Raw genomic sequence first — 55764 nt, 5'->3', positions numbered from 1 at the left:
ACGGCCACGTCGCGATGCGCACGACCGAAGGCTACAAGCAGATCGATGTGCTTTACCGCCGCGTCGACGACGCTTTCCTCGATCCGCTGACTTTCCGCCCGGACTCCGCGCTCGGCGTACCGGGCATCATGGATGTCTACCGCGCCGGCAACATCACCATCGCCAATGCGCCTGGCACCGGAATCGCCGACGACAAGGCGATTTATTCCTACATGCCCGAGATCGTCGAGTTCTACACCGGCCGCAAGGCCATCCTCGGCAACATCCCGACCTGGCGCTGTTCGGAGCCGGACAGCCTCAAATATGTGCTCGAGCACATCAGCGAGCTGGTGATCAAGGAAGTGCACGGCTCCGGCGGCTACGGCATGCTGGTCGGCCCCACCGCGACCAAGAAGGAATGCCAGGAGTTCGCCAAGAAGCTGCAGGCGAAGCCCTCGAACTATATCGCCCAGCCGACGCTGGCGCTGTCGACCTGTCCGATCCTGACCGAAAAGGGTCTTTCGCCGCGTCATGTCGATCTTCGGCCTTACGTGCTGGTTTCGGACCGAATCCAGATCGTGCCGGGCGGCTTGACGCGTGTCGCGCTCAAGGAGGGTTCGCTTGTCGTCAATTCCTCGCAAGGGGGCGGGACGAAGGACACGTGGGTGTTGGATGATTAAAGAGCGAAGAGAGTAGCGAATAAGGGAAAGAGGGGGATACGACGGCAATCAATTCCTACAGGGAGCTCGTCTTTTGGAAGGCGGCATTGAAGTTGGCAGTGAATTGCTACTCGGCCACGGGAGGTTTTCCAAACGGTGAAGTGCACGGGATGACCTCTCAGATACGACGCTCGGGGGCTTCCATCGCAGCGAATGTCGCAGAGGGGCATGGAAGAGAAAGTACAGGAGCCTTTATTCAATTTCTTCGCGCGGCGCAGGGCTCTCTTAAAGAGTTGGAGACACATCTCATCCTGTGTGGGGAGGTGAGACTAATGGTCGAAGCGGAGGTTGCCAGCTTGCTTGGCCAAACTGATGAAATCGGGAAATGCTGCGTTCGATGATCAGGAGCCTGCAACAAAAGTCATGAAGTCCTTTTTCCCCTATTCGCTACTCCCTATTCGCTATTCGCTCGACACCGGAGCAAGCTGAGATGCTTTTGGGCCGCACCGCAAACGGTCTCTATTGGATGAACCGCTATATCGAGCGAGCCGAAAACATGGCGCGTCTCGTCGATGCCGGCCTGCGCATGGCGCTGACGCGCACGCAGAACGCGTCGGAGGAATGGAATTCGGTGCTGCTCAGCGCCGGCTCGGACTATGCGTTCTCGCAGAAATACCAGGACTACACCGCTGCCAACGTCTCCGACTTTCTGCTGCGCGACACCTCGAACCCGTCGAGCACGATGTCGTCGATCGAGACGGCGCGCAACAATGCCCGCATGGTGCGAACGGCGCTGACGCGCGAGACCTGGGAAAGCATCAACGAAGCCTGGATGTCGCTGAAGCGCATGCTGGCGAAGCCGATCGACGAGCGCGACCTGCCGACGGTGCTCGATTCCATCAAGCGCGAGACGGCGCTGATCCGCGGTTCGTTCTACGGCACGATGCTGCGCAACGAGATTTTCGATTTTTCGCAGCTTGGCACCTATGTCGAGCGCGCCGACAACACGGCGCGCATCCTTGACGTGAAATATTATGTTCTCTTGCCTTCGCTGTCCTGGGTCGGCTCGACGCTGGACAACTACCAGTGGGAGTCGATCCTGCGCTCGGTGTCGGCGCATCGATCCTATCGCTGGGTCTATGAGGCCGACTACAAGCCGACGAATATTGCCGACTATCTGATCCTCAATGTGCGCATGCCGCGCTCGCTGACATTCTGCTATCGCTTCCTCGGCGAGCACCTGAAATTCCTCGCCGACGACTATGGCGAGCGCCATGCCTGCCACGCCACGGCCGAGAAGATCCAGGCGTTGCTCAAGAGGGGCTCGATCAAGGACATATTCGATCACGGCCTGCACGAATTTCTGGCCGAGTTCATTCGCGACAACACCAGGCTGGGCGACGAGATTGCCCAGGATTACCGGTTCTATTGAGCGGGGCTGAGGGCGGGCGTCATGCGGCTCAAGATCACCCATCGCACCGAGTACCGCTACGACGCGCCGGTGCAATACCTGCTGCAGCGGCTGCGCCTGCTGCCCCTGAGCGGACGGACGCAGACCGTCGGCTCCTGGGCTATCAAGGTCGAAGGCGCGCGCGAGGAGGTGCGCTTCACCGATCATTTCGGTAACGACACGCGGCTGGTGAGCGCTGAGAGCGGGCACAGCACGATCACCGTCGAGGCGGCGGGAGAGGTGACCACGCATGACACGGCGGGCGTGACGGGCGCGCATCAGGGCTTTGCCCCGCTCTGGCTGTTCGGCCAGCAGACGCAGCTTACCGCCGCCGGCGAGGGCATACGTGAACTGGCCGGCTCGCTCGGGCAGGGAACCGAGATCGAGCGGCTGCACAGGTTGATGGCCGCCATCCGCGAACGGGTCGCCTACAGACCGGGCACGACCAGCGTCGTCACGCCGGCGGAAGAGGCCCTGGCGCTCAAATCCGGCGTTTGCCAGGATCACAGCCATATCTTCATCGCCGGGGCCGTCGCGCTTGGCTTTCCGGCTCGCTATGTCAGCGGTTACCTGATGATGGATGCGGCCGTCGAGCAGGCTGCAAGCCATGCCTGGGCCGAGGCCTATGTCGTGGGGCTCGGATGGGTTGCCTTTGATCCGGCCAACGGTATTTCTCCCGACGAACGCTATGTGCGGGTGGCGACGGGGCGCGATTATCGCGACGCCTCGCCGGTGTCGGGGATACTGCTGGGGCAGGCGCAAGAGAAGCTTGCCGTCACCGTCACGGTGGAGCAGTAATTTCCGACGGGATTCGCTGTTAAAGAAGAATCATGACCTATTGCGTCGGCCTCAAGATCGATCGGGGGCTCGTGTTCATGTCGGACACGCGCACCAATGCCGGCATGGATTCGATCTCGACCTTCAAGAAAATGCACGTCTGGGAAGAGCCCGGCGAGCGCGTGATCGTGCTGATGTCGGCGGGCAACCTTGCCACCACGCAAGCCGTCGTCAGCCTGCTCGACGAGCGCAACAAGGCCGTTGGCGACCGTCATCCGAAGCTGCTCGAGACGCCGTCCATGTACCAGACGGTGCGGCTGGTCGGCGATACGGTCAAGGAAGTCATCGAACATGCCTCGCCGAACGGCGACAAGGCGGATTCCTACTTCAATGCCTCCTTCATCCTCGGCGGCCAGATCAAGGGCAGCCCGCCCAGGCTGTTCATGATCTATCCGGAAGGCAATTTCATCGAGTCGACCGATGACACGCCTTTCTTCCAGATCGGCGAGACGAAATACGGCAAGCCGATCATCATCCGTGCCTATGACCCGACAATGGGCCTGGCCGAAACGGTGAAGCTGCTTCTGGTGTCGTTCGACTCGACGCTGAAATCCAACCTTTCGGTCGGGCTGCCGCTCGATCTGCTGTTCCTGGAGAAGGACAGTTTCAAGGTCGGGCTCAACAGGCGCATCCGCCAGGACGATCCCTATTACCGCACCATCTCCGACGGCTGGTCGAACGCCTTGAAAACGGCCTTTGCCAGCCTGCCGGATTTTCCCGGTTAGGGTTCGCATTTCGCGGCCTTTTGCGCACTTAACATGTTGATCAATATCGAAGCTGGTTTACCCGCCGCATTGCGGCTGGGCTCGGGAGGATAGATGAACAACGAGACATTCCGCGACTGGTCGAGGCGGGCGGCCGACTGGGGCGTCGACTACCGCGCCGGCTTGCGCGACCGTCCGGTGCGGCCGGCAATCGCGCCGGGCGAGATTTTCCGGAGCATCGAGGTTTCGCCGCCCGAATTGCCCGAACCGATGGAGAAGATCTTCGCCGATTTCGAAGAAAAGATCGTGCCTGGCATGACGCATTGGCAGCATCCGCGCTTCTTCGCCTATTTCCCCGCCAATGCGGCGCCGGTCTCGGTCGTGGCGGAGTATCTGGTCTCGGCGATGGCCGCGCAGTGCATGCTGTGGCAGACCTCGCCGGCTGCGACCGAGCTCGAGACGCGCATCGTCGACTGGATGCGCCAGGCGCTTGGCCTGCCCGAGGGCTTTTCCGGCGTCATCCAGGATTCGGCCTCGTCGGCGACGCTTGCGGCGGTGCTCACCATGCGAGAGCGGGCGCTCGACTGGCAGGGCAACAAAAAGGGGCTGGCCGGACAGGGCAAGCTGCGCGTCTATTCCTCCGACCAGGTCCATACCTCGATCGACCGCGCCATCTGGGTCTCAGGCATCGGCGAGGAGAACCTCGTCCGCATTCCGGTCTCAGGACGTTTTCGCGCCATGGATACGGCCGCACTTGAGGCCGCGATCGTCGCCGATCGCGAGGCCGGCCTGCTGCCGGCCGGCATCATCGCTTGCGTCGGCGGCACCAGCATTGGCGGCACCGACGATATCGCCCCGGTGGTCGCGGTCGCAAAGCGGCAGGGGCTTTACCTGCATGTCGACGCCGCCTGGGCCGGATCGGCGATGATCTGCCCGGAATACCGGCATTTCTGGGCGGGCGTCGAAGGCGCGGACTCCATCGTCTTCAATCCGCACAAGTGGCTCGGCGCGCAATTCGATTGCTCGATCCAGTTCATTCGTCAGCCGGAAGACCTGGTGCGCACGCTGGCCATAAAGCCGGAGTTTTTGAAGACGTTGGGGCACGACGGCATCATCAACTATTCGGAGTGGTCGGTGCCGCTCGGGCGCCGTTTCCGTGCGCTCAAACTCTGGTTCCTGCTGCGGGCCCATGGCCTCGAAGGTTTGCGCAATATGATCCGCAACCACGTCGCCTGGAGCGAAGGACTGGCCGCGCGGCTCGCCAGGGAAGCGGATTTCGAGCTCGTCAGCGAGCCGATGCTGTCGCTGTTTTCGTTCCGGCACCAAGCGCCTTCGGGTACCGATCCGGACGAGCACAATCTGCGGCTGGTCGACACCATCAACACCGAAGGCCGCATTTACCTGACGCAAACCAGGGTCGACGGGCTCGTGGCGATCCGCTTTCAGGCGGGGCAGTTCGAGTCGACGGCGGCCGATGTCGACGCCGCTTTCGACGTCATAACCGAGATTGCGCGGCGCTTATCCTGAGGCGGCAGACCCATTACGCGCTGGTTTGCCTTTTGCAGTCAGTTGATTTTCGTTAGCCGGCTCATGCCTTTTCTTCGCTTTCGTTTTCCGATATAGACGGAAAAAACGAAAATGGGAATGCCGGATGTTTCTTTCGCCACGCCACGCCGAAATCATCCAGATGGCGAAAGATCACGGCCGGGTCCTGGTCGAGGATCTGGCAACCCATTTCAACGTGACGCCGCAGACTATCCGCAAGGATCTCAACGATCTCTGCGATCAGCGGCTGCTCACCCGCATCCATGGCGGCGCACTGTTCCCGTCCGGCATCGAGAACATGGAATACGAGGCTCGCCGCAAGATCGCGGCCGACGAGAAGGAGGCGATCGGCAGCGCCGCGGCGCGGCTGATCCCGGACAATGCCTCGCTGTTCATCAATATCGGCACCACCACCGAGGCGGTCAGCAAGGCGCTTCTCGACCATAGCGGGCTGATGGTCATCACCAATAACATCAATGTTGCCAATAGGATGCGCATTTATCCTACGATCGAGGTGGTGATCGCCGGCGGCGTGGTGCGCGGTTCCGATGGTGGCATTGTCGGCGAAGCTGCCGTCGATTTCATCCGCCAGTTCAAGGTCGACTACGCGGTCATCGGCGCCTCGGCTATCGACCATGACGGTGCGTTGCTCGACTTCGATTTCCGCGAAGTGAAGGTAGCACAGGCGATCATAGCCAATGCGCGCCACGTCATTCTGGTCTCCGACCGGACCAAATTCGAACGTACGGCGCCGGTCCGGATCGGCCACCTTTCCCAGGTGAATACCTTCATTACCGATCGTTGCGACATCCCTTCGATCCGCCGGATTTGCGAGGAGACTGAGGTCCGGCTGATCGAGACGGCGCTCGAATAGCGGCGCATCAGGGCTGTTTCACGCAGCCGTGATAATTTCGTTTGACATTCGCTTTGAGTTCGAAATAATTCCGACACGGTTTCGTAAAACACAAAAATGGTGCAATGCGAAATCGCTGGAGGACCCCTTGGACGCATCCCCGATCCATGACATTTTCGTCATCGGAGGCGGCATCAATGGCTGCGGCATCGCCCGCGACGCTGTTGGCCGCGGATTTTCGGTTTACCTTGCTGAGATGAACGATCTGGCGAGCGGGACGTCCTCCGGCTCGACCAAGCTGATCCATGGCGGCCTTCGCTATCTCGAATTCTACGAGTTCCGGCTGGTGCGCGAAGCGCTGATGGAGCGCGAGGTCCTTTGGAAGAACGCGCCGCACATCATCTGGCCGATGCGCTTCGTTCTGCCTTACGCCAAGGGCCTGAGGCCCGCCTGGCTGATCCGGCTCGGGCTGCTCCTTTACGATCACATCGGCGGGCGCAAACTGCTGCCAGCGACGAAGACGCTGGACATGGCGAGGGATCCGGCCGGCAAACCGCTGAAGCCACTGTTCCGCAAGGCTTTCGAATATTCGGATGGCTGGGTCAATGACGCTCGCCTGGTGGCGCTGAACGCTCGTGATGCCGCCGACCGGGGCGCCATCATCCGTACCCGCACCAAGGTCGTCAGCGCGCGTCGCGACGGTCCGACCTGGACTGTCAAGGTGCAGAACGTGCTTACCGGCGACACCGAGGAGGTTCGCGCGCGGCTTCTCGTCAACGCCGCCGGTCCTTGGGTCGATCACGTTCTGCAGACAGCCGTCGGCCAGAACGAAGTCCACAATGTCCGCCTGGTGCAAGGCAGCCACATCGTCGTCGCCAAGAAGTTCGACGATCCGCGCGCCTATTTCTTCCAGAACAAGGATGGCCGCATCATCTTCGCCATCCCCTACGAGGAAGAATTCACGCTGATCGGGACGACCGACCGCGATTATCCCGGCGACCCGCACGATGTGAAGATCTCCGACGCCGAGATCGACTACCTATGCGCCGCGGCAAGCGAATATTTCGCGGTCGCCGTGAAGCGATCCGACATCGTCTGGACCTATTCGGCGGTGCGCCCGCTCTATGACGACGGCGCCTCCAAGGCGCAGGAAGCGACGCGCGATTATGTGCTGAAGGCCGATGGCGGGGAGGGCGTTGCCCCGCTTCTCAACGCCTTCGGCGGCAAGATCACGACTTTCCGCCGGCTGGCGGAATCGATGCTTGAGAAGATCGAGGGCTTTTTGGACAAGCGCGGCAAGCCTTGGACGCATGACGCGCCACTGCCGGGCGGTGATTTTCCGGCCACCGGTTTCGACGCGCAGGTCGCCAGGCTGAAAAAGGCCTATCCGTTCCTTGACCAGAGGCTGGCGCGCCGGTTCACGCGGCTCTACGGCACGCGGGCTGAGAAGCTGCTCGGGCTCGCCAAGTCGAATGCCGATCTCGGCCGCAATTTCGGCGCCGATCTTTTCGAAGTGGAGGTTCGCTATCTCGCCGAGAACGAATGGGCGGTCACCGCCGAGGACGTGCTGTGGCGCCGCACCAAGCGTGGCCTGCATTTCAGCCGCGAGCAGACGGCGGCATTGGAAGAATTCATGCGAGGACTGAGCACCCGTCACGTCGCGGCGGCGGAATGACGATGGACCGCTGAAGCGCAAGGCCCGGGAGGAGGCGTGATGCTGGAACTGAGGAACGTGACGAAGACGATCGGTGCGCAGGAGCATATCCGCGACGTGTCGCTGACGCTTCGGCACGGCTCGCTGAATGTTCTGCTGGGACCGACGCTTTCCGGCAAGACCAGCCTCATGCGGCTGATGGCGGGTCTCGACGCGCCGACGTCCGGCTCGGTCTGGTTCGACGGCAAGGACGTCACCGGACAGCCGGTGCAGAAGCGCAACGTCGCCATGGTCTACCAGCAGTTTATCAACTACCCGGCGATGACGGTTTACGAGAATATCGCCTCACCACTTAGGGTTGCAGGCGTCGACCAGGCAAGGATCGACAAGGAAGTGCGCAATGCCGCCGCGCTGCTCAAGCTCACGCCTTATCTCGACCGCACACCGCTCAACCTCTCGGGCGGTCAGCAGCAGCGCACGGCGCTTGCCCGCGCCATTGTCAAGAACGCCAGCCTGGTGCTGCTCGACGAGCCTCTCGCCAATCTCGACTACAAATTACGCGAGGAATTGCGCGCCGAATTGCCGAAGATCTTCGCCGCCGCGGGCACGATCTTCGTCTATGCCACCACCGAGCCGCACGAGGCGCTGCTGCTCGGCGGCAATACGGCGACGCTCTCGGAGGGCCGCGTCACGCAATTCGGCCCGACCGTCGAAGTGTTCCGCAAGCCTGTCGACCTGGTGACGGCAAGGACCTTCGCCGACCCGCCGCTCAACACCATCGTGCTCTCCAAGAAGGGCTCGGACTTCCTGCTTGAAGGCGGCGTCAAGCTGCCGGTGCCGCCGGAGCTCAACGGCATTGCGGACGCCAGCTACGCGATCGGATTCCAACCGCATAATCTGTCGCTGGAGCGGCCGAACGCTAGCGCCGTGCCGGTGCGCGCCAAGGTCACCATCACCGAGATCACCGGCTCGGAAAGCTTTGTCCATCTCGACTTCGCCGATGCGCGCTGGGTCATGCTTGCGCATGGCATTCTCGATTTCGAGACGGACGACGAAGTCGAGGTGTTCATCGACCCGCGCCACATCATGGTGTTTGACCAGAACGGCCGCGCCGTGTCGGCGTCGAAGCTTGCGGCCTGAGGAGGATCAGATGGCGCGCATCGACGTCAATCATATCCGCCACTCCTACCTGCCCAATCCACGGAAGGATTCGGATTTCGCGCTGAAGGAAGTGCATCACACCTTCGAGGACGGCGGCGCCTATGCTCTGCTTGGGCCATCGGGCTGCGGCAAGACCACCTTGCTCAACATCATTTCGGGACTGCTGCATCCCTCGCACGGCCAGCTTTTGTTCAACGGCCGGGACATCACCAATCTGTCGACGCAAGAGCGCAACATCGCGCAGGTGTTCCAGTTCCCGGTCATCTACGACACCATGACCGTCTACGAAAATCTGGCCTTCCCGCTGCGCAACCGCCGCGTGCCGGAGGCGGACGTCGACCGCAAGGTGCGTGAGACGCTCGACATGATCGATCTCGCTTCGCTGGCGAAGAAGAAGGCGCGCGGGCTCACCGCCGACCAGAAGCAGAAGATTTCGCTTGGGCGCGGCCTGGTGCGCTCTGATGTCAATGCCATCCTGTTCGACGAGCCGTTGACGGTGATCGACCCGCACATGAAGTGGGTGCTGCGCTCGCAGTTGAAGCAACTGCATCGCCGCTTCGGCTACACCATGGTCTATGTCACGCATGACCAGACCGAAGCGCTGACTTTCGCCGACCGCGTCGTGGTCATGTATGACGGCGAGATCGTGCAGATCGGCACGCCGGCCGAACTCTTCGAGCGGCCGCGCCACACATTCGTCGGCTATTTCATCGGCTCGCCTGGCATGAACGTGCTGCCGGTCGCGCTGGAAGGCAGGACGGCGAAGCTCGGCGCGCAGCGCATCGAGCTTCCGGGCGTGCCAAAGGCGGAAGCCAGCGCCGTCGAGCTCGGCATCCGTCCAGAATATGTGCGGCTCGGCCGCGAAGGCATGGCGGTGCAGGTCTCCAAGATCGAGGACGTCGGCCGCCACAAGGTCGTGCGCGCCAACCTGGAAGGCAGAGAGATCGCCGCGGTGATCGGCGAGGACGACGAGGTGCCTGCCGAGCCGAAAGTCCGCTTCGATCCGGCCGGCATCAACATCTATGCCGATTCCTGGCGCGTCGAGATGGGGGCCTAGATGGACAAGACCTGGAACAACAAGGCCTGGTTCCTTGTCCTGCCGGTTCTGGTGCTGGTGGCCTTCTCGGCCGTCATCCCGCTGATGACCGTGGTCAATTATTCGGTGCAGGACACGTTCGGCAACAACGTCTTCTTCTGGGCCGGCACCGAATGGTTCGAGGAATTGCTGCACTCCGACCGCTTCTGGGAAGCGATGGTGCGCAATCTGATCTTCTCCTTCATCATCCTGGCGATCGAAGTGCCTCTCGGCATCTTCATCGCGCTCAACATGCCGAAGAAGGGCTGGGGCGTGCCTGTCTGCCTGGTGCTGATGGCGCTGCCGCTGCTGGTGCCGTGGAATGTCGTCGGCACGATCTGGCAGGTGTTCGGCCGCAACGACATCGGCCTGCTCGGCTACTACATCAACGCGCTCGGCATCGACTACAACTATGTCCAGGACCCGTTCGACGCCTGGGTCACTGTCATCGTCATGGATGTCTGGCACTGGACCAGCCTGGTCGTTCTGCTCTGCTATGCCGGGCTGGTTTCCATTCCGGATGCCTTCTACCAGGCGGCCAAGATCGACGGCGCCTCGCGCTGGGCGGTGTTCCGCTACATCCAGCTGCCGAAGATGCAGCGCGTGCTTTTGATCGCCGTGCTGCTGCGCTTCATGGACTCGTTCATGATCTACACCGAGCCCTTCGTGGTCACCGGCGGCGGCCCCGGCAATTCGACGACCTTCCTGTCGATCGACCTGGTGAAGACGGCACTCGGCCAGTTCGACCTCGGACCGGCAGCGGCCATGTCGCTGGTCTACTTCCTTATCATCCTGTTGTTGTCGTGGGTGTTCTACACCGTGATGACCAACTACGACGCGGAGCGCTGACAGATGGCGAGCGCCAACGAGACGACGCGCGTGAGCGAAGCGGCTGTCACCGAAGTGGGCAGCGCGCTGTCGCAGGACGAGGTGGCGAAGCTGATGCGCCGCCGTGGCGAGGAATCGCGCTGGTGGTGGATCGTGCCGACGCTCTACATCATCGTGCTGCTCCTGCCGATCTACTGGCTCATCAATATGAGCTTCAAGACCAACCAGGAGATCGTGTCGTCGCTGACGCTCTTTCCGCACCAGCCGACGCTGCGCAATTACAGGATCATCTTCACCGACGCGTCCTGGTATTCCGGCTACATCAATTCGATCACCTATGTGGTGATGAACATGGTGATATCGGTGGCGGTGGCACTGCCGGCTGCCTACGCCTTCTCGCGCTACCGCTTCCTCGGCGACAAGCATCTGTTCTTCTGGCTGCTCACCAACCGCATGGCGCCGCCGGCGGTGTTCGCGCTGCCGTTCTTCCAGCTCTATTCGGCCTTCGGCCTCATCGACACGCATATCGCGGTGGCGCTCGCCCACTGCCTGTTCAACGTGCCCCTGGCGGTGTGGATCCTTGAGGGCTTCATGTCCGGCGTGCCGAAGGAGATCGACGAGACCGCCTATATCGACGGCTATTCTTTCCCGCGCTTCTTCGTGAAAATCTTCATGCCGCTGATCGCGAGCGGCATCGGGGTCGCCTGTTTCTTCTGCTTCATGTTCTCGTGGGTGGAACTGCTGATCGCGCGCACGCTGACCACGACAGACGCCAAGCCGATCGCCGCCACCATGACCCGCACTGTCTCGGCCGCCGGCATGGACTGGGGACTGCTTGCCGCCGCCGGCGTGCTGACGCTGATCCCCGGCGCACTCGTGATCTGGTTCGTCCGCAACTATATCGCCAAGGGCTTCGCCCTGGGGAGGGTCTAAGCCATGAACCTCGACTTCTCCTGGATGGCGTGGACGTGGCCGACAGCCGCCTTCTTCATTGTCATTTTGCTGATGCTCTGCGGCATGGGCTTTTGGGAATATGTCTCGCCCGGCGGCAATCCGCGCGTCGGCCTGCTGCGCTTCGAGACGACGCGCGGCGACCGCCTCTTCGTTTCGCTGCTCGGCAGCGCCTTCATCCATCTCGCTTGGCTGGGTCTGGTTGGACCCAACCTGTGGTGGGCTCTCGCTCTCTCCGTGGTCTACGCCATTGGCGTGTTCCGATACGTATAGAGGGAGAAAAGTCGGAGCGGCCGCGTGCTGGCGGCCACCCCGGATCGAACTTTACAACCTAACGCTGGAGGAGACACATGCGACGGCAATTCCTAACATCAACGACAGCCCTCGTCCTTTTGCTCGGCGCCGGGCACGCCTACGCCGGGATGGACGAGGCAAAAGCCTTTCTCGACAAGGAGATAGGCCCATTGTCGACGCTTTCGCGCGCCGACCAAGAAAAGGAAATGCAGTGGTTCGTCGACGCGGCCAAGCCGTTCGCCGGCATGGAAATCAAGGTCGTGTCGGAAACGCTGACCACGCACCAGTATGAATCCCAGGTGCTTGCGCCGGCCTTCACCGCCATCACCGGCATCAAGGTCACGCATGACGTCATCCAGGAAGGAGACGTCGTCGAGAAGATCCAGACCCAGATGCAGACCGGGCAGAACCTCTATGACGGCTGGGTCAACGACTCGGATCTCATCGGCACGCACTGGCGCTATCAGCAGGCGCGTAACCTGACCGACTGGATGGCCGGCGAGGGCAAGGACGTCACCGATCCGATGCTCGACGTCGACGACTTCATCGGCAAGTCGTTCACCACCGCGCCGGACGGCAAGCTCTACCAGCTGCCCGACCAGCAATTCGCCAACCTCTACTGGTTCCGCTACGACTGGTTCAACGACGAGAAGAACAAGGCCGACTTCAAAGCCAAGTATGGCTACGACCTCGGCGTGCCAGTCAACTGGTCGGCCTATGAGGACATCGCCCAGTTCTTCACCGGCCGCGAGATCGGCGGCAAGAAGGTCTACGGCCACATGGACTACGGCAAGAAGGACCCGTCGCTCGGCTGGCGGTTCACCGATGCCTGGCTCTCCATGGCAGGCAATGGCGACAAGGGCATCCCGAACGGCAAGCCGGTCGACGAATGGGGCATCAAGGTTGACGAAAATTCGCGCCCTGTCGGATCGTGCTCCGCGCGCGGCGGCGACACGAACGCCCCAGCCTCGGTCTATGCCATCCAGAAGTATCTCGACTGGCTGAAGGCCTACGCGCCGCCGGAAGCGCAGGGCATGACCTTCTCCGAATCGGGTCCGGTTCCCTCGCAGGGCAACATCGCTCAGCAGATCTTCTGGTACACGGCCTTCACAGCCGACATGGCCAAGCCCGGCCTGCCGGTCGTGAACGAGGACGGCACGCCGAAATGGCGCGTCGCGCCGTCGCCGCATGGCGTCTATTGGAAGGACGGCATGAAGCTCGGCTACCAGGACGCCGGTTCGTGGACGCTGCTGAAGTCGACCCCGACGGATCGCGCCAAGGCCGCGTGGCTCTATGCGCAGTTCGTGGTGTCGAAAACGGTCGACGTGAAGAAGAGCCAGGTCGGCCTGACCTTCGTCCGCGACTCCACCATCCACGACAAGAGCTTCACCGAGCGGGCGCCGAAGCTCGGCGGCCTGATCGAGTTCTACCGCTCGCCGGCGCGCGTGCAGTGGACCCCGACCGGCACCAACGTGCCGGACTATCCGAAGCTGGCGCAGCTCTGGTGGCAGAACATCGGCGATGCGTCGTCCGGCGCGAAGACCCCGCAGGAAGCGATGGACTCGCTCTGCGCCGACCAGGAGAAAGTGCTCTCCCGTCTCGAGAAATCCGGCGTCCAGGGCGATATCGGACCGAAGATGGCCGAGGAGCACGATCTCGAATACTGGAACAAGGATGCCGTCTCGAAGGGCAACCTTGCGCCGCAGCTGAAGGTCGAGAACGAAAAGGACAAGCCGATCACCGTCAACTACGACGAGCTGGTGAAGAGCTGGCAGAAGTAGCTGCATGACGCAGGCCCGCGGGCCTGTGTAGGAAATGCAGGGGAGGCGGCTTGGCCGTCTCCCCTGTTCCATGAGTAGTGGAGGAACGGAATGAGCGGTTTTGTGCTGGCGATCGACCAGGGAACGACATCGACCCGGGCGATTCTGTTCGATGACAAGATGAAAGTCGCCGGCACTGGCCAGCAGGAATTCACGCAGCATTATCCGGCCTCGGGCTGGGTCGAGCACGACCCGGAAGATATCTGGACGAGCGTTCTCGCCACGGTGAAAGCGGCGCTGAAGACCGCCGGCCGCGCGGCGTCCGACGTGGCCGCCATCGGCATCACCAACCAGCGCGAGACGGTCGTGATCTGGGACAAGGCGACCGGCAAGCCGATCCACAATGCGATTGTCTGGCAGGACCGGCGCACGGCGCCGCTCTGCCAGAAGTTGAAGAAGCAGGGGCTGGAGAAGAAATTCACGAAGAAGACCGGCCTGCTGCTCGATCCCTATTTCTCCGGCACCAAGATCGCCTGGATGCTGGACAAGGTGAAAGGGGCCAGGAAGCGAGCCGAGAAGGGCGAACTGCTCGCCGGGACCATAGATAGTTTCCTGATCTGGCGGCTGACCGGCGGCAAGATGCACGCGACCGACGCGACAAACGCCTCGCGCACGCTCGTCTACAACATCGAGAAGAATGTCTGGGACGAGGAGCTGCTCTCCATCCTGAATATCCCAGCCGCGATTTTGCCGGAGGTGAAGGATTGCGCCGACAATTTCGGCGTTACCGAGAAGAGCCTTTTCGGGCCCGAGATGCGAATCCTCGGTGTCGCCGGCGACCAGCATGCGGCGACCATCGGTCAGGCCTGTTTTGAGCCCGGCATGATGAAATCGACCTACGGTACCGGTTGCTTCGCGCTGCTCAACACCGGCGCCGATCTAGTGCGCTCGAGGAACCGGCTTCTGACTACGATCGCCTACCGGTTGAACGGCAAGACCACCTACGCGCTGGAAGGCTCGATCTTCATCGCGGGCGCCGCCGTGCAATGGCTACGGGACGGCATCAAGGTGATCGGCAAGGCTGAGCAAAGCGGTGCGCTCGCTGCGGCCGCCGATCCGGCGCAACAAGTCTACCTGGTGCCGGCCTTTGTCGGCCTCGGCGCGCCGCATTGGGACGCGGAAGCGCGCGGCGCCATCTTCGGCCTGACGCGCAATTCAGGCCCGGCCGAGGTCGCGCGCGCGGCGCTTGAATCCGTCGCCTTTCAGACGCGCGACCTACTCGACGCCATGCGCAAGGACTGGAAGGGCGCCTCGGCCAAGACAGTGCTTCGGGTCGACGGCGGCATGGTGGCCTCCGACTGGACCATGCAGCGGCTGGCCGACATTCTCGACGCGCCTGTGGATCGTCCTACCATCCTTGAGACGACCGCCCTGGGTGCGGCGTGGCTCGCGGGTTCGAAAGCCGGCGTATGGCCGAAAGCGAAGGATTTCGCCAGGAGCTGGGCGCTGGAACGGCGCTTCAAGCCGGAGATGGATGCCGCTACGCGCGGGGCTAAGCTCGCCGGCTGGCGCGACGCGGTGCGCAGGACGCTGAGTACGCAGTAACGATCACTGGATCGGGGGAGAATGCAACCGGATTGGTATCCTGCTTGGCGCGATGAGGCGTTTGAGGAACTTACCGCCAAGAACGCGCGCCTGGAGAAGGATTTCCGCCTCGGTCGTTGGTCGCGTTACGACTACGACCTGACGGCCGGAACCTTGTCGTTCTCCGACACGGCCGGCGTCAAGGTCGTCTCTGAAATCCAGATCTCGGGTTCCACCAGCGCCAAGGCTGGCAACTGGCTGTGGGCATGGGCCAATTCGAACCTGCCTGGCAATCTTCTCGGCGATGCCAAGTTGGTTCGGGCCTTCGGCGAGGAAAAGGGCATAGGTGACTTGGCACAGGCCTAGGTCGATGCGAACGGCGACCTGGAGGCTCTTGGTTGGGAACTGACCGGGGCCATGGTGCGGGTGTGCAACGCACTAGCAGCCTACCGATCACCGCGTGGCGAAGGTGGAGCGCTGTACCTGGTTTTCAAAAGCATCAGATGGGCGAACTGATCGCTATCTATTTGTTTTTACGCGTTGCGGGCGCAAAACCGCTCATACCTTTCCTGGAATTGCTCTGGCGGTTCAGCCGAGCCGAAACGAGAGAGCCCGCGCCTCTCGAGGCGCGGGCCCGGTCAACGACCCTGGGTACTGACTGGAGGCCGTCAGTACGGCGACACGCACTGCCGACGCGGGCCGTTGTTGGGCTGGAATGTGTTGTCCGAGGCGCGATACGAGCGGTAGCGGTCATAGCACCACTGCACATGCGCATCGCCGCGATGGACGCGACTGTTCTCGCTGTTGACGATAGCGCCGGTGATCAGAGCGCCGGTGGCGAAAGCAGCCAGCGGGAACCAGTAGTCGCCATGACGGCGATAGCCGTGGCGATATTCGCGATAGCCGCGATGGCCGTTCCAGTAGACGGCGCCATCACCGCGCAAGAAATCCCGGTTGAAGCTGCGGTGTCTTCTCCAATCCTGATACTGCACGGTCTGGACATCCGACATGGCCTGGGGTTGCGGCACATAGTTTGGCTGAGCGTTAACCGGCACCATCTCCGCCGCGATGAATGACGCCGAGAGCGCGGTGGCCAGCAGGCCCGATGCGATCTTGTTCATTACTCTTCTCCTCGAGGGTTGAAGGAATGTCCTGTTTGGCGAAACGGGTCGGGGTTGCAATGGTTCCCCATTTCGGCATCAGCCCATTGTTATTGTAGGGATTTCTGAAGTGATCCGGCGCCGGGCCATTGGCGCAGGCATCGTAAGCCGCTCGCAAGCACTCTCGACGTCGCTTCGAATCCGTTGAAAAAATCCGCCTTGGAAGCCCGTCTTTTTCCGGTTGACCGGTCGCGGCACTCTCCCTATGTTCCGCGCAATTTCGAGGGCGGCGTTTCGAGCCCGCGGGAGCGCGTAGCTCAGCCGGTAGAGCAACTGACTTTTAATCAGTAGGTCTCGGGTTCGAACCCCGACGCGCTCACCACAGTTTCATATGAAACTTCAAGCACTTACCGGCAGGCCTCTTGGAACAGAGGCGGAACGTGCGACTTTTTTGCGACCCCGTGCGACATTCGGAAAAAGTCGCACGGGGGTTGTCGATGCCTATGCCGCGTTCGCTGCTGCCTGCACCAGTCGTGACACTTGGCGGTTTGCCGCCTTGATTTTATCGTGCACGATGTACGCCAGGCTGACGGAAGCGTGGCGCATCAGCTCGTGTTGGTGGTCTTCCACATTCTCAGAAATGAAGATGAGGGCCGTAACCAGGCCGTCCATCTCCGCAAGGTGATGGTCGATCAGATCTGCGATCGGTCGAATGCTCTCCATAGTTGGTGATTTCCTCGGTTGCCTCTCGGCTGGTGGGGGCTGCCGGCCGCGTCAACGACTTTGCGGCAATGTCGCGGCGTGTAAACGGGAAGTGATCAACCGTGATCGACCATTAGGAAATCTATTGGGGATTGGTGTGCAGAGCGGGGACGGCGCCGTCGGCCTAAACGAAATCTCAATCCCTCATGAACTCGCTAGAAGCACTGTCAGGTAGCAGCCTATGACCGTGAAGTGATTGCGCACCCGGTTGCCACAGGCGAGGCAGCGCAGATGCCGGCCGACATGGCGCAACTGCTCGCCATCGCCCCAGCGCTTTTCGATGCGGTGCCGATCAACCGGACCAATATGCGCGCATAGCAGGCAGCGGCCGCCTACGATGTATTGCGGCGGGATATCGCGGAAGCTAATCGCGTAATAGGCTTTGCCGGGGACGGCATCAAAAAGCGGGTCCATCGTTCCGATTTCGTTCCGCTCGCCGGCGCCGTCAAGCAGTCAAGGAAAATTTTCCTAATACGGGACATAGCCGTTTTCTGCTGCTTGTGAGATAGGCCGGAGCCGCCAGACGTAGTCGTCATCCGTGCCTAGTTATCGTTGCTGGAACATCCACGTCCTGTCCTATCTGGACAACCGGTGGAGCTGGCACCCGAGGTGGAAGCTGTCGTAGCTCCATATCGCAAAGAAAAAGGAGATATTTGACCGCGTTTAAGAAGCTTGTTCGCGGGTTATCGGACTCCTGCAATGCAAATTCAACTTGCTGTCCAGTGGTCTTGTTTCTCATAGAGAATTTTACGCTAAACCGCAGGTTCTTGCACCTGTCGTGGATCGATTGGGTGGTAAACGAAAGAGGCTTTGAATCGTGCGCGAAGTCATTTCGTATGTCGCGGATTTGGTGGAATGTCTTGCGTGCACTTTGATCGATTACGCCAAGCAAATAGGCCAGATCAATTTTGGTCGAAAACGCGGCCAAGGCCCCACTTCCCTTGTATAAGCGCCCTTCCAGGTCATCATCTCTATTTGTGCGAGATTTTATGGCGGCGAGCAGCCGTTGTTCGAGATACGCCACAGCGATCAATGCCGATGCCCTATCGGTCTGAGCTTCGATCTCCTGTAGTATGGCCTTGTCGTCCTCATTCATAATAACCCAAGCCATGGCCTCATCACCCTATTTAAGTCGAGAAACGGCGCGACGACGCGCTTCGCAGCGCTCTTTCAACACCGCCGAAACCTAAACAGGAATTTAGCGGTTCGTCATGACGGTTTGTCGCGCAACTGCTTCTTGCGTGGCAGGGCCTTGGTGACGCCGACCGATGCCTGCCGGACGGTCACTGGCTGGCCGATCGACACAGTGACGGTGCCAAGGTCGTCGTCCACCCGCATGGCCTCGCGCGTGATTTCCAGATGATCGCCGGGCTTCGACTTTGGCGGCACGGCCATGGAAAAAGGGAAGTCATAGCCGGCGATCTGAACGCTGGCGCGGCCGCCGTCCAGCAGCTTCACGATGGTGATTTCAAGCGTGATCTCGTCGCCTATGTCAATGTCCTGCGCCATGGCGTGAGGATGGCGCGGCCGACAGAGTCGTCAAGTGGTGGTTTCTAGGGCATTGTGCCCTCGCGCTAAGGAACACTGGTATGCGATTTACCCTCACCTATGATGGCGAACTTGCCTCCGCTGGAAACGGTTCCAAGAAGTCAGCGCACAAATGGGAGCTTCGAACGCACTTTCATCCTCAACTCAAAGAGCTGTGGGAAACCCATCCAGCCTTAAAACGCGCCAGGCACGGGGTTGTCATTAATCCTAAGCAACCATTCATGAGTGTTGATGGCTATCACAAGGAAGAAATCCGATATCGAAAAAAGACGCCAGAGGAAGGCGAAATAGATCTCACCGATCCAATTGAGAGGTTTGGTTGCAGCTTTAGGCCATTTGTGAGAGACACATTTGCTCTTAACTGTGCGATAAATATAATCTTCTTAAGAAAAGAACCACCGGGAAAGGTGTATCAAGGTGGAGACTTGGATAACAGAATAAAGACGTTGCTAGACGCACTTTCAATGCCGCAATATAAAGAGCAAATGCAAGGTTATGTCCCGATTGAAGAGCCGATGTTTTGCCTAATGGAAGACGATTCGTTTTTGACGAAACTCTCCATTACGACCGAACGCCTGCTGACAAAGCCAGAAGCTGGGCCAAAGGAAGTCAGATTGAATATCGAAGTTGACGTGAGAGTGAGCGACGCGCGCGTTTATAACACCCCGTTCCTCAGCGACTGACTACAGCCCTATCTCCGTTTCGCCGCCGGCGTCGTACCACTCGACCATCTTCCTGATTGCCGAGTCGGCCATTTCGGGATGCACCGCCAGATAGTGTTTCAGGACACGCGTGGCGCTCGCCAGCGAATGGCCGGTGATGGCGCAGATCTCGGGGACGGTAGAGCCTGCCAGCGCCAGCCAGGTCACGGCCGTGTCGCGCAGGTCCGGTTCGAGGAAGTCGGCAAGCGACGGGCAGGGCTTGACGATCCAGTCAACGCCGTTCTCGTGGCGTATTCCCTTAACGGCATAATCGCGGACCTCGGCAAAGCGGTGACTGTAGACCTGTCCCTGATAGGTCTGCCACAGGCATTTGTTGAAGCGCTTGTCGAACCGCTCATTGAGGATGACGCGGGCAAAGCGACGCTCGATCGCGGTGCGTTCCTCTGGTGTCTGCGCGGCAAGCAGGGCCTCGGCTCGGGCCGCGCGGCGGCGCTCCTGGCTGGCGACAAGCCGGCGTTCCAGCTCGGGCGCCTCGCGCACCGCCACCACGGCGCCGGTCTTGGACTGGCGGAAGATGCGGCGGCCGTTCAGCAGGCCGCGATCCTCCAAGTCCAGCCGATCGCGCTGGCGCTGGCCGGTCCACACGCCAAGCATGGTCATGTCGCCGACCTCGAACCATTGCAGGTGATCGGCAACCGCAATCAGCGTCTCGACCTCAAGGCGGGTGCCGAAGCGGATGCGCGGCGGTGGCGTTGCCATCTGCAGATCCTGCGCCGGGTTGACGCCCAGGTTTTCGCGGAAGGTGAATTTGCCGCGCCGCTTGCCCCAGCCCAGCGCCACCGACAGCGTGGCGACGGCGCCGCGCGCGGTGGAGATCCCGCGCGCCTTCACCAGCTGCTCATAGAGGCCGTACAGGACAGGCTGAGACAGCGCGTCGACCGGCGAGGCGTAAAGCGTCGGATCGAAATCGGCGATGACACGGGCCTTCTGGTGATAGTCGCGGATGGTCTTCGGCGCATAGATGATGCCGGCCGCCACCTGCCGCTGCAGCTCGGCTTCATCCTGCGGCTGCTCGAACTTGGCCGACCTGTACCAATCCTCGAATAGCTGGCCGACGCTGTAGAACTGCACCTTTACCGTCGCCGGTGCCGGCACACCAGGCGCGGCCTTCGGCTTGGTCTTCACCAGCTGCTTGCTGAAAGCGTCCGACCAGTCGACGGCTTCGCCGCGGCTGAACCAACGGCCGTCCTCGTGGCGAAGATCCTTGCCGGTGTAGCCGGCTTCGCGCAGCGTCTTCGACGGCTGGAAGCGCGGCCGGCCGTCGCGCCATGACACATGCTTGATGTTGATCGGCATCGGGTGGCTCCGTTGATGCTTCGCGCGCGAGGGTGAATCGCGCGCGCGGCCTTGTCAAAAAAAATCGCCGGGTGCCATTCACGGCCACCCGGCAGGTTTGCCCCATACTCTCGTGTTAAAAGGGGCAGTTCTCGAAATCTGGCCCGGCGGATCGAGGTGGGGGGTGGTCCTCGTCCCGCCGGGCCGGCCGTCCGTGTCGCATGGGGGGCAAGCTCTCACGGACGGCGGTGGTATCAGTCGGCGCCGTGCTTTCGCAGGGCGTTGGTCGCGGTGTAGACGATGGCGCAGGCGGCGGCCGCGCCGCAGGTGAAGCCGGCGAGGAAGCCGGCGAGCAGGGTGTAGGCGGTGTCAATCATCATGGCGAACCTCGAAACCGGCGCGACGTGGCTGCTTGCTCTCGTGCAGCAGGCAAGCGATCTGGATGACGCCGGCGACGGCGGCGGCGAGGACAAGCAGCCCCTCGATCATGCCGATTTCCTCGAGCGGCCTTCGGCGACCGACAGCGTGTTAAGCCCGGTGCCGGTGACCTCAATGCGCGGCTTGCCGTGGACGTCGCGGCGGATGACCAGGCGCTTGGCGCCGAGGATCTGCATGGTTGCCAGCGTGACCAGCGGCGAGCCCGGCGCGCGCCAGCCGTTCTTGACGCGCGACAGGCGATATTCCTTGACCAGGCGCAGGGCGGCGAGCTGACCGCTGGTCAGGTCGCGCGGGTCCACCTGTCCCGGCGGTTGCATGAAGTTCATGTGTTCACTCCGTAGCGTTGGCGCAGGGCAGCGGCGGCGGCCGCGATGGCGTCGCCGCTCTGCCCGTTCTGGTTAGCGGGCAATGGCGCGGGCGCGATCTGCCCGGCCGAACGCAGCCACACTTCAACAGCTCGACGCGGCCAGACATCGCCGGTCGGGATCTTGCGGGGGAAGCCTTCACGCTGATGCAGCTTGAGCCAGTTGCGCTTGAGCCATGCGGCCGGGCGGCCGATCGCCTGTGCAACTTCTTCTAGCGGTGCGGTTTCGTCGGTGAGCATGTGCGACCCCGTGAGTCGCGAATCCTATCCCGCATTTATGCGGTATCGTCAATCCTGTACCGCAGAATAGTGCTTGTCGGCCCGCAGGGGTCGCGCTGGCCTGCGCCACGATTCGCATGGAACAATGCGGCATCGAGGGCGTGGCTGGGGAGTAATAATCATGTTTCTGATCGACGGACCGGCTCATCTTCTCGGTGCGCTGATCGGTCAGTTTTGGGCGGTCGGCGCGCTGCTGGTCAGCGGCTGGCTCGGCTACATTGCCTATGGCCTGGCGGGGGCGCAGGCGCGGCCGAAGATCGCGGGGGCAACTGCCGTCGCGGTGTTCATCTATGCCGGCCTGGTCACCTTTCAGGCCGAGAAGTGGACCGCGTTTGCCATGCTCGACCACTATCGCGGCGATGAAGAATAAGCGGTCCTGACTTCATGAAGTCTGTCAAATGGCGCGATGCGCGCGCTTCATGAATTCTGTCAACTGCCGGAAGGCCGCGACTTCATGAAGTCTGTCAAATGCGGGCGGTCCCGCAAGTTCATGAAGTCTGTCAAATGCTATTGCCGGGGGCGCACAAGCCCGTCGACAACGCCCTTGATGACAACGTCCTGGTCGTCGACCGGCACCGGCTTGCTAGTGGTGCCGGAATTGGTCAGCAGATAGGGCGGCTCATAGACGCGGAACACGGTTTCCGCCTTGCCGAGCTGCCATTGATAGAGCTGCGCGCAGACGATGTCCTTGGGACGCGGCTGCAGGTTCATGTCCACAATCAGGATATCGCCGGGCAAGATCCCGCTCATTTCCAGCACGCGCGAGCGCATCACCCACGGATCGCGGCCGTTGCGGCCGCGGCATAGCTCGCGCACAGCGCGGTCGAGGTTGGACCCGATCGCGTCGGCCTCCTTGTTGAACACGAACGGCGTCGCTTCCGGCTCGCCGAAGCCGCCACCGCTACGGGGCGGGAACTCCAACGGCTGCAGCCCCGCGACCTCGGCAATCTTCGCCATGGTCCGGCCGGAGAGGATGTGCGGCCATTCGGGATCGTTGAGCGGCTTCTGAATGGTGGAAGGCGCCATCTTGGCGCGGTTGGCAAGCTCATTAGCCGAAATGCCCAGGTGCGCCATCACGGCGCGAACCCAGACCAGCTGCTGTTCCTTGGGGGTCACCATGACCCGCAAGTTAGCGGCAGTGGATGCGGCACTCCTATACACAGCTACACCTTGACGTGCCGCACAAATGCGGGACAGTTCCGCACTTAAAGCACACGGGTGATTCGCAATCAATGATGAGCTTTCAGGAAATTGACCGGCGCCGCGTCGCGGCCGGCCTAACGCGCAAGGCGATCTATGAGCGGGCAGGCGTCGACGGCGAGACGTGGCGCCGCTCCGCCAGCAGCAAAACCGAACCCAACACCAAGACGCTGCGGAAGCTTTCGCAGGCGCTGGAACAGCTCGAACAGGAGAAAGCCGATGGAAGCACTGTTTAAGGGGCCGTCGCCGGCGGCTATGGCCTACATGCGCGCGGTTGCGGAAGAAACCGTCCGCGAAAAGGTGATGGTCGACACGCTCAAGGGCCTGGTAAAGACCGGCACCGTGCGCGACAAGCTGCGCGCCTCGCACTACCAGCTGTCCAGCAGCATTTCGCCGCTGGCCTTCGCCGCGCATCAGGCCGGCCGCTGATGCGCGCGCTCACCGTCTATGTCGACGTTCGCGACCTCGCCAGGCAAGGCGTGGGTGCCCGTCGCGTGGCCGGTGTGATCGACGGCGGCGAAAAGGTCGCCGTCGCCTCGATCCTCGACGGCGACAGGGTCGCCACGCCCGAGCTTGAATTTTCCTTCGCCGATGCGCTGACGCTCGCCGAAGCCTGCCTGTCCGGCGATCGCCGGGCGCTCACCACGCCGGGCCTTGCCCGATACCTATCCGCCGCCGTCGCTGTGCTGTTCCGCGTCTCGTGCGCGGCGGGGGCTTTGCAACGCCAGGGGGATTTTGATGGCGGAGACGCTGGATATCTCGACAATCGAACAGAGACGGGTCCAGATGAAGATCCCGATTGACAAGCTCTGCGCGGCCGCCGGCATCACGCCCCGCGGCTATATCCTCGCCAAGGGACGCGGAACGCCTGCCGAAGCGTCCACGATCGCCAAGCTCACGGTCGCGCTCAACCGCTTCCGCCTGTCCTTCGGCCAAGAGGCCGGGACGCTCGGGCCGCACGCCGCCTTCAAGATGTGCCTCGTCCATGCCGCGGGGCTGATCGGCGCCGACGCCAAGAAGGTGCTGGCGTCGGACCCGGCCCGCAAAGCCACGATGGACCCGGACTGGATGAAGGCGGCCGAGGCCCGGCAGCTCGCCTTCTGGATCGCAACGCAAATGCTCGGATTTCGCGGCGCCGATGTCGGCCGCGCCGCCGGCGTCACCAAGGCGGCCGTCAGCGCCGCCGTGCGCGAAGTCGAGGACGCCCGCGACAACGACAAGCAGTTGGACCGCATCTTGCGGCAGATCGAGGAGGTACTTTCGTGACCACGGGCGAAATCAGCGACACCAGCCAGACGGTCGCCGCCGGCCAGCTGCGCAGCATTGTCGAGCGGATCGAGCGCGTTCATGCCGAGCGCGACGATTTGGGTCGCGACCTGGCCGACCTCTACGCCGAGGCCAAGGGCAACGGTTTCGACACCAAGGCCATCCGCACCATCGTCAAGCTGCGCAAGATGGACACCGCCGAGCGGCAGGAAGCGGAAATCATCCTCGACCTCTACAAAGCCGCGCTGGGGATGGTGTGATGAACAGCCGCGTCGAAAGCACGGCCGTCATGGCGCGGCGCATCGAGCCGGCCGACAGTCTGGATTTCTTTCCGACGCCGCCTTGGTCAACGCGCGCGCTTTGCGTGCATGTGCTGCCGCGCTTCGAGCCGGTCGACACCAACACCGGCCTGTTTCCGCTGATGGCGGCCGACCCGGCCTGCGGCGAAGGGCATATGGCGCTGGCGCTGCGGGAGTATTTCCCGACCGTCACGGCGACCGACATTTTCGGCTACGGCTTCGGCGGGATCGCCGACTTCCTGCACCCCGACGAGCGCTTCGCACCGCGCGACTGGATCATCACCAATCCGCCGTTCAACCTCGGGCCGGAATTCGTGCTGCGCGCGCTGGCGATAGCTCGGCGCGGCGTCGCCATGCTGGTCCGCACCGCCTTTCTGGAAGGCGAGGGGCGCTATAGCGACCTCTACCGCTCAAACCCGCCGCACCTGATCGCGCAGTTCATCGAGCGCGTGCCGATGCATCGCGGCCGCTGGGTGATCGATGGCAAGAGCGCCACGGCCTATTGCTGGCTCATCTGGCACAAGGTCGCGCCGCGCACGGCCGATCCTGCCTTCATGTGGATACCGAAGTCGCGCCAGCTGCTGGCAAAGCCGGATGATTGGTTGCGCTTCGGCGGCTGCGTGGATCTCCCGAAGGAACATCGCGCGGCGCAGCTGATCGAGAAGGCGAAGGCATACCGGGAACCGGTGCTGACCTTGGCGCAGGTCCGCGCCGAGCGGCGGCCGCCGGCGGCCGCGACGCTGGCCGATATCGCCGGCGAGCTGGGGCGGCTGCTGTGAACGGCGATCTGGACATCATCAAGTCCGGCCTGATCGACCGCATAGAATCGGTCTGCGAAAAGCTGCTGCCGGACGGCAAGCCAGAAGGCGGTTTGTGGGTGGCTTGGAACCCGGTCGAGAACGACCAGGCGCCCGGCCGCCTGCCGGCGCTGAAAGTTCGCATTCGCAATGGCGACCTTGGCGCGTGGCGTTGCTACCGCTCGGGCGCCAAGGGCGATGTGCTGAAACTGGTCGAGTATATCCAGCGCACCGACATCAAGGGCGCGCTGGCGTGGGGCCGCGACTTCCTCGGCATCCGCGCCATGACGCCGGCGGAACGGCAGAGCCTGCGCAAGGCCGAGGCCGTGCGCCAGAAAGAGCGCGACGACAAGGCCGAGCGCGCCCGGCTCTACAAGCTGGAAGTCGGCGACGCGCTCTATTTCGCCAAGCCGGGCGAAAAGGAAATCGGCGGCGTCTACTGTCCGTCCGGCACGTTCGAGTTCGGCGCCGGCAGCGGCGCGGAGATCCACGCGCAACGCTATTTCGCGGCGCGCCAAGTGCCGATCGACGCGCTGGCCGGCAAATATTGCTTCCGGTTTTCGCCGGCAACCGAGTGGTGGCGCGGCGCGAAGTGGGACAACGCCGGCGGCCGCAAGTTCAAGGCCGCGCGCGGGCCGATGTTTCCGGCCGTGCATTCGGCAATGCGGCAATGGAATGGCGTAGTGACCTGCTGCCACGTCACCTTCCTCGATCCCGTGACGGCCAAGAAAGCCCCGGTCGACATCGCAAAGCTGATGCGCGGCGAAAAGAAGGGCGCCGTGATCGAGCTGGCGCGCGGCCCAAGCGGCAAAGCCTTCTGGATGACGGAAGAACCGGCGCCGCTGGTGATCGCCGAAGGCATCGAGACAGCGCTTTCCTTCGCCGTCAACATTCCCGAGGCCCGCGTGTGGGCGGCCGGCGACCTCGGCAACATCGCCTATGCGCCGGTCAACCTGCCTTGCGTCGAATGGGTGCTGTTCGCCCGCGACAACAACACCGGCAACGCCCAGGCGCAGCGCCAATTCGAAACCGCACTCGCCGGGCTGGAAAGCCACGGCAAGACAGTCGTCGTGGAAGCCAGCCACGTCGGCGACGACTTCAACGACCTGGCGAAAGGAGAAGAGTGATGAATTTCGGACAAGCCTTGGACGCGCTCAAGGAAGGCAAGCGCGTGAGCCGATCGGGCTGGAACGGCAAGGGAATGTTCCTTTTCCTCGTCGCCGGCTCCAACTTCACGGTGAACCGCGAGCCGCTGGCGTCGATCGTCGGCATGGGCGCCGAAATCACCTATCGGCCGCACATCGACATGAAGGACGCCGAAGGCAAGGTCGTGCCGTGGCTCGCCTCGCAGACCGACATGCTGGCCGACGATTGGGACGTGGTGCCGCTGGCTGTGAAGGCCGGCGCGGCGGCGGGAGTTTGATCGATGGGACGCAAGAGAGGAAGCCGCAATGCAGCTAATCAGCAGCCTGCAAACCAAACCGTTTCTGGCGCCGCAGACGAAAATCGAGCCGGTGCACAGAATGGCGTGGCTTTGGACACCTCCGCTGAAAATCAGGGCGGTGCAGGGCCTGCGGAAACGGGCGCGCCGGCAGTCGAGGGAGCTGTTGCAGGAACCGCCGGTGAACAAGATTCGGCTCAAGCTGCAGGCGCAGTTGCGGCGCCTGAAGGTCAAGAAGGCTATGAAAAGTCGTGGCAGTTCGATCTAGCCGAGCTGGCGCGCGCCGTCGCCGGCGGCGGCCGCCTGTTCGCGTGCGGCGGCCTGGCCGTCGATTTCGAGCATGTGTTTGACCGCGAGGAAGCTGGCATCATGGCCGATTTCGTGCGCGCCAATCGCGACGCGCCGCCGGCGGCGATGTTCACCCAGCTGACCATGAAGAAGCGTTATCCGCGCACCATCCCCAACGCGGCCGACGACCTGGTGCTTTCGCTGTTCCATTCGGCCTGCCTCGCCGGCATCCAGTTCGAGGAAGCGCAGGCGGCCGAGGCGGCGGCGAAGGCTTTTGCGGACACGCCGGCGGCCAGTTGGCCGGGCGAACAGGCCATGAAGCCGGCCGACGCGCCATTCTCGGCGACCGGCTTTTCACCACGCTAGGGCCGACACTCCCAAGCCCCTAGCGTTCTTGCCCGCCGGCTCCACCGCATCTAGCCGGCGGGCTTTTTCCTCTCAGCAGCACAGGCATCATGGCGAAGGCGCAGACACAGACCGGTTCCAAAGCAATCCGCGCCGCATTCGCCGACGCCAAGCGCGCCAAGGACGAGGCCGACGCGCTCAACGTGATCGACCCCGACCCAAACCTGCCGCGCAACGGCATCAATCCCGGCCAGTGGGAAGGCGCGCCGTTCGACACCATGCCGCCCGACTGCCCGGTGAAGGTGGTCGGCCGCGACGCGGAAGGCTTCGTCTATTGCATTTCCTCGACCGGCCACATGCGCAAGGTCGAGCGCTGGGACATGCCGGCGCTGACCGATCTTTTCGCGCCCCGGCTCAACACGCTGATGTGGAGCTGGCCCGGCTTCGGCAAGAAGAAGGTTTTCGACCCCGAGACGGAAACCATGGTCGAAAAGCTCGTGGTCAACCGTGTCGAGCGCGACAAGTGCATGATGGCGATCATCAACGAGGCCGCGCGCAAGCCGGATTTTGATCCGAACACCCAGCATCGCGGCCGTGGCGGCTGGCAGGACAGCCATGGGCGCTTCCTGTGGCATTCCGGCGGCTGGCTGTGGATTGTCGACGGCAAGCGGCTGGAACAGGCCCGGCCGTCGCAGCATGACGGTTTCCTCTACACAAAGCAGGCCGGCACGATCGAGCCTTGGGCCGAGCCGGTGACGGCCGTGGAAAGCCCGGCGCGCCGGATCTTGGAAGATCTCCAAACGTGGAATTGGCAGCGGCCCTATCTCGACCCGGTGTTGGTGCTTGGCTGGATCGCCACGGCGCTGATGGGCGGCGCGCTGAAAGCCCGGCCGATCATCTTTGCCACCGGCGGCGCCGGCGTCGGCAAGAGCCGCCTGCATGAAGTGGTGAAATCGGCGCTCAACGGCGCCGTCACGACGTCGGTCAACACCACGGCCGCCGGCATATACCAGCGCGCCAAGACCGATTCGCTGCCGTTCATGATTGACGAGCTGGAATCTAAGCCGGGCTCGACCAGGGCGGAAAGCGTGATCGAGCTGGCCCGCGTGGCCTATACCGGCGGCGATATCAGCCGCGGCGGCCAGGATCACGAGGCAACCACCTTCACGGCGCGCAATTCGTTCTTCTTCTCGGCGATCATTCCCCCGCCCATGGGGCCGCAGGACAAGACACGCATGGCGATGCTCAACCTTGCGCAGCTCGAAAGGCCGGGCAAAAGCGGCCGCGACATGGTGCTGAAACCCGAGACGGACGGCCGCATGATCCTGCGGCAAATCATGGATGGCTGGCGCGAGTTTCAGGACGTGCTGCTGCCCGACTATGCGACCATCCTTGGCGAGCGCGGATTGTCGGCGCGCGCGATCGACACGTTCGGCACGCTGCTGGCGGCCGCGCATCTGCTGGTGGGGCCGGCGGTGCTGGAAGATATCGGCCTGCCGGTGACGGACGCAAACCACCTTGGCGACATGATCGCGCAGGCAACGGCGATCGACCGCACCGAAAACCTCGACCATTGGCACAAGTGCATCGACACGCTTTTCCAGAGCGAAATCGACGCCTGGCGCGATGGCGTCAAGCCGACGATCGGCGGCGTGTGCGAGCAGCTGCGGCTTGGCCCGGCCGCCGGCGGCTGGGACGCCAACGGCGCGCGCCAGCGGCTCGAGCTGGTCAATCTCGGCTGCTTCGATCGCGGCAAGGTCGCCGACCTGCCGAACGCCGGCGCAATCCTCGCCGTGCCGGCCAGCGGGCCGAAGCTGCAGCGGATCTTCGCCGACACGGACTTCCACAAGGGCGGCTGGTACACGGCGCTGAAACAGGCGCCCAAGGGCATCGTGCTGCCGGCAAGGAAGGTCAAGATCAACGGCAGCACCACGCATTGCCTGCTGATCGACCTCGACGCGTTCGAACGCTTCTCGGCCGGCGGCGGGTGATTGGCCTATTTGGTGCCGCCGCCCCCGCCCAAGTACCCGCCTAGGAAGCTCAGCGCGGCCAGTATCAATGCCCCGAGCGCCTTCTCCATGTCGCCCACGTTGAAGCCGTTCGAAGTCGGAAGGAACGGAGCCAGCATCATCCCGGCCAGCCCCAGCAGAATCAACGCGCCGGCGATGTTGACTGGCGCGTGCTCTCGGGACCCGAAAAACTTTCCGAATAGCCCCAGCTCTTGCGATTTCATTCTGAGGTTGCCTTCGGTCACCTGAGGGTGGCTTATCTCTTTTTCCGTAGGCGTTGTTACGATGTCGCGGCCAACAACATCGCCCTTGTCGGCAGGCGTCATGGATTGCCCCCGTCCAACAATGAATAGTGCAAAATTCTCGTGCCAGCGTCACCGGAGCCGATGAAATAGCAAGCTAGATGAAGAAGAATTTTGTGTCCGTCACTGTTGGTCGCAATGTGAAGCGGAGAGGACGTGGCGATTCCGATCGGGTTGTTGAAGTTTGTGACAATCCCCCGAAGGTGATTAGGACCAATCACTTCGACGTTTACGGCTGGAGGCTTCAGCTGATTGTCTTCAAAGACCAGCTCAACCGAATATCCGCTGGTTGGCGCAAACGGAAATATCTTAACGGGTTCGAATCCAGCAGAAACGACCGTTCCGCTCGCGAGGACCAGTCTATTTCCGGCGTAAATCAGTGGTGTCAAAGCCATGTCGCCATTTAAAGCGGTATTTTGATTTTGGCTAGGTAGCCCTGCGCGCGACTAGCGCGCCCTGCAGCCCGCCACGGCCGCCTGAGAGGCTCTGAGCGCGCCCAGCACCTTCCTGTCGCCTGGCGCCGCCCTGGTGCGCGGCGCTGCTGCCACGCGTCGCGCCTGAAACAACCAGCAGCCCGGCAGGGCTGCGCCGCTTTCTACTCCATCGCCCGAGGGTGAATTTGATCCGCGCCCGCGCCCATTTCGCCGGGTCATTTCGTGACAATTTGTCATCGTTTCCCGCGCCCCATTTGACGCCCTGCGCCCCCGCCCACCTGATCGCAAGTTGTGATCCGCCGCGCCAATCCATGGCTTGCAGTTGACGCTAGGCGATTTGGGCGAGGCTGATTGCGCGTCCGGCGGGAGCGGGACCGGTAACCGGGTTACCAGTGAGTTACCCGAGCGGGAACCAGAAAAATCCAAGGAAATCAACGACATGACTGCTTCAGTTACCGGTTCCCGACGAAATGCCACCTCGCATCACGCGCGCGCGCATACGTGTGGGGTGAGGTAACCACGTAACCGGTAACCGCAGGGGTATATCCATTTGAAATATCTATCGAAAAGCCGGTTCCCGAACGGTTACCCGCGACCTCGGCCGGGAACCGGAATAAAAAATTGGCAATGGAGCGCTTTCGATGTCGACCAAGGCTGACGAGGGGCAGCGAGACGCCCACACACCGCGTCCTGGCGCCGCTGACGCGCCGCCGGCCGAGCTGCCTGGCGCCGATCCGCTCGACCTCTTGTCCGGCTTGCCCGATGGCGAGGGAACCGACGCGCTGGCGCTGGCGGCGGAAATGGTTGCTGCGCCAGCGCGGGCGCGGGGGAGGCCGGCAGGATCTCCGAACCGCAAGAACGGTGACCTGATCCGCTACCTGCAGGCGCGCGGCCATCGTGACCCGATGGTGACGCTATCCATGATTCAGTCGGCCGACTTCGGCGAGCTGTGCAAGGCAGTCGGTGCCGAGACGGCAAAGCACAAGATCGCCGTGCTTGGCATCATTCGCGGCGCGGCGGCCGACCTCATGCCGTATCACCATGCGAGGAAGCCGCAGCAGATCGAGCTGCCGGTTGGCGACAAGCGGCCGTTGATGGTGATCGGCGAAATGAACGTGACGCAGATCAATGGCGACGGCTTCATGTCGGCCGGCATCATGCCCGAGGCCGAAAAACCCAATGAAATCAACGGCACCGCCGTGCGACAACCGGCCGACATGTCGCACGAGAATGCTAACCCATTGAATAGCCAAGACAATTCAGGGACGAGCGACTGATTGCAAATCAGTTGCGCGATTGAAAACAGGAATCGTCGGGGCAGTTCTCGCGCACGTGCGCGTGAGCGGCGCGGCGCCTGGTGCCTGCCGCTCGACCCCGCCCCCCTGCCTTTGCCGGCCCGAGGCGGCCGCGTCGAATTTCGAAAACGCGGGGGGCCCACCACTGCCCACGGGCCTTACGGCTCACACACACCGCTGTTTCCAGCGGTTTGCAGTGGACTCGCCGGCGCCGGAAATAAATTCGCCACGTGGAGTCGGGACGCGGGCGCGCGGGGCGCGACAATTCGAGGGCCGAGGGTCATGGGTTTAGGGTTCGATCTGATCAAGCACTACCGTCCAGCCGGGCCAGTTGCGGCGGCCTACATCATGAGCCAAGGCCCCATCGACCTGATCAGAGGGCCGTGGGGTAGCGGCAAGACCGTCGCCAGCATCTTCAAGATCGCCCGGCATTCGGCCGTCGACTTCCCGATTTGCCGTGATGGCGTCGTGCACGTGCGCGCGGCGGCGATCCGCGACACGTACCGGGAAATGGCGAAGACCGCGCTGGCATCGTGGTTGGAAGCGTTCCCGAAGGGCGGGCCTTACACCGCGTCCGAAGCCGGGGCGTTTTCAGGCGGCCAGGACAGGCCGGTCAAGCACGTGCTCGAATGGGACACGCTGCGCCAGTGGTATCGAGCCAAGGGCGTATGGGAACCGAGGGTGACCAAGATCCGCCTCGAAATGGAGTTCGGCGCGATCGGCGAGCAGAACCTCGACAGCTTCTTCAAGGGCTATGAAATCTCGCTCGGGTGGCTCAACGAATGCGACCTGATCCACAAGGATGCACCCGGCCGGCTCTACGGCCGAACCGGCCGCTATCCGCCGGAAAGCGAGGTGATGGAATGGGAGGGTGAGCGGCTGGGCTATGTCGCCGATCCCGACACCGGCCGCGAAAGCCTCAAGGTGCCGCGCATCGTCTGCGGCGACTTCAACCCGCCCGACGAAACCAACTGGACCTATGAACGCGAGATCGAGGCGCCGGAAAAATGGCCGGGCTACAACTTCTTTGCCCAGCCGTCCGGCCTGTCACCGCAGGCTGAAAACCGCATCGGCAAGGCGCGCCATAAGTACGAGGAAGAGGAACGCCAGTTCGGCGGCCCCGACGCGCACGAGGCGCGGCGCAACGTGCATGGCATGTACGCGCCGAAGGCGACCGGCACCGTGATTTTCAAGCGGTTTAACCTCTTGCGCCACCGCGCGGATTCGCCGCTGAAGATCGTCAAGGAACTGCCGTTCACGCTCGGGATGGACGCCGGCGGCCGTCCAGCCGCGGTTATCTGCCAGCGGATGCCGAACGGCCAAAAGCGCATCCTGCGCGAGGTGGTTTCGCGGCCGGATACGGTCACCGGGCCGGCTCGCTTCGCCGAGAACATCGCCGAAGTGCTTATGCGCGATTTTTCCGGCATGAGGTGTGCGGGCGCATGGGCCGACCCTTCGGCCTGGTATGGCGCCGACAAGACGCGCGGCGAGCTGGCGTGGGTGGAGACAGTGCAGCTGGCGCTGTCCATTCCGATCATGCCGACCGCCACCAACGACCTCGGCTCCCGGTTCGAGGCCGTGGACTGGTACTTCGGCGATATCGACGCCAACACGCCGCGCCTGCTGATTGACCCGAGCTGCAAGTATCTGATCCGGGCCTATGTGTCGCAGTATCAGCTGACCAAGCACAGCAGCGAGGCCAAGACCGACAGCCTCGAAATCGAGAAGAACGAATATTCGCACGTGGCTGAGGCCGACCAGTATGAGGCTTACGGCTATCGCGGGCCGACCAACGTCAAGAAGGAAGCCGCGCAGATCGGCCGGCCAGGCAACGTGGTGCCGATCCGCTCCATCACCGTGAAGTCAGATTTCAGCGTGTTCTGATGTGGCGCATCGTCTCGCCGGCGCCGAAGACTGCCGCGCTCGACCTCGCGGGCGCAGGTGCGCGCGTGAGGCGCATCGTGCTGCAGCAGGTTCGAGACTTCGAAACCGTCGCCATCTATCGCGGCGATGATTGCATGGCCGTCGCCTACTTCTGCCGGCATGGCTGGCGCCGGACGGAAATGGCCTTGTCGATCGCGCCGGCCGGCGCCCGGCACATGCGCCGGCTGGTTCGGATCGCGCAATTGACGCTTTTTGCCATGGCCGAAACTCGCCTCATCGTCGCTCGCATCGGCCGCAGCAACCACGCCGGCCAGCGCATGGCGATGCTCGTTGGCTTCCATGCGCACGGCAACTTCGACCCCGGCGTGTGGATCTTGAGGAAAGGCAAGCATGAGCTCGATCCTAGATCCCGGCAAAGACGCACGCAAAGCGGCCGAGCAGCAGAAACAGGCGCAGGCCGTGGCGAATGATCGCCAGCTGGCCGAGCTGCGCGCGCAGGACGCAAACAGCGACGCGACCAGGCGCAACCCGCGCGGCCGCCGCCTGTTCGTGGCCGATCCTTCCTCCAAGGCAGACCTCAGCTAAATGGCCGCTCCCGCCGCCGCGAACGACGTGCTGCCAGACATCGCCAAGCAGCGCCAGCGCTCCAAGACGGTGTGGAACAACCGCGCCGGCTGGGATTCGCTTTACTGCGAGGCCTATGACTATGTGCTGCCGAACCGGCGGCCGGGCGGGCTGGGCAAGACCAAGCGGCCGACGCAGGTCATCTTCGACATGACCGGGCCGAACTCGGCCATGCATTGCGCCGGCGAGATCCAGCGGCAGATGTTCCCGGCGTCGACGCCGTTCATCACCGAAACCGGCCCGCTGGTCGCGCAGCAGCTCAAGGCGGCCGAGAAGATTGCTTGGGACAAAAAGCTGCAGGGCGTGGCGAATTTCGTCTACCCGTTCATGAAAACGGGCGATTACGACGACGCCATGCACGAGGCCTGCACTGACCTGACGGTCGGGACAGGCGCAATCCTGCCGTTGCGCGGGCCGAACATCAATGAGCCGGTGCGCTTCATCTGCGTTCCGCAGGGCGATATCGCGGTGGCGCAGGACGCCTATGGCCGCGTCAATTTCGTGTCGTGGAAGCGTACCGACCTCGGCCGCGAGGCCATCATTGAGGCTTGGCCGAAGGGCAACTTCACTGACGGTTTCAAGGAAGCCGCGAAGACCAAGCCTTACGACGAAACCACGATCTATCAGGATTTTTTCCGGCTTCCTGACGGTCGCTGGGTGTTCTGCGTCTATCACGAGACCGAAGGCGACTTCATCGCCAGCGAAATGTACATGACGCAGCCGATCGCCGTCATGCGCTTCTATCGCTGGCCGGGCGAGGCCTATGGGCGCGGCCCGGTGCTGTTCGCGCTGCCGACCATCAAGACCGTGAACAAGGCGCAGGAACTGACGCTGAAAGCGGCGGCAATCCAGCTGCTCGGCATCTGGGGTTTCCGGGCTGGCGGCACGTTCAATCCCGACACGGTGCGGCTCGGGCCGGGCGAGTTCTGGCCCATGCAATCGACCGGCGGGGTGCTTGGGCCGGACGTTCAGCGCCTCGATCCCGCCGGCGGCCGGATCGACGTCGCCAAAATGATCATCGGCGACGGCCAGCGCCAGATCCGAGAGGCCTTGCTTGACACCCGCCTGTTCGATGATGGCGGCACGCCGCCGTCAGCATCGGAGGTCGCGCTTATCCAGGCGCAGAACGCCAAGGTTCACATCGGCGCCTATGGCCGGCTCAACACCGAAGGCACCGGCGTGATCGTGCCGCGCGTGATGGAGATCCTCAACGAATGGCAGATCCTGCCGCAGTTGATGAGCTTCAATCAGCTGCTCGTTTCCATGTACATCAATTCGCCGATGGCGGCGGCCTTGAAGGCCGACCAGCTGCAGGCGTCGATCAATTATTATCGCCTGGTCGCCGAGACGGTCGGGCCGCAGCGGGTCAACGAGTATATCTCGATCGACCGCTACCTTGATCGCACCCGGCAGGGGCTGCTTGTCCCGCCGGACATTAGCACCACGGAAGACGAACAGAAAGCCGCGCAGGCCGACAACGCCAAGCAGCAGGCGCTTGCCGTCGCAGCGCAGGCGGCTGTCAAGGCCGCGCCTAACCTTGTCGACGCAGCCGCCCAACCCGACGCACAGGCAGCATGAGCAACGGACCATTCCCATTTGCCCGCCAGATGATGGCGGTTGAGGAACTGCTTGGCGCCGTGCCGACCATGGAGGGACTTACCCAGTCCTTCTTCCCGGCCAAGGTCGGGGATAATTTCGATCCCGGCGATGATTTGAAGCTTTTGCTTTTCCACTTCAACAACACCGCCGATGGCCGCCGGATCATCGAATGGCTGGCCGACCTCACGGTGCGCGCGCCGTTCCCGCATGTCGGCTCGATGAAGGAAAGCGCGGCGCTGGCCGCCGCCAAGCACGAGGCAAGAACAGCCGTCGGTTACGCCATGCTGCGGGCGATCGCCGAGGGCGAAAAAATCTGGACGCAGCGAAGGAGCCAAAAATATGCGAAAGATTCTTGATCGATATCTGCCTGTCCGCAACGCGGAGGGCGGCGCCGGCGGCGGTGGCGGGGGCGGTGCCGCCGGTGGAGAAACCGCCGGCGGTGCCGGTGGAGCGGCGGCGGACGCGCAGGGTGGCTCCAACGACGCGGCCGCCGCCGCAGCAGCTGCTGCGGGAGCCAACCAGCCATATCGGCCGCAAGGCTTGCCGGACACCATGTTCGGCAAGGACGATCGCGAGACGATCGACAAGATGCACAATGCGCTGAACGGCTACCGCCAGCGCGATTCTGCCGTGCCAAACGACGCCGCCGCCTACAACGCCTTCGAAATCGACAAGGCGCCCGAGACAATCCGGCCGCACCTGCAGGCGCTTGCGCAAGATCCGCTGTTCGGCGCCGTCGCCAAGGTGGCGATGGAGGAAAAAATCCCGGTCGCCACCATGCACAAGCTCACCACGGCGCTCTATGCCCAGGCGGCCGAGGCCGGCATTCTGGAAGCGCTGGTCGATCCTGCCGCCGAGCGCACCGCATTGTTGCCGGACGCGGCCAAGAGCCTGCCGAAAGCGCAGCAGGACGCGGCAATCAACGCGCGCCTGCAGGCCAACGAAGATTTCGTCAAGCTGATGGTGCAGAACGGCCTGCCAAAAGAAGTGGCCGATCATGGCCTGTTGATGCTGATGGACACCGCCAAGGGCAATCAGCTGCTCGAATTCTTTGCATCGAAGGTGACCGGGGGCGACAGGGCGCAGCCGTTCGCCGGCGGCGGCGCCAATGCCGGCGGCCAGAACGAACGCGAGCAGCTGCGCGCCGAGCTGGCGAAGCCGGAAATGAACCCGCAGCATCCGAAGTTCAACAAGGCCGCCTTTGAAGCGCTCGACCAGCGCTATCAGCGCCTGATCCCCAGCGTCTAACACGCATCGCATTTGACGCGGCGCCGGTCGGGGCATCCTCGACCGGCGCAACCAAGGGAGCGACCCGGCGACGGCGGGCTATCCTTCACCGGACCCCGAAACACCCGGCTCTATCGGCCCCAAGGCTGCTTGAAACAGCAACCTCAACAGGGGCTTTCCCATGTCTCAGAATATCGCTGCTTGGTTCACCGAGAAGATCAAAGACCAGGTCATCGTCTCGTATCAGTCTCATGGTGGCATGCTCGACAACACCATGATGAATGGTGACGTTGTCGCCAACACCGTCAAGTTTCCGATCATCGGCCGGACGGAAGTCTACAAGCTCACGGGCGCGATCGAGCGCGTTCCCGCCAACGGTCCGTCGCTCACCACTGTGCAGATGCAGTTCGAGGATTTCGAAGCCTCGGATTTCTGGCGCACGCAGGACGCGTACAAGGCCGGCCCGAACGAGCAGAACGCGCTGGCGCAGATCATCACCAAGGCGATCCGCCGCAAGCGCGACACCATCAAGCTCGATGCGCTTGCAGCGTTCTCGGTTCTTGGTGGTTCCGGCGTGACCACGATCGGCACCGGCGCCGAAGTGCCGGACCTGCTGCAGTTCGAGCAGGGCGCGGCGGAAATCGCGGGCGTCGGCTGCGATGACGACATCTATTGCGGCCTGCCGGCCAAATGGATGTCGCAGCTGAAATTCTACAAGGAGTTCGCTGACGCCGATTGGGTTGGTGCCGATGACACGCCCTTCTCGAAGAAGCAGCGCCAGAAGATGCGCACCATTGGACAGGTCACCTATATCGAGCTGCCCGATGAATACTTCGTCGGCCCCGATGGCAATTCGCTTTACACCTACATGTGGGCGAAGGAAGCCATGGGCGCCGAAATGCCGTGGAATCAGGAAGCGCCGAGCATCACCCCGCAGCCGCTTCTGCAGGGCACGCCGTATCTGGTCAAGGCCGGCCTCGGCGGCGCGGCGATCGGCATCCAGGGCGCCGGCGTCAAGCGTTTCTGGCTGAAGAAGATCACCAACCTGATCCGGCCGCCGGTCCCGACCCAGACTGTGCCGTAAGCGGCGCTCGCCACGAGGGGCGGCGATAAGCGCCGCCCCGCTTCACTCTCTTCACTCGGAGAAATCTCAATGTTCGAACCTCGTTCGCTCTCCCTCTACAACTCGGTGCCGTACGGCGCCGGCGGCAAGCGCGTGGACTTCTTCAACTATGCCACGCCCGATGCCGTCGCGACCGTCACCACGGCCGGCTACTTCAACAACGCTCGCTCCAAGCTGCTGGTCAACAGCGTGATCGAGGCCGTCTGCGTTGCTGATGGCGTTGGCGACCGCGTGTCGCTGATCGTCACGGCCTCGCCGCCCACCGGCAATGTCACCGTCGCCGTCAACACCGACGCAGCGGGCGCCTAATCGCCAGCTGGCAATAGAGGGACATCATGGCCGAGGCGGAAATCACCAAAGCTATGATCGTGAATTGGGCGCTGGTCGAACTCGGACTGGCGCCTAATTTTTCGATCGATGACGACACCCCGCTTGGCGCGCGGGTGGAGATCTTCTGGCCGCGCACGATGGCGCGCGCTTTCGGCCTGCATGACTGGATCTTCTGCCGGCAGACTTTCCTGCTGACCCGCCAGCAGGCGACGCCTATCAACGGCTGGACCTATGGCTTTGACCTTCCCGGCGGGATCATCGGGCCGCCGCTGAAACTCACCTCTGATCCCCGCTGCGAAGTTCCGCTGCGCGACTTCGCCATTGAGGGCAAGACGGTTTTCACCAATGAGCAAGCGGCCTATGCGCGCTGCAAGGTCTATCTCGAGCCGACTGACTGGCCGCCGCAGTTCACCGACGCTTTCGCGGTGCTGCTGGCCGCCTATCTGGCGGTGCCGCTGACGCAGGACACGGAGCTTGCCGCAAACAAGGAAGCCGCCGCGATCGGCACGCCATCGCAGGGCGGCGCCGGCGGCATGTTCGGCCGCCTGATTGCGCAGGATCGCGCCGCCTCTCCGGTGGCCTCGCCGGCCGTGTCCGACGCGCTTTCCGGTGGCCGCTTCACCACTGACTGGCACGGGCGGTATTAGAATGGTCGCGCGTCCCGCCGCTCCCATGCGCTCCTGCAATGCCGGCGAGTTCACGCCGGAAGCGAAAGGGCGCGTCGACATCAAGCAGTATTATTCGGCCGGGCTCGCCTTCAAAGGGGTAGAGCCGGTGCCGCAGTCGGGCTTCCGCCGCATGGGCGGGTCGCGCCGCGTCGGCGAGTGGCGCCGGCCGCTGGCCGATCGGGCCATCACCGCGCCGGCGCCCGCGGCTGGCCCGTTCGTCGGAACGCAAACGATCTGGACCGGAACCGTTGCGGGTACGGTCGCGGCCGTGCTCGCGTCCGGCCTCGCGATCGACGCCGGCACGGCCAGCTTCACCATCAAGGCGCTTGTCGCCGGCGTCTGGACAACGATCGGCGGCCCGTTCGCGGTGAAAGCCGGCACGCCGGCGACGCGGCTTGCGGCCTTCGCGCCCGGTCAGCAGAAGGCGGCGACCAGCCTGCGCATCGACGCGACGTTTTCGATTGCCGCCAACGTGACCGGCCTTGCCGTTAGCGCCTTTTTCGAGAACGGCACGCCCGAGCGGCCGCGCTATGTCGAACTGACGACGGACCAGGGCGATAGCCTTTCCTGCTTCGTCACGGCCGGCATTGCCGACTTCTTCACGGCGGAAGGCTTCAAGGGTTCCGCGCGCCTGGCGACGGTCACCGCCGCCATGCTGCCAGATCTTGGCTTCTACAGCGAGGCCTCGACGATCGGCATCTTTCACGACCAGCTCGAAACCGTGCGCCTGTTCCTGATGACGCCCGGCCAGCTGCATGACTGGCGGCAGGATCTATGGCCTTACGATCCGGTGCCTTCGGCCGACCTCGGCGGCGACTATCCCAAGACTGATGACAAATGGGATCTGTCGTTGCGCTGGGAAGACTCGGTTGAATACGTGGCGGTGAGCATCACCGTTGATGGCGAAACCACGCCGGCGATTTTCGTTCCGCGCACGGGCGACGGTGCGCCGGCCGAAATCAATCCCGATACGCCGGACTGGCCGCTGTTCGCGACGCAACTGCAGACGGCGTTGCGGGCGCTGCCAACGATGTCGCCCGGTGTGACGGTTGTCGCCGGCAACGGCTTCGGCGGCTTCAAGAACTTTACCATCACCTTCGGGGGTGACCTTTCCGGCGAGGAATATCAGGTTTCGGCCATCGTGCCGAACACGGCCAAGGCCTCTGTGCTGCCCTACCATACCCAGATCGGCAAGACCGAGAATGAGCCCGTGTTTTCGGCCGCGCGCGGCTGGCCGGGCGGCGCGATCTTGGTGCAAGACCGCATGGATTATTACCGGCTCCCGGCCGTGACGGGCGCCAAGGCCATGAGCCGGGTTGGCGAGTATTTCGACCTCAACATTGAGGGCACGACCGACGCGGCCGCGCGCCTCGACAAGCTGCGCTCGCAGACCTCGGAAACAATCCTGCATGTCAAGGAAGCAAACTATATGTTTGTCTTCACTGATATTGCTCTCTACTTCGTGCCGAACCGGACGATCGAGCGCAACACGCCGCTCAATTTCGTGCCGGCCAGCGAGATCGGCGCGCAGCCGAATTGCAGGCCCTTCACGCTGGAAGGCGAGGTCTACTATGTGGCGATCAATCCGGAAGGGTTGGCCTTCGCAGTGAACGGCGGCAAGCAGGTGCTGCGCGTCTCGGAAACGGTCACGTCGAGCACGACCAATTTCAACGCCGACCCTGTGTCGCTGCTTGCCTCGCACCTGGCCGACAACATCATCCGCAGCGCCAATCAGAAGCCTGCGACCGACCTCGACGCGTCGAAAGGCTGGCTGATGCGCACTGACGGCCGGCTGATCGCCTGCCAGATGATCCGCAATCAGGACATCAACGGCTATTGCGAATGGCTTTCGGCCGCCGGCGGCCTCGTGCGCGAAATCGGCATCGACGGCAAGAACCGTCTTTGGCTGGCCGTCGAGCGCGCCGGCCACACGTCTTTCGAGCGTTATGACACGTCCATCTACCTGCAGGACGCCGTTGACGCCGTGCCCGACCTCGGCGGCGTCATTACTGGCCTGCCTTACGAGGACGGCGCCGAGCTATGGGCAAAGGCTGATGGCTACGTGCTTGGGCCGTTCGTCTGCGTTGGCGGATCGATTTCGCTTGGCGACGCCTACGCCGCCGCGCTCGTGGGGCGCTGGATCGCGCCGCGCTTCGAAACCATGCCGCAGGTGCTGGTCACCGGCGGCGATGAAGTGATCCGCCGGCCGGGCCGCATCCATACGCTCTATGTCGACATAGCTGATAGCGACAGCATCGCCGTGGGGGCTAACGGCCAAGATCCGGTGGAAATCGAGCTGCACGAAACCAGCGACCCGGTGGACGCGCCGATGCCGCTCAAAACCAAGATGCTGACGATCGGCGGCGATGTGCTGGTCGGCATGGTGACCGATACCACCGCCGTCATCACGCAGAAGCGGCCAGGTGAACTGCGAGTGCGGCAAATCGCAATGGGGACGAAACTCTGATGCAAGTCCTGCTTTCTCCGATCCTTTCGCTGTTCGGTGGCGGCGCGGCCGCCGGCGGGGCGGCTGCTGCCGGCGCCGGCGCGGGCGCTGCGGCCGCCGGCTCGGGCATTTCGCTGGCGTCCATCCTGCAGGGAACCGCGACCGTCCTTGGCGTCGTGTCGGCGATCGGCGCTGGCAATGCCGAGGCCGCGCAAAACGAGCTCGCCGCAAGCGATGCCGAGGGCGAGCAGCAGGTTGAGACGCTGCAGGGCATCAATCGGCGCGCGTCGATCCGCAAGCAGATGGCCGATGCGCTTGGCGCGCAGGACGTGGCCTATGCGGCTTCCGGCGTCGATCTCTCCTTCGGCACCGCGAAGGCGGCGCGCACCGATGCCTACCGTGAAGCCGATCTGGCGCTGACTTCCGATTCGAGCACCGAATTGACGCGCGTTTCGCGATTGGCCGAACGCGCCCGCAACTATCGCGCCATGGCCAAGGCCGCGCGCACCGGCGGCATCATCAACGCGCTTTCCGGCGCGACCGACAATCTGCTTTCGTTGGGGAGGCGTTACTAAATGACGACAAGGCCGCTTGAACCGGTCAGCTACCGGCCTTTTCGCACCCAGCCGTTGCTTGCCGATGGCCTTTTGCCCGTCGCGCGACCGGGCGGCGAGCTGCTGCAGCGCGCCAGCGAGGGCCTGTTCCGGCTTGCCGCCCAGGCGGGCCAGATCGCCGACGACCAGGCCCAGCGCGCCGGCGCGATGGCCGGTCAGCAGGCCGCCTTGGCCGGGCGGCCGGATGCCGCCTATTCCGGGCTTGATGAAGTGCCGGTCGGGGAAACCGGCGCCAGCGCCCCCGTTTCGCGCAGTGAGCTTGCCGCGCGCGGCAAGGCCTACCTGATGCAGAAATATGGCGTCTCGAATGAGTTCGCCTCGGGCCTGCTCGGACAGTTCGCCGGCGAGAGCAATTTCAACGTCAACGCGATCAACCGCAATGACGGCGCCGACGGTTCTCATTCGATCGGCATTGGACAGTGGAACGGCCGTCGCGGCCGCGCCCTGAAAGCCTTTGCCGCCTCGCAGGGCAAGCCGGTCAATGACTTCGAAACCCAGCTTGATTTCGCCATGCACGAGCTGCGGACAACGGAAGCCGGCGTCGGCCGCCGGCTGGCCGCCGCGCGCACCGTCGAGGAAGCGACGGCCGCCGCCGTGGGGTTCGAGCGGCCGCGCGGCTGGACGCCGGACAATCCCACCGGTGCGCTTGGCTGGAAACATCGTCTGGCCGCCGCGCAGTCGATCTACGGCATCCAGACCGCCGGCGGCGGCGACGCCACCGCATCGATCGCGCCGGCGCCGGCCGGGCCGGTGAAAGGCTTGGTCGAACCGGGCAACATCGATCTGGCAAAGCGGCCGGTCGTGAAAAACGCCGATGGCACGGTCAGCACCGTGCGTTCCATGTCGTTCGAGCAGGACGGCAAGGAAATCCTCATTCCGACCGTTTCGGATGACGGCAAGATCCTGTCGGACAAGGAAGCGATCGCAGCCTACCGCAAGACCGGCAAGCACCTTGGCGTGTTCGACAACGCCGACGACGCCACGGCCTATGCGAAGTCGCTGCACGAGAGCCAGGCGCAATTCTACGGCGCCGGCGCCGGGCCGAAGCTGGAAACCAAGGGCGGGACGTTCCGGCCGAGCGGCCGCGACACGATCTACGGTCGCGCCTTCGACGAGGCGGGCACCAAGACCTATCTGCAGCTGGTCGATTCGGAAATGCGGTCGACAACGCAGCAGCTTTACCAGAAGTACCGGGACGATCCGGCGACACTGGAGAAGGCGTTCGGCGACCTCAAGGGCCAGCTGGCGAAGGATCACATTTTCCCGGAAATCGCGGCCGATTACGACGTGGGCTTTGATCGGCTGGCAACGTCCTACATGGGGCAGGCGCGCGAAAACCTTGCCCGCAAGGTCGAGCTGCAGCAGCGCGCCGAATTTGTCGACCGCACCAACCAGCTCGAAACCGACCAGCAAAAGCAGCTGGCCGACTTCGACCCGAAGAACCCGGACGCTGGCGACGCTATCGCCAGCGCGCAGGAGGCGATCGACCAGCACTACGACCAGGCTGTGCGCAACGGCATCATGGACCCCGACGACGCGGCAAAAGCGAAAATCACCAGCCGCCGCAACACCGCGCTCGCCTATTACGGCAAGCAGGCCGACGCGCTGGACGCCGCCGGTGTCAAGTCGATGCGCGAGGAAATGGCGCGCAACATGGCCGATGGCGGCATTGCCGGGCTGGACGGCGAGGGTTGGTCGACGCTGGACGCGCACCTGCAGAAGCTCGAACGCAGCAAGCGGGCGCTCGCCGATCGCCAGACCAAGGATTTTCGCGAGCGCGGCGACAAGATGGCGCTGCGTCTGCTCGCTGGCGTCGACGTCAATCCGGGCGACCTCTCCACCTTCATGCTCGATTCGGGCTCTGTACCCGGCGGCAAGGAAGTGATGCAGGAGACGCTGGCGAAGATCTCCGCCGGCCGCGCCATCAACGATTTCAGCCTGCCGCAGGCCGAGAAGCACGTTGAGGGCCTGCGCAAGCAGTATGGCAAGGATGCGACGGACGCGCAGCTGCGCACGCTCGCCTTCGCCGAAAAGATGGTTGCCGACAAGCGCAAGGAAATCACGGCCGACAGCGTGAGCTACGCCGAAAAGCAGGGCATCGTGCCGGAAACGCCGATGCTGACCGAGGCCGGCAGCGCCGAGGATCTGAGCCAGATCATGCTTGCCCGCGCGAAGTCCGCCGAGAAGGCATCGCAGGAACTTGGTGTTCCCGTTCGCTACCTCAAGGCCGGCGAGGCCGTGGCGATCGGCAAGATGGTGCGAGCGGACCCGGCCAACGGTGCAGCCGTCGCCGGCGCGATCGTCGCCGGCGCCGGCAATGCCGCGCCGCAGGTGCTGGCCGAGTTCGGCAAGGATGCGCCGATGATCGCTGAGAGCGGCGCAATCGTTGCCTTCGGCGGCTCGCAGCGCGCGGCCGAGGACGTGATTGAAGGCTACGCCAAGCCGGACGGCAAGGCATTGAAGGGCCTCAAGCCCGATGCAGCGGCCGAGAATTTCGCGACTGTCGCCGGCGACGCGCTGCAGCTCGCCCGCGACGATCGCGGCCGCATTGAGCGCGCGGCCGCCTCGATCGCGCGCAAGCGGATTTCGGAGGAAGGGCTTGACCCGACTTCCGACGAGGCGAAGGCCGTCCACAGCCAGGCGGTGCAGGAAGCCGCCGGCGCCGTCTACGATCGAGGCGTTCAGTTCGGCGGCTTTGTCGAAGTCAATGCCGGTTTAGTGTCCGCCGGCAAAAAGGTGCTGATCCCGTCCGAAATTCGCGCCGATCGCTTCGAAGATCTGCTGCACGCGGTCACCGACGAGGATCTGAAAAGCTTGAAGCACATGCCCAAGGCCGGCATCGGCTTCTATGGCGCGGCGCGCGGTGGCGATCCGCGCCGGGCTCTGTCCGGCGCCGCGACCATTCGCAACGCCACGCCGGTGGCTGTTGACGGCGGCTTCGCCTTCGCCGCCGGCGACCCGAGCAGCGCGGATCCGCAGTGGATCATGGCCGACGATGGCCGGCCGTTCGTCCTCGACCTCGTGAGCCTCCGTAAGAGGCTCGAACCGCGTGTTCCGGGAGCCTTTCGCTGATGTTTCTCTACGGGACGAAATTCGGGGACAACCCGACCTATGCGCCGGACTATGCCGGCACGATCGCGCACGAAAACGAGCAGCGCGCGGCGGCCGAGGCGCTTTGGAACACGACCAAGGATCTGGCCGACTATCGGGACAACTCGAATGCGGAATGGGCCGCCAAGGAAGAAGCCTACACGCGCCGCAACAAGGCGATCTTTGACGCGACCGGGGTCCAGCTCGACAATCCGATGAAGTTCGATGTCTTCCGGTTGAAGCTGGAACCGGGCGCCGCCGGCCTGCCCGAGCCATCGGCCCCGGACGATATCGCCGCGCAAGAAAAGGCATGGCAGCAGAAGGCGGCCGAGCTGGCGCGCGAAAAGCCGCAGTTCGCCGGCGTAATCGCGGCCGATCGACCGGTGATCGAGGACGCCTATGCGATCACGAAACAGGCCGAGCAGAATGCAGCCGCGGCCGAGGCGCAGGCGACGGCCGCCGGCCTTGGCCCTGTCCGCAGGATCGGCAACACGCTTGGGGGCGGCCTTGCCGGCTCGCTGCGCGATCCGCTGCAGGTGGCGACGCTTGCCGCCGGCGGTGGCGTGTCCTCGCCGGCGAGAGCGCTTGGCTGGCGAATGCTCGATACGATGCTGACCGAAGGCGCGATCAATGGCGGGATCGAGGCCGGTTTGCAAGTAGCCACGCACGAATACAAGCAGCGTGCCGGCGTCGATGCCAGCCTGTCGACCGCGCTGACGCAGGTCGGCCTTGCGACGATGTTCGGCGGCGGCTTTGGCGGCCTGCTTGAAGGCGGCAGGGAAGTGTTCCGCCTGCTTGGCCGCGAGGCGCCGGAAGCTGCCTTCGTGCGCGCGGCCAATGGCGAGGCTGAGCCCGGCGATTTCGCGGCGATCGCCGACGCTCTTGGCGTCACGCCGGACCCGGAAAGGGTGCGGCTTGCCGACATGGCGGCCGAGCAGCCGGCGCTGGACGCCGACGCCTTCGGCCCGCCACCGGAAGGCGTCAGCCCCGACGAAGCTGCTACAATGGCCGTCCAGGCGTTGCGGGAGGCCGATTCGAGCGAGGGGCTGCGCGCGGCCGCGATCGACCGCATCGTCAATGAGCGCTCGCCGGTAGGGCCGGCGCCCAAGCGGCCGGTCAGTCTCATGCAGTTTCTGGCGTCGCGCTCTGTCGGCGGGATTGCCGATGAGAACGGCGAGCTGGCCGCGATGGGCCTCACCCGGAAATTCGTCCCCGGCGGCGGTGCGTTGGTGCGCAGGAACGGTAAATCGCTGGACTATGCGCGCGAGGCGGCCGCTGAGGCCGGATTTTTCAATGACCTGTACGGAGATCCCGCGCGCGCCACGGCGGAAAGCACGCCGGACGATCTTTTGCGCCTGCTGCGGCAGGAAGCCGGCGGCGAACCGGTGTTTTCGGCGCGCAACGACGGCGGCCGCCAATTCGCCTGGCTGGACTATGAGCGGCAGCGCGCGGCGCAGGCCGCCTATCGCCGGCTGGTCGAGGAAGTGGATTCGGCCGCATCCTCGCTCGGGATCGATCATCGGCTAGACGACGCCACGCTTGTGCGCGCGGCCGAGCTTGTGGACGAAAACACCAGCCCTGTCGACGCGCTTGAGCGCGCGCTTGATGAGGACTATATCAATTTTGCCGATGCGCTCGCAGAGCGCGGTGAGGAAAAGCCCGATGTCCAAGGCATCCCCTTCTTCGAAGAAGACCCCGGAACAGGCGCTGCAGCTGGCGGCGACCTTGGAGCAACGCGCGCAGTCGGCGAACCCGGAGGATCGGGCGGAGCTGATGCGGCAGGCGGCGGGCTATCGCGTGCTGGCGGAAATGAAGTCGAAGAAGTCGGCCTAAGACAGCCCGGCGACACGCCCGAGCCGGCCACACCCGAGGCCGGCGAAATGGCCGCCCTGGTCCTCACGGAAGCGCGGAGAGCATCGGACGAGGCGAAGGCAGAGCCGCTTGGGCGCGTGAATGCGATCCATGACCGCATGAACGCCGTTGATGAAAAGATCCTCGCGAAAAAGCCGCTCACCAAGAAGGACCGGGCCACGATCGCCGAATATGCGACGGCCGAGAACGACACGACCCGCGCCGAGGCTGACGCCGAATTGGCGGTGCTGGCGCCAGTCGCGGAAAAGGCCGGTTACCGTCTTTCTCTCGACTATAGCGGCGTGGTCCACAACGACCATTACGGGGTCGACTTCGTAGATCCGCGTTTCGTGCTGACCAAGGACGGCAAGGAAGTAGCGCGGCTGGACAGGGCCGACGAGGTGGTGAAGGCGCTGCCGGCAACCGAGCGCACGGCCGCCGGCGAGCAAATCTTGCTGGAAGGAGTCAAGCCTGTCTCAACCAAGGAAAAGCTGCAGAGTGAGGCGGCCAAGCCGATGCGCGGCGGCGACACCGCCATGCCGGAAGGCGGGCTGTTCGATCTGGAAAGCCGCAAGCAGATGTCGATTTGGGACGCGCTGCCGGCGGCCAAGAACCCGGATGGCTCCATTTTACACGCGACCCACGAAACCATGATTGCGGACGCCGAGAGGACCGAATTTTTCGGCGATTTGATCGCCAGCTGCAGGGACTGACATGGGCCTGAAAGACTGCCTGATTTCCGCCGTTGAACAGAAGGCGATCACGCGCGAGGAAGCCAGCTTCCTTGCCGACGAGTTCGACCAGCGCTTCGCGCAGAACCGCCTTTCCATGGGCGACGATCTGGCGAAGGCGAAGGCGCGCAAGGATCTCGAAATCCAGTTGAAGGCCGAGGCGGCCGAGGCGCGCCGGCGGGCCGATCTTACCGAGGCGCGGCGTCTGTCGGTCAAGTCCTATCTGCAGGACTATCGCGGCCGCGACGGCAAGGCCAACGTGTTCGAGGCCGCAATGGGGCTGCTTTCGCACTATGGTTTTCGCGGCGCGTCGAGCGTGCGCGGCAAGACCGAGGCAATCATCATCGGCGCGCAAAAGAACCTTGATAAGGTCATGTATTCATTCGAGCGGCGCGGGCTTCTCGGCAAGCGCAAGAACCGCGCGCTGCAGGGCGACGTGGTGCGCGAGCTGCACGGTGAGGCGTCCGGCGACGCCACCGCCAAGCAGCTGGCCCGTGCCATTTCCAGCGTGTTCGAGGATCTGCGCCAGCGGTTCAACGCCGCCGGCGGCGCCATCGGCAAGATCGAAAATTTCGGCCTGCCGCACACGCACGACCGGCTCAAGGTCAAGGCCGCCGGCCGCGATGCGTGGAAAGCCGAGATCCGCGACCTTCTCGACCCGAGCAAGATGACAAATCCGCTTACCGGGCAGCAGCTGAGCGGTGCCGGTCTCGACCAGGCGCTTGACCATGTTTGGGAATCGATCGTCTCGAACGGCCGCGCCCACCTGCAGCCGTCCATGGTGCGGCGCGGGCAGGGCGCCATTGCCACGCAAAGGCAGGAAGAAAGGTTCCTCGCCTTCAAGGATGCCGCGAGCTGGATGGAGTACAACCAGAAATACGGCAAGGGCGACGTCGTGCAGTCGATCTTCGGCCACATCAACGGGATGGCCCGCGATATCGCTGCAATGGAAGTCCTTGGCCCGAACCCGAGCGCCATGGTCGAATACATGAAACAGGCAGTCGCGCTTGAAATCGGAAAGCTCGAGACTGGCAAGCCGACGCTGGCGAAAGGCGCCACGGTGTTCAAGGACAGTCAGGCGGCCGTCGCGCAATATCGCCTTGACAGCCTCTGGCAGGCCCTGCGCGGCCGGCCAGAAGTGGCAAGCGGTGCCGCGCGCACGACCTCGAACATCAAGAACGTGCTGACCGGCACCCAGCTGGGCGCGACCGTCATCCTCGCCGCCGGCACCGATCCGTTCGTTGCGCGCGCCGCCCGCAAGCTTGCCGGCCTGCCGGTGACGTCGACCATTGTCGATATGGTCAAGATGGTCGCGAAGGGAAACCGCGAGGAAATCATCAGCTCGGGCGTGATGTGGGAAGAATACCTGCACATCATGAACGACGAGCTGCGCTTTGCCGGGCCGGCCGTAGGCTCTGACTGGTCGCGCTGGATCGCCGATCGCGGGGTTACCTTCTCGGGCCTGCAGCCACTCACTGTCGGCCGCAAGCTGCTTGAGGCGCGCGCGTGGCAGAAGACCGTCGCCGATAACGCCGAAAAGACCTTTGCCCAGCTCGACCAGCGTTTTCGCACCGCGCTTGAGGGTTTTGGCGTCACGCCGGCGCATTGGGAGATCTGGCGCCAGGCGAAAGATCCGGCCGGCTTCGTCACTCCGCGCCAGATCGAGATCAACGGCGGCGGGGTGCAGTATATCGACATGCGGACCTCGGCGCCGCACGAGATCGCAGCCGAGGCGAAGGCGCTGGCGCATCGCGAGGCCAGCGAAAAGCTTGCCGAAGTGATCAATAGCTGGTCGGAACGGTCGGTGCCGACCGGAACGCCGAATGCGCGATCCTTGGTGCACGGGCTGGCCGAGCGCGGCACGGTGGGCGGCGAGCTGCTGGACTTCCTGCTGCAATACAAGAGCTTTGGCCTGTCCTTCACGGCGCTGCAGATGGAAGCGATCGGCGAAATGGCGGCGACGCGCGGCGGCGGGACCGGCTTCCGCCGGTCGGGGCTGGCTTATTTCGCACCCATGGCGATCATGCTGACGCTTGGCGGCGCGGCTTATCTGCAGATCAAAAGCCTGCTCGACTTCAAGAAGCCCGAGGACATGGACCCGCGCAGCAATCCCGGCTTCTGGTTCCGCGCCGGCATCCAGGGCGGCGGCTTCGGCCTGTTCGGCGATTTCGTAAAGTCGACGGAAAACCGCTTCGGCCAGTCGATGCTGGAAAGCCTCGCCGGCCCCGGCGTCGCCTTCATCGGCGACACGGCCGGGTTAACCGCTGGCACGTTGCTCGCCGCGACGCGCCGGGAAACGGCCAAGGGCAGGGAAAAGAGCTTCATGGAGAAGGCCAATCCCGGCCGCAAGCTGACGCAGTATCTGCGGCGCTACACGCCTGTGGTTGCCTCGCACTGGCTGACGCGCGGCGTGTTCAACCGGCTTGTGCTGGACAATCTGCAATGGATGCTGGACCCCAACGCCGATATGAGCTTCAAGGCGCAGATCGGCTTGGCGAAGAAGAACGGCACGCCCTACATCGTCAAGCCCGGCCAGCTCACGCCTCTCGGCCGCTAGGTCCATTTGACGCTTTCGCGCGCGAGTCATCCTGCAGCCTCGATCAAAGAGGCTCCCCGATGGCACCGACCCCGTTCATCCTGCCGCGCGAGAAGCGCGAATCCGCAATCCTCGTCGGCAACGGCACGGCCGGCCCATACGCGGCCTCGCTCTACAAGGTCTTTGACACGGCCGATGTGGCGGTGTTCGCTAAGGCGGCCGGCGAGACTGTCTACACGGATGTTACGGCCAGCTGCACGATCGCCAAGGTGAACCCGGCGGCGGCCTACGACTATTTCACCGTGACGTTCGGCGCGGCCGTGCCGGCAAGCACGAGCTGGTATCACCAGGCGCGCCGCACGGCCCAGCGCAGCGTTGCCGTCACCAAGGCCGGCACCATCAATTCGCTCGAGCTCGAAAAGGAGCTTTCCAAGCAGGCCAGCGCGCAGAGCGAGCTGCGCCGCGATGTTGACCGGGCGGTGCGCGTCATGCCGGGTGTCGATCCGGTCACCATCATTCCTGGCGCCGACGGCGAGCTGGCAAAGTTCGAGAACGGCGATGTTGTTCCGTCCGGCGAGAACGTAGAAGCGATTATTGGCGCAACAGCAGCTGCAGTTGCGGCGCGCGATGCGGCCCGAAAATGGGCGACCGAGGCCGAAGATGTTGGCGTCGACGACGGCGTCAATCCGGCGGGCTTTTCGGCTTTCAACTGGATGCGCAAGGCGCTGGGATATGCGACCGCAGCTGCGGCCTCGGCCGCCGCTGCAGCGGCAAGCGCTGCCGGTGTCAATCTTCCGCCGATCGCCGCCAACACCTTTCTGCAGGCCAAGCCCGACGCTACGGGCTATGCCACCAAAACCACCACGGAGGTGCGCAACGCGTTGGCAGCAGCTGCTTTCGTCGTCGACCGCGTGGCGGTCAAGGCGCTCGATCCGATCAAGGAAAAGGCTGCAACGATTTATGGCGAAGGACTCGGCCGCAACGGCACGTGGGTGGCCTACCTGACTTCCGGGCTCTCGGCAGCAGATCAGGCGGCCGCGGGGGCCGACGCCTTGGAAGGGCGTTTCTTTAGGTCGACGGCAAACCCGCTCTATACGTGGGCGCGCCATTTCTCTGGCGCAGTCGATCTCCGCTGGTGGGGTGCCGTGGCTGATGGTGATATCGCCAATGCAGCGGCCAATGCCTCCGCACTCAATGCGGCTCTTGGAACCGGCAAGAAGGTATCGATCCCCTATTCCGCCGCCGGATATCATTTTGGTACCAACCAGATCACGGTAGCCAGCGGCCAGTTCATCGAAGGCGAAAGCAAGGTGCTGTTGAAGTCGACGGCAGCAACCTCGCTCTTTAAGCTGACTGGAACCACCACGGCATACAGCGGAATTTCGAATGTCGCGATTGACATGGCGGGCGCCGGTGGATCATCCACGGCGATCCGATTTGCAACGGCAACTGCAAGCGTCGCCCGTGTAAGGCTCGGAGCGATCAAGTTCACCAATTGCGTCGAGGCGATCGGTGACGAAGTACATGCCTCCAACTTCATTTCGGACGTGCTTGTAGAGGATGTGCTCTGCCAGCAAACGCTCGGGCGCCAGGTTTATAACCGCCGCAGCAATGGCTTCATCGTCTTCCGCGATTTTATCATCGACCATACGCAGAACCCGGCGCTTGTCTCGTTCGAGAGCGCCCGTTTTGAGAATTTCGCCGGGCTTGAATTGGCCCGATTTGATGCGCTTGGCTATGGCACCGGCGCGCCGGCCTACAACGCTGGTGCGCCGGCAATCGTTCTCGCCGGCAACGGAGCGACGGGCGTCGCGCTGTGGCTGGACCGAGTATTTGCCGACACGGTTATCGGTGACGGCATCCTGGTGCAGAATTCGCAGTACGTCTTCGCGACCGCCATTGAAAGCTCTCTTGCCCGGGGTCACGCCCTGACGCTAAACAACGTCGTCAACGCAGTGCTGAGCAATCCGATCGCCAACGGAGCGACGGGGCAGACAGGCGCGGCGGCAGGCGCTGACGGCCTTCGGGTGCTCAACTCGTCGGATGTGACAATTTCGAACCTGCTTGCCGTGAACAATACCGGCTCGGGGCTCAACATTAGCATGACGAACCGATCTGTGACCACGGGCCTTGTGTCCAAGGCGAATACATTCGGCTTGGCAATTCAAGGCGCTGCAGGCAGCAACATCGTGTCGGGGGGAACGATCAGCGGCAATGCGACCCCTGTCTCCAACACGGCGACGGGGGGTAACAACGTCATCAAAGACATTGCAGGATACAACCCGGTGGGCGCTGCTGCCTTGGCGCCGGCAGCGTCCCCGTGGACATACACGGCAGGCTCGTCACCGGAAACGCTCTACTTCAGCGCTGCAACCAGCGTAACTGCCGTAACGCAAAGCGCAGGAGTATCTATTCTCCCAGCCGCCTTGGGGGCGAACGTTCCCTTCGCGGCCCAACTTGGGCCCAATGAGGCGATCGTCATCACCTATACTGGCGCGTTGACAGCTAAGAAGATGGTGCACTGACGCCCAAATGACGGTATAGCAGGCTCCTAATATCAGGGGGCTCCATAAATGCACCAAGAGCGAGTTGCATTCGCAAACACGCTGCGCGGCGTAGCCGCGATCTCGGTTTTGATAGCTCACTACACTGGGGCCTTCTGGTCATCGAACCGCGAATTCACGGCGGCCATGATCAACGCCCCAGTGTTGCCATTGGATCGCTACGGCTTCCCAACATATCTGCTATGGCTTCACTCCGTGCCGCACTTTGATTGGGGCTCGTTCGGCGTCGGCGTGTTCTTCCTCGTCAGCGGCTTTGTCATCCCTCTTTCACTGCGCCGCAGCACATGGCAGGCGTTTTTGGTCGGTCGCTTTTTTCGAATTGTGCCGCTCTACGTGTGCGGTTTTTCGGTAACCCTTCTCGGCATCTGGCTCGTCGGCGAATACTTCGGAAGACCGTGGCCGTTCACGTTGGGCGATGTGCTTGTTCAATATATTCCAGGGCCCCAGCTGTTTCTCTGGGTGCGTAGTATCGACGGCATCGTCTGGACTTTGGAGATAGAACTTATTTTCTACGTCGTTTGCGCTTTGGCTATCATATGGCTTCGCAAGCGATCGGCGCTAGCGTTTCTTGTGCCATTGATCGTCGCCGCCATCGGCCTCTACGTTTCCGGTACTGTCGACGATTGGAAAGAGGGAGCGATAGCCACTTACCACCTCCTCCTAGCGATACAATGGGCGGCGCCGTTCATCGTCTTCATGTTCATCGGCGTCACGTTTTGCTATCTGCACTCCGCGGGGCTTGATAGGCTACAAGCGATTGTGCTGACCGCCGGTTTGTTCATGCTGTTCACGGTCATGGCCGGCGAAGCGAAGGGCATCGCTGGTGGCGGCGGACTTGCGTTCAGCTATGGCCTTGCGGTTGCTGTCTTTGCGGTCGCCGCAATGTTCCCCTCGATGTTCAGGTCGACAGTCGTTGGGGACTTCTTTGCCAAGATCAGCTACCCGCTCTATGTCGTCCACGGCGTCGCAGGTTATGCAGCCCTGCGGGTGCTCCTGGACCTCGGTCTAAAGGCATGGATGAGCCTCATAATCGTCACAGCCGGCGCCATGGGCGTGGCCTGGCTGCTACATGTTTCGGTTGAGGTTCCAAGCCACGTGCTCGGCAAGCGGATGGCCGCCTACTTCCCGCGGCGAGGAGGAAATGCAGCGCCGTCCGCAGTGTCCGCACCGACTCCCACCATTTGACGAACCCTGCCTGATCTTACCCTGCCGGCAACCACAGGGAGGTTTCCGGCAATGGCAAGCAGGGGCAAGGCACAGGACCTCTTCCGTTCGAAAGCGCCGTGGATCATGGCGCTGCTTATCCGGGACTTCAAAATCGGGCTGGACGATTCGGCGGCCATACTTGGCAATCTCGGCCATGAAAGCGAAGGCCTAGCAGACCTCACGGAAGACAAGCCAACCGTTCCCGGCAGTCGCGGCGGCTTCGGTTGGGCGCAATGGACAGGCCCGCGTCGCCGCAAGTTCGAGGCGTATTGCAAACGCGCGGGCCTCAAGGAATCATCCGACCAGGCGCAATATGGTTTCCTGTTCAGCGAGCTTAAGGGCGCCTATCGCAGCGCGATCACCAAACTGGTTGCTGCCCGCGACCTGCAGGCGAAGGTCAAGGCCTTCGAGCGGGAGTATGAAAACGCCGGCGTGAAGCACTATGCGAGCCGCAACCAGTGGGCGGCAGTTGCGCTGGAGGCGTGGCAGGATGTCGGCGGCAGTCCCTTGCTGCCCGACTGGGCCGTGCGGGCGGCAGAGAAGCCCGCCAGCGCGCAAACGCCGTCGCCGGCGGCACCAGACACCGCGCCGGCGCCGCAGCCCGCTCCTGCGCCCGCGCCGGCCCCGCCGGTGGTGGTGGAAAAGCCGGTGGTTGTCGACCCCGGCGAGCTGCACAAGCGTGTGACCAAAACCAAGACCTTCTGGACGTGGCTTCTGACTGCACTTGGCGCTCCGCTCGCCGCCTTCGGCAATTTCGACTGGCGGGTGCAGCTGGCGATCGTCGCCGTGATCGTCGCCTTCGCTGTCTACGGCATCACGCGCCGCGCGCAGCTCGCCCAGGCGGTGCGGGATCTCCGCGCGGAAATCGGCGGATGATCGCGGCGCTGCTCAAAGCGGCGCTCTCGCCGGCAGGGAAGGCGCTGGGGGCGCTTGTCCTTGCCGGCGCGTTGTTCGGTGGCGTCTACGCCAAGGGGCGCGCTGACGGCCGCGCCAGCCTGACCGCGCAGCTCGCCGCCGATCGCGTCACCATCCTAAAAGACGGAAAGGCCATCGACAATGAAGCTCTTGCCGCTGACGACCCTGCTTTGTGCGCTCTGCTTGGTGGGTGCCTGCAGCCCGACAGTGACGCAGCCTTGCGACCTGCTGGTGCCGATGCAGCCAAAGCCGGCCACAAATAGTTACCTTGTCGCCAACGACCGTCCGTTTGCCGTTGCCGTGGCGCAGCATCGCGGGCGCGTCCAGAAGTACGGATGCCATTGATGGACGGTGAAGTCATTGCCCTGATCGGCGTGGCCGGCACGATCGTGGCGATCGTGTCCGCGATCGTCGCTTCGCATCGCTCGACCTCTGACAAGATCCAGAAGGGAGATGAGCAGCTGCATGACCGCATCAATCGCGTGCGCGATGAATACGTGCGCCGCGTGGATCTCGACACCCACATGGCGCGCATCGAAACCAACGTCAAAGAGCTACGCGAAGAGAACCGCGAAGGCACCCGCGACATCAACCGCCGGCTCGACCAAATCCTGACCAGCGTGGGCGTTGCCAAGCCGCCGCATGGCCGGTAAACATGCGACAAAGCCGTGCGACTTTCGCGCGGCCGATTTTGTAAGTGGTTGATTTTCCTTAATTATATACGAACTTTTAATCAGTAGGTCATGGGTTCGAATCCCATCGCGCTCACCACAAACACAAGGGTCCGTTCCGGACACATAGGTTACAGTTTATACCGGAGACATGGGTAACACTTTTGGCCCGAAGGGGTTGTGGAGT

The 55764-nt window shown here is 63.3% G+C and carries 61 protein-coding genes and 1 tRNA gene (1 of these 62 only partly in view); 50 read left to right on the top strand and 12 right to left on the bottom strand.

Annotated features, from left to right (window positions below):
- The 16 genes from P9272_RS13920 to P9272_RS13845 all read left to right on the top strand — a co-directional run.
- Positions 1-659: the 3' end of a circularly permuted type 2 ATP-grasp protein gene (locus P9272_RS13920; protein WP_278160985.1), read on the top strand. The gene continues 754 nt to the left of window position 1, outside the view; the window shows 659 of its 1413 coding nt (coding positions 755-1413); the start codon falls outside the window, past its left edge; the stop codon is at positions 657-659.
- 98 nt (positions 660-757) lie between these two features.
- Complete coding sequence (locus P9272_RS13915) at positions 758-1039, top strand: four helix bundle protein (RefSeq protein ID WP_347404051.1); 282 nt, start codon at positions 758-760, stop codon at positions 1037-1039.
- A gap of 89 nt (positions 1040-1128) precedes the next feature.
- Positions 1129-2070: an alpha-E domain-containing protein gene (locus P9272_RS13910; protein ID WP_128259154.1), complete on the top strand. Its 942-nt coding sequence runs from the start codon at positions 1129-1131 to the stop codon at positions 2068-2070.
- A gap of 21 nt (positions 2071-2091) precedes the next feature.
- Positions 2092-2886, top strand: coding sequence for a transglutaminase family protein (locus P9272_RS13905; protein WP_128259153.1), 795 nt, complete (start codon positions 2092-2094; stop codon positions 2884-2886).
- Positions 2887-2918: 32 nt separating this feature from the next.
- Positions 2919-3650: a peptidase gene (locus tag P9272_RS13900; RefSeq protein WP_128259152.1), complete on the top strand. Its 732-nt coding sequence runs from the start codon at positions 2919-2921 to the stop codon at positions 3648-3650.
- Positions 3651-3743: 93 nt separating this feature from the next.
- Positions 3744-5156, top strand: a complete 1413-nt coding sequence (locus tag P9272_RS13895; RefSeq protein ID WP_278160984.1) for an aspartate aminotransferase family protein — start codon at positions 3744-3746, stop codon at positions 5154-5156.
- A gap of 124 nt (positions 5157-5280) precedes the next feature.
- Entirely contained in the window at positions 5281-6048 is a 768-nt protein-coding gene (locus tag P9272_RS13890; RefSeq protein ID WP_278160983.1) for a DeoR/GlpR family DNA-binding transcription regulator, read from the top strand.
- 127 nt (positions 6049-6175) lie between these two features.
- Positions 6176-7702, top strand: a complete 1527-nt coding sequence (gene glpD, locus P9272_RS13885) for a glycerol-3-phosphate dehydrogenase (RefSeq protein ID WP_278160982.1) — start codon at positions 6176-6178, stop codon at positions 7700-7702.
- A 39-nt stretch (positions 7703-7741) separates the two neighbouring features.
- The gene (locus P9272_RS13880; protein ID WP_278160981.1) at positions 7742-8821 is read left to right on the top strand and encodes an ABC transporter ATP-binding protein; all 1080 of its coding nucleotides are present in this window, start codon (positions 7742-7744) and stop codon (positions 8819-8821) included.
- Between the two features lie 10 nt (positions 8822-8831).
- Complete coding sequence (locus tag P9272_RS13875) at positions 8832-9899, top strand: ABC transporter ATP-binding protein (protein ID WP_278160980.1); 1068 nt, start codon at positions 8832-8834, stop codon at positions 9897-9899.
- Positions 9900-10766, top strand: a complete 867-nt coding sequence (locus P9272_RS13870; RefSeq protein WP_128259146.1) for a sugar ABC transporter permease — start codon at positions 9900-9902, stop codon at positions 10764-10766.
- A gap of 3 nt (positions 10767-10769) precedes the next feature.
- Positions 10770-11678, top strand: coding sequence for a carbohydrate ABC transporter permease (locus P9272_RS13865; RefSeq protein WP_128259145.1), 909 nt, complete (start codon positions 10770-10772; stop codon positions 11676-11678).
- 3 nt (positions 11679-11681) lie between these two features.
- Positions 11682-11969, top strand: coding sequence for a DUF2160 domain-containing protein (locus P9272_RS13860; RefSeq protein WP_128259144.1), 288 nt, complete (start codon positions 11682-11684; stop codon positions 11967-11969).
- Between the two features lie 77 nt (positions 11970-12046).
- A complete protein-coding gene (locus P9272_RS13855; protein ID WP_128259143.1) occupies positions 12047-13771 on the top strand; it encodes an ABC transporter substrate-binding protein in 1725 nt (574 codons plus the stop codon).
- Positions 13772-13861: 90 nt separating this feature from the next.
- Complete coding sequence (gene glpK, locus P9272_RS13850; RefSeq protein ID WP_278160979.1) at positions 13862-15355, top strand: glycerol kinase GlpK; 1494 nt, start codon at positions 13862-13864, stop codon at positions 15353-15355.
- A gap of 21 nt (positions 15356-15376) precedes the next feature.
- Complete coding sequence (locus P9272_RS13845; protein ID WP_278160978.1) at positions 15377-15700, top strand: DUF6882 domain-containing protein; 324 nt, start codon at positions 15377-15379, stop codon at positions 15698-15700.
- Positions 15701-16002: 302 nt separating this feature from the next.
- Here P9272_RS13845 and P9272_RS13840 read toward each other — a convergent pair whose 3' ends face one another.
- Entirely contained in the window at positions 16003-16455 is a 453-nt protein-coding gene (locus P9272_RS13840) for a BA14K family protein (RefSeq protein WP_128259141.1), read from the bottom strand.
- A 285-nt stretch (positions 16456-16740) separates the two neighbouring features.
- On the opposite strand from P9272_RS13840, the gene P9272_RS13835 reads away from it, so the two are divergent.
- Positions 16741-16816: transfer RNA gene (locus tag P9272_RS13835), tRNA-Lys, on the top strand.
- A 119-nt stretch (positions 16817-16935) separates the two neighbouring features.
- Here P9272_RS13835 and P9272_RS13830 read toward each other — a convergent pair.
- The 4 genes from P9272_RS13830 to P9272_RS13815 all read right to left on the bottom strand — a co-directional run bounded on the left by P9272_RS13830 (position 16936) and on the right by P9272_RS13815 (position 18705).
- A complete protein-coding gene (locus P9272_RS13830; protein ID WP_278160977.1) occupies positions 16936-17157 on the bottom strand; it encodes a hypothetical protein in 222 nt (73 codons plus the stop codon).
- A 183-nt stretch (positions 17158-17340) separates the two neighbouring features.
- Positions 17341-17610, bottom strand: coding sequence for a hypothetical protein (locus P9272_RS13825; protein ID WP_278160976.1), 270 nt, complete (start codon positions 17608-17610; stop codon positions 17341-17343).
- A gap of 118 nt (positions 17611-17728) precedes the next feature.
- Complete coding sequence (locus tag P9272_RS13820) at positions 17729-18307, bottom strand: MltR family transcriptional regulator (RefSeq protein WP_278160975.1); 579 nt, start codon at positions 18305-18307, stop codon at positions 17729-17731.
- 98 nt (positions 18308-18405) lie between these two features.
- Positions 18406-18705 carry a hypothetical protein gene (locus tag P9272_RS13815; protein WP_278160974.1) on the bottom strand — a complete coding sequence of 100 codons (300 nt, stop codon included), beginning with the start codon at positions 18703-18705 and terminating at the stop codon, positions 18406-18408.
- Between the two features lie 80 nt (positions 18706-18785).
- Here P9272_RS13815 and P9272_RS13810 point away from each other — a divergent pair, with 80 nt between their 5' ends.
- A complete protein-coding gene (locus tag P9272_RS13810; protein ID WP_278160973.1) occupies positions 18786-19427 on the top strand; it encodes a hypothetical protein in 642 nt (213 codons plus the stop codon).
- On the opposite strand, the gene P9272_RS13805 is transcribed toward P9272_RS13810, so the two are convergent.
- The 4 genes from P9272_RS13805 to P9272_RS13790 all read right to left on the bottom strand — a co-directional run bounded on the left by P9272_RS13805 (position 19428) and on the right by P9272_RS13790 (position 21783).
- On the bottom strand, positions 19428-20762 hold the full coding sequence (locus tag P9272_RS13805; protein WP_278160972.1) for a hypothetical protein: 1335 nt from the start codon (positions 20760-20762) through the stop codon (positions 19428-19430).
- A gap of 233 nt (positions 20763-20995) precedes the next feature.
- The gene (locus tag P9272_RS13800; RefSeq protein WP_278160971.1) at positions 20996-21121 is read right to left on the bottom strand and encodes a hypothetical protein; all 126 of its coding nucleotides are present in this window, start codon (positions 21119-21121) and stop codon (positions 20996-20998) included.
- A gap of 105 nt (positions 21122-21226) precedes the next feature.
- Entirely contained in the window at positions 21227-21505 is a 279-nt protein-coding gene (locus P9272_RS13795; protein ID WP_278160970.1) for a hypothetical protein, read from the bottom strand.
- Positions 21502-21783 carry a hypothetical protein gene (locus P9272_RS13790; protein ID WP_278160968.1) on the bottom strand — a complete coding sequence of 94 codons (282 nt, stop codon included), beginning with the start codon at positions 21781-21783 and terminating at the stop codon, positions 21502-21504. The genes P9272_RS13795 and P9272_RS13790 overlap by 4 nt, the downstream gene beginning before the upstream one ends.
- A gap of 160 nt (positions 21784-21943) precedes the next feature.
- On the opposite strand from P9272_RS13790, the gene P9272_RS13785 reads away from it, so the two are divergent.
- On the top strand, positions 21944-22192 hold the full coding sequence (locus P9272_RS13785) for a hypothetical protein (protein WP_278160967.1): 249 nt from the start codon (positions 21944-21946) through the stop codon (positions 22190-22192).
- A 137-nt stretch (positions 22193-22329) separates the two neighbouring features.
- On the opposite strand, the gene P9272_RS13780 is transcribed toward P9272_RS13785, so the two are convergent.
- Positions 22330-22938: a helix-turn-helix domain-containing protein gene (locus P9272_RS13780; protein ID WP_278160966.1), complete on the bottom strand. Its 609-nt coding sequence runs from the start codon at positions 22936-22938 to the stop codon at positions 22330-22332.
- 119 nt (positions 22939-23057) lie between these two features.
- Here P9272_RS13780 and P9272_RS13775 point away from each other — a divergent pair, with 119 nt between their 5' ends.
- The 11 genes from P9272_RS13775 to P9272_RS13725 all read left to right on the top strand — a co-directional run bounded on the left by P9272_RS13775 (position 23058) and on the right by P9272_RS13725 (position 29449).
- Positions 23058-23258 (top strand): helix-turn-helix transcriptional regulator, encoded by a 201-nt coding sequence (locus P9272_RS13775; RefSeq protein ID WP_278160965.1) that lies wholly within the window; start codon positions 23058-23060, stop codon positions 23256-23258.
- A complete protein-coding gene (locus P9272_RS13770; RefSeq protein ID WP_278160964.1) occupies positions 23242-23451 on the top strand; it encodes a hypothetical protein in 210 nt (69 codons plus the stop codon). Before P9272_RS13775 ends, P9272_RS13770 begins: the two co-directional genes overlap by 17 nt.
- A complete protein-coding gene (locus P9272_RS13765; RefSeq protein ID WP_278160963.1) occupies positions 23451-23825 on the top strand; it encodes a hypothetical protein in 375 nt (124 codons plus the stop codon). The genes P9272_RS13770 and P9272_RS13765 overlap by 1 nt, the downstream gene beginning before the upstream one ends.
- Positions 23809-24288 (top strand): hypothetical protein, encoded by a 480-nt coding sequence (locus P9272_RS13760; RefSeq protein WP_278160962.1) that lies wholly within the window; start codon positions 23809-23811, stop codon positions 24286-24288. The genes P9272_RS13765 and P9272_RS13760 overlap by 17 nt, the downstream gene beginning before the upstream one ends.
- Positions 24285-24548 carry a DUF2312 domain-containing protein gene (locus tag P9272_RS13755; RefSeq protein WP_278160961.1) on the top strand — a complete coding sequence of 88 codons (264 nt, stop codon included), beginning with the start codon at positions 24285-24287 and terminating at the stop codon, positions 24546-24548. The genes P9272_RS13760 and P9272_RS13755 overlap by 4 nt, the downstream gene beginning before the upstream one ends.
- Positions 24548-25366, top strand: a complete 819-nt coding sequence (locus P9272_RS13750) for an SAM-dependent methyltransferase (protein ID WP_278160960.1) — start codon at positions 24548-24550, stop codon at positions 25364-25366. Before P9272_RS13755 ends, P9272_RS13750 begins: the two co-directional genes overlap by 1 nt.
- Complete coding sequence (locus P9272_RS13745; protein ID WP_278160959.1) at positions 25363-26511, top strand: toprim domain-containing protein; 1149 nt, start codon at positions 25363-25365, stop codon at positions 26509-26511. Before P9272_RS13750 ends, P9272_RS13745 begins: the two co-directional genes overlap by 4 nt.
- Positions 26511-26807: a DUF2829 domain-containing protein gene (locus tag P9272_RS13740; protein ID WP_278160958.1), complete on the top strand. Its 297-nt coding sequence runs from the start codon at positions 26511-26513 to the stop codon at positions 26805-26807. The genes P9272_RS13745 and P9272_RS13740 overlap by 1 nt, the downstream gene beginning before the upstream one ends.
- Before the next feature lie 28 nt (positions 26808-26835).
- Positions 26836-27093, top strand: coding sequence for a hypothetical protein (locus P9272_RS13735; protein ID WP_278160957.1), 258 nt, complete (start codon positions 26836-26838; stop codon positions 27091-27093).
- 101 nt (positions 27094-27194) lie between these two features.
- Positions 27195-27479: a hypothetical protein gene (locus P9272_RS13730; RefSeq protein WP_278160956.1), complete on the top strand. Its 285-nt coding sequence runs from the start codon at positions 27195-27197 to the stop codon at positions 27477-27479.
- 89 nt (positions 27480-27568) lie between these two features.
- Positions 27569-29449, top strand: coding sequence for a hypothetical protein (locus tag P9272_RS13725; RefSeq protein ID WP_278160955.1), 1881 nt, complete (start codon positions 27569-27571; stop codon positions 29447-29449).
- A gap of 5 nt (positions 29450-29454) precedes the next feature.
- Here the strand turns inward: P9272_RS13725 and P9272_RS13720 are convergent, their stop codons facing one another.
- Positions 29455-29793, bottom strand: a complete 339-nt coding sequence (locus P9272_RS13720; RefSeq protein ID WP_278160953.1) for a hypothetical protein — start codon at positions 29791-29793, stop codon at positions 29455-29457.
- Positions 29790-30164 carry a DUF6864 domain-containing function gene (locus tag P9272_RS13715; protein ID WP_278160952.1) on the bottom strand — a complete coding sequence of 125 codons (375 nt, stop codon included), beginning with the start codon at positions 30162-30164 and terminating at the stop codon, positions 29790-29792. The genes P9272_RS13720 and P9272_RS13715 overlap by 4 nt, the downstream gene beginning before the upstream one ends.
- Positions 30165-30844: 680 nt before the next feature.
- On the opposite strand from P9272_RS13715, the gene P9272_RS13710 reads away from it, so the two are divergent.
- The 20 genes from P9272_RS13710 to P9272_RS13615 all read left to right on the top strand — a co-directional run bounded on the left by P9272_RS13710 (position 30845) and on the right by P9272_RS13615 (position 55559).
- On the top strand, positions 30845-31480 hold the full coding sequence (locus P9272_RS13710) for a hypothetical protein (protein ID WP_278160951.1): 636 nt from the start codon (positions 30845-30847) through the stop codon (positions 31478-31480).
- A complete protein-coding gene (locus P9272_RS13705; RefSeq protein ID WP_278160950.1) occupies positions 31481-33382 on the top strand; it encodes a hypothetical protein in 1902 nt (633 codons plus the stop codon). It abuts the gene before it with no gap.
- Positions 33382-33852, top strand: coding sequence for a hypothetical protein (locus P9272_RS13700; protein ID WP_278160949.1), 471 nt, complete (start codon positions 33382-33384; stop codon positions 33850-33852). The genes P9272_RS13705 and P9272_RS13700 overlap by 1 nt, the downstream gene beginning before the upstream one ends.
- Positions 33842-33967, top strand: a complete 126-nt coding sequence (locus tag P9272_RS13695; RefSeq protein ID WP_278160948.1) for a hypothetical protein — start codon at positions 33842-33844, stop codon at positions 33965-33967. The genes P9272_RS13700 and P9272_RS13695 overlap by 11 nt, the downstream gene beginning before the upstream one ends.
- A complete protein-coding gene (locus P9272_RS13690) occupies positions 33968-35584 on the top strand; it encodes a portal protein (RefSeq protein ID WP_278160947.1) in 1617 nt (538 codons plus the stop codon). It abuts the gene before it with no gap.
- Positions 35581-35961 carry a hypothetical protein gene (locus tag P9272_RS13685; protein WP_278160946.1) on the top strand — a complete coding sequence of 127 codons (381 nt, stop codon included), beginning with the start codon at positions 35581-35583 and terminating at the stop codon, positions 35959-35961. The genes P9272_RS13690 and P9272_RS13685 overlap by 4 nt, the downstream gene beginning before the upstream one ends.
- Positions 35945-36853 (top strand): hypothetical protein, encoded by a 909-nt coding sequence (locus tag P9272_RS13680; RefSeq protein WP_278160945.1) that lies wholly within the window; start codon positions 35945-35947, stop codon positions 36851-36853. Before P9272_RS13685 ends, P9272_RS13680 begins: the two co-directional genes overlap by 17 nt.
- 160 nt (positions 36854-37013) lie before the next feature.
- Positions 37014-37916 carry a phage capsid protein gene (locus P9272_RS13675; RefSeq protein ID WP_278160944.1) on the top strand — a complete coding sequence of 301 codons (903 nt, stop codon included), beginning with the start codon at positions 37014-37016 and terminating at the stop codon, positions 37914-37916.
- A gap of 69 nt (positions 37917-37985) precedes the next feature.
- The gene (locus P9272_RS13670; RefSeq protein ID WP_278160943.1) at positions 37986-38264 is read left to right on the top strand and encodes a hypothetical protein; all 279 of its coding nucleotides are present in this window, start codon (positions 37986-37988) and stop codon (positions 38262-38264) included.
- Between the two features lie 26 nt (positions 38265-38290).
- Positions 38291-38932 carry a hypothetical protein gene (locus P9272_RS13665; protein WP_278160942.1) on the top strand — a complete coding sequence of 214 codons (642 nt, stop codon included), beginning with the start codon at positions 38291-38293 and terminating at the stop codon, positions 38930-38932.
- Between the two features lies 1 nt (position 38933).
- On the top strand, positions 38934-41420 hold the full coding sequence (locus tag P9272_RS13660; protein ID WP_278160941.1) for a hypothetical protein: 2487 nt from the start codon (positions 38934-38936) through the stop codon (positions 41418-41420).
- Entirely contained in the window at positions 41420-41974 is a 555-nt protein-coding gene (locus P9272_RS13655) for a hypothetical protein (RefSeq protein WP_278160940.1), read from the top strand. Before P9272_RS13660 ends, P9272_RS13655 begins: the two co-directional genes overlap by 1 nt.
- Positions 41975-45085 carry a phage tail tip lysozyme gene (locus tag P9272_RS13650; RefSeq protein WP_278160939.1) on the top strand — a complete coding sequence of 1037 codons (3111 nt, stop codon included), beginning with the start codon at positions 41975-41977 and terminating at the stop codon, positions 45083-45085.
- A complete protein-coding gene (locus P9272_RS13645; protein ID WP_278160938.1) occupies positions 45085-47667 on the top strand; it encodes a hypothetical protein in 2583 nt (860 codons plus the stop codon). The genes P9272_RS13650 and P9272_RS13645 overlap by 1 nt, the downstream gene beginning before the upstream one ends.
- A gap of 1 nt (position 47668) precedes the next feature.
- Entirely contained in the window at positions 47669-50242 is a 2574-nt protein-coding gene (locus P9272_RS13640) for a hypothetical protein (protein WP_278160937.1), read from the top strand.
- A 59-nt stretch (positions 50243-50301) separates the two neighbouring features.
- Complete coding sequence (locus P9272_RS13635; RefSeq protein WP_278160936.1) at positions 50302-52746, top strand: hypothetical protein; 2445 nt, start codon at positions 50302-50304, stop codon at positions 52744-52746.
- A gap of 48 nt (positions 52747-52794) precedes the next feature.
- Positions 52795-53970: an acyltransferase gene (locus P9272_RS13630; RefSeq protein ID WP_278160935.1), complete on the top strand. Its 1176-nt coding sequence runs from the start codon at positions 52795-52797 to the stop codon at positions 53968-53970.
- A 51-nt stretch (positions 53971-54021) separates the two neighbouring features.
- On the top strand, positions 54022-54867 hold the full coding sequence (locus P9272_RS13625; RefSeq protein WP_278160934.1) for a phage tail tip lysozyme: 846 nt from the start codon (positions 54022-54024) through the stop codon (positions 54865-54867).
- Positions 54864-55169, top strand: a complete 306-nt coding sequence (locus tag P9272_RS13620; protein ID WP_278160933.1) for a hypothetical protein — start codon at positions 54864-54866, stop codon at positions 55167-55169. Before P9272_RS13625 ends, P9272_RS13620 begins: the two co-directional genes overlap by 4 nt.
- Positions 55170-55250: 81 nt before the next feature.
- On the top strand, positions 55251-55559 hold the full coding sequence (locus P9272_RS13615) for a hypothetical protein (protein WP_278160932.1): 309 nt from the start codon (positions 55251-55253) through the stop codon (positions 55557-55559).
- Positions 55560-55764: the final 205 nt, after the last annotated feature.

Origin of the sequence: Mesorhizobium sp. WSM4976 (assembly GCF_029625685.1) — a bacterium.
Classification (GTDB): domain Bacteria; phylum Pseudomonadota; class Alphaproteobacteria; order Rhizobiales; family Rhizobiaceae; genus Mesorhizobium.
This window is presented reverse-complemented; position numbering and strand designations above follow the sequence as displayed.

Excerpts from the sequence above, each read along its gene's own strand:
- P9272_RS13665 (WP_278160942.1), top strand. The coding sequence starts at position 38,291 with ATGGCCGAGGCGGAAATCACCAAAGCTATGATCGTGAATTGGGCGCTG.
- P9272_RS13725 (WP_278160955.1), top strand. The coding sequence starts at position 27,569 with ATGGCGAAGGCGCAGACACAGACCGGTTCCAAAGCAATCCGCGCCGCA.
- P9272_RS13730 (WP_278160956.1), top strand. The coding sequence starts at position 27,195 with ATGGCCGATTTCGTGCGCGCCAATCGCGACGCGCCGCCGGCGGCGATG.
- glpK (WP_278160979.1), top strand. The coding sequence starts at position 13,862 with ATGAGCGGTTTTGTGCTGGCGATCGACCAGGGAACGACATCGACCCGG.
- P9272_RS13765 (WP_278160963.1), top strand. The coding sequence starts at position 23,451 with ATGCGCGCGCTCACCGTCTATGTCGACGTTCGCGACCTCGCCAGGCAA.
- P9272_RS13880 (WP_278160981.1), top strand. The coding sequence starts at position 7,742 with ATGCTGGAACTGAGGAACGTGACGAAGACGATCGGTGCGCAGGAGCAT.
- P9272_RS13650 (WP_278160939.1), top strand. The coding sequence starts at position 41,975 with ATGACGACAAGGCCGCTTGAACCGGTCAGCTACCGGCCTTTTCGCACC.
- P9272_RS13710 (WP_278160951.1), top strand. The coding sequence starts at position 30,845 with ATGTCGACCAAGGCTGACGAGGGGCAGCGAGACGCCCACACACCGCGT.
- P9272_RS13790 (WP_278160968.1), bottom strand. The coding sequence starts at position 21,783 with ATGCTCACCGACGAAACCGCACCGCTAGAAGAAGTTGCACAGGCGATC.
- P9272_RS13670 (WP_278160943.1), top strand. The coding sequence starts at position 37,986 with ATGTTCGAACCTCGTTCGCTCTCCCTCTACAACTCGGTGCCGTACGGC.
- P9272_RS13815 (WP_278160974.1), bottom strand. The coding sequence starts at position 18,705 with ATGGCGCAGGACATTGACATAGGCGACGAGATCACGCTTGAAATCACC.
- P9272_RS13720 (WP_278160953.1), bottom strand. The coding sequence starts at position 29,793 with ATGACGCCTGCCGACAAGGGCGATGTTGTTGGCCGCGACATCGTAACA.
- P9272_RS13860 (WP_128259144.1), top strand. The coding sequence starts at position 11,682 with ATGAACCTCGACTTCTCCTGGATGGCGTGGACGTGGCCGACAGCCGCC.
- P9272_RS13660 (WP_278160941.1), top strand. The coding sequence starts at position 38,934 with ATGGTCGCGCGTCCCGCCGCTCCCATGCGCTCCTGCAATGCCGGCGAG.
- P9272_RS13620 (WP_278160933.1), top strand. The coding sequence starts at position 54,864 with ATGATCGCGGCGCTGCTCAAAGCGGCGCTCTCGCCGGCAGGGAAGGCG.
- P9272_RS13690 (WP_278160947.1), top strand. The coding sequence starts at position 33,968 with ATGGCCGCTCCCGCCGCCGCGAACGACGTGCTGCCAGACATCGCCAAG.
- P9272_RS13630 (WP_278160935.1), top strand. The coding sequence starts at position 52,795 with ATGCACCAAGAGCGAGTTGCATTCGCAAACACGCTGCGCGGCGTAGCC.
- P9272_RS13700 (WP_278160949.1), top strand. The coding sequence starts at position 33,382 with ATGTGGCGCATCGTCTCGCCGGCGCCGAAGACTGCCGCGCTCGACCTC.
- P9272_RS13865 (WP_128259145.1), top strand. The coding sequence starts at position 10,770 with ATGGCGAGCGCCAACGAGACGACGCGCGTGAGCGAAGCGGCTGTCACC.
- P9272_RS13740 (WP_278160958.1), top strand. The coding sequence starts at position 26,511 with ATGAATTTCGGACAAGCCTTGGACGCGCTCAAGGAAGGCAAGCGCGTG.
- P9272_RS13905 (WP_128259153.1), top strand. The coding sequence starts at position 2,092 with ATGCGGCTCAAGATCACCCATCGCACCGAGTACCGCTACGACGCGCCG.
- P9272_RS13770 (WP_278160964.1), top strand. The coding sequence starts at position 23,242 with ATGGAAGCACTGTTTAAGGGGCCGTCGCCGGCGGCTATGGCCTACATG.
- P9272_RS13840 (WP_128259141.1), bottom strand. The coding sequence starts at position 16,455 with ATGAACAAGATCGCATCGGGCCTGCTGGCCACCGCGCTCTCGGCGTCA.
- P9272_RS13715 (WP_278160952.1), bottom strand. The coding sequence starts at position 30,164 with ATGGCTTTGACACCACTGATTTACGCCGGAAATAGACTGGTCCTCGCG.
- P9272_RS13685 (WP_278160946.1), top strand. The coding sequence starts at position 35,581 with ATGAGCAACGGACCATTCCCATTTGCCCGCCAGATGATGGCGGTTGAG.
- P9272_RS13775 (WP_278160965.1), top strand. The coding sequence starts at position 23,058 with ATGAGCTTTCAGGAAATTGACCGGCGCCGCGTCGCGGCCGGCCTAACG.
- P9272_RS13680 (WP_278160945.1), top strand. The coding sequence starts at position 35,945 with ATGCGAAAGATTCTTGATCGATATCTGCCTGTCCGCAACGCGGAGGGC.
- P9272_RS13635 (WP_278160936.1), top strand. The coding sequence starts at position 50,302 with ATGGCACCGACCCCGTTCATCCTGCCGCGCGAGAAGCGCGAATCCGCA.
- P9272_RS13870 (WP_128259146.1), top strand. The coding sequence starts at position 9,900 with ATGGACAAGACCTGGAACAACAAGGCCTGGTTCCTTGTCCTGCCGGTT.
- P9272_RS13800 (WP_278160971.1), bottom strand. The coding sequence starts at position 21,121 with ATGATGATTGACACCGCCTACACCCTGCTCGCCGGCTTCCTCGCCGGC.
- P9272_RS13645 (WP_278160938.1), top strand. The coding sequence starts at position 45,085 with ATGTTTCTCTACGGGACGAAATTCGGGGACAACCCGACCTATGCGCCG.
- P9272_RS13675 (WP_278160944.1), top strand. The coding sequence starts at position 37,014 with ATGTCTCAGAATATCGCTGCTTGGTTCACCGAGAAGATCAAAGACCAG.
- P9272_RS13820 (WP_278160975.1), bottom strand. The coding sequence starts at position 18,307 with ATGGCTTGGGTTATTATGAATGAGGACGACAAGGCCATACTACAGGAG.
- P9272_RS13810 (WP_278160973.1), top strand. The coding sequence starts at position 18,786 with ATGCGATTTACCCTCACCTATGATGGCGAACTTGCCTCCGCTGGAAAC.
- P9272_RS13760 (WP_278160962.1), top strand. The coding sequence starts at position 23,809 with ATGAAGATCCCGATTGACAAGCTCTGCGCGGCCGCCGGCATCACGCCC.
- P9272_RS13910 (WP_128259154.1), top strand. The coding sequence starts at position 1,129 with ATGCTTTTGGGCCGCACCGCAAACGGTCTCTATTGGATGAACCGCTAT.
- P9272_RS13625 (WP_278160934.1), top strand. The coding sequence starts at position 54,022 with ATGGCAAGCAGGGGCAAGGCACAGGACCTCTTCCGTTCGAAAGCGCCG.
- P9272_RS13890 (WP_278160983.1), top strand. The coding sequence starts at position 5,281 with ATGTTTCTTTCGCCACGCCACGCCGAAATCATCCAGATGGCGAAAGAT.
- P9272_RS13795 (WP_278160970.1), bottom strand. The coding sequence starts at position 21,505 with ATGAACTTCATGCAACCGCCGGGACAGGTGGACCCGCGCGACCTGACC.
- P9272_RS13875 (WP_278160980.1), top strand. The coding sequence starts at position 8,832 with ATGGCGCGCATCGACGTCAATCATATCCGCCACTCCTACCTGCCCAAT.
- P9272_RS13805 (WP_278160972.1), bottom strand. The coding sequence starts at position 20,762 with ATGCCGATCAACATCAAGCATGTGTCATGGCGCGACGGCCGGCCGCGC.
- P9272_RS13895 (WP_278160984.1), top strand. The coding sequence starts at position 3,744 with ATGAACAACGAGACATTCCGCGACTGGTCGAGGCGGGCGGCCGACTGG.
- P9272_RS13825 (WP_278160976.1), bottom strand. The coding sequence starts at position 17,610 with ATGGACCCGCTTTTTGATGCCGTCCCCGGCAAAGCCTATTACGCGATT.
- P9272_RS13655 (WP_278160940.1), top strand. The coding sequence starts at position 41,420 with ATGCAAGTCCTGCTTTCTCCGATCCTTTCGCTGTTCGGTGGCGGCGCG.
- P9272_RS13750 (WP_278160960.1), top strand. The coding sequence starts at position 24,548 with ATGAACAGCCGCGTCGAAAGCACGGCCGTCATGGCGCGGCGCATCGAG.
- P9272_RS13830 (WP_278160977.1), bottom strand. The coding sequence starts at position 17,157 with ATGGAGAGCATTCGACCGATCGCAGATCTGATCGACCATCACCTTGCG.
- P9272_RS13785 (WP_278160967.1), top strand. The coding sequence starts at position 21,944 with ATGTTTCTGATCGACGGACCGGCTCATCTTCTCGGTGCGCTGATCGGT.
- P9272_RS13735 (WP_278160957.1), top strand. The coding sequence starts at position 26,836 with ATGCAGCTAATCAGCAGCCTGCAAACCAAACCGTTTCTGGCGCCGCAG.
- P9272_RS13845 (WP_278160978.1), top strand. The coding sequence starts at position 15,377 with ATGCAACCGGATTGGTATCCTGCTTGGCGCGATGAGGCGTTTGAGGAA.
- P9272_RS13900 (WP_128259152.1), top strand. The coding sequence starts at position 2,919 with ATGACCTATTGCGTCGGCCTCAAGATCGATCGGGGGCTCGTGTTCATG.
- P9272_RS13615 (WP_278160932.1), top strand. The coding sequence starts at position 55,251 with ATGGACGGTGAAGTCATTGCCCTGATCGGCGTGGCCGGCACGATCGTG.
- P9272_RS13640 (WP_278160937.1), top strand. The coding sequence starts at position 47,669 with ATGGGCCTGAAAGACTGCCTGATTTCCGCCGTTGAACAGAAGGCGATC.
- P9272_RS13855 (WP_128259143.1), top strand. The coding sequence starts at position 12,047 with ATGCGACGGCAATTCCTAACATCAACGACAGCCCTCGTCCTTTTGCTC.